The sequence below is a fragment of the Limnohabitans sp. genome (assembly GCF_031539175.1).
In the GTDB taxonomy this organism is placed as follows: domain Bacteria; phylum Pseudomonadota; class Gammaproteobacteria; order Burkholderiales; family Burkholderiaceae_C; genus Limnohabitans.
The window spans coordinates 1-50820 of the sequence record NZ_JAVKLQ010000056.1; the positions used below are offsets into that span (position 1 = coordinate 1).

Here is a 50820-nt window from a genome sequence, read left to right on the forward strand (position 1 = left end):
GGTATCGTTCTTCTCGGCTGAGGTGCTTGTACATTGGGCAATTTCGATTTGGCGGTTAAAGCGGCCATGATGCTCTCGCATCCTCAGCCACCTATAACCAGTTCATCTTTGTTGCACTTCGTCCTTGAATCCGCCTTTGTTTAGTTAAATATAAAACTAATTTAATTGATGCCACGCTGCAATTCAGCCATCAACTGTAATTTATCGTTCATTATCGTGATACATTGATATTTTCGCTAAAAGAAAATTCAATTTATCGTGTCACACCGACAACGCCTTGCCATCATCGTCTTCACATCGATCAGCTATTTTTTGCTGTACCGATTCAATATGAGCTTGTTTGGTTCTTTGAATTTCTCTCACCGTGTCGATTGGATATTCTTACCCAGCGGCTTGCGGCTGGCATTTGTCTTATTATTTCTCGCCGATGGGGCCATCGGAATTGCCTTGGCCTCAACACTCATCACGTATTTGCTTTACTTTGACGGCAATTACGTTTCAATGATGCTGAATGGTTCAATGGCTGGCCTCGCCCCGTATTTGGCACGCCAAGTCGCGATACATTATTTCCAATTGGATAAGAATTTAAAAAATCTCAAAGTCATAGGAATACTCAAAATATCTGCATTATTTGCAGCTATCAGCGCACTGGTCCACCAACTTTGGTATTTCTGGAACGGCAAGACCGATGATTTCATTGCCAGCGCGTTGGTGATGATGGTGGGCGATTTATTGGGCACATTGATTGTGCTGTTCGCCCTGAAAATCATGGTGCAAAGTTTCAGCTTCTTGAAAAAAGCACCTGATTAACGCCTAGCACGGCTTTTAAACGGGTTGGCGAGAAGCTCTCCAAGAGCCGTAAATGGCCAGAGCTCCGGGAATCAAAATCATGGACCAAATGATTTTGTCGAGATGCAACTTCACCCAGGGAATGTTGCCAAAGAAATAGCCAGCGGTCACGATGCCGCCCACCCATAAAGCGCCACCCGCCACATCAAAGAAGGTGAATTTCCGGCGTGACATCTGCGCCACACCCGCCACAAACGGGGCAAAGGTGCGGACAAAAGGCATGAAGCGCGCCGCAATCAAGGTCACGCCACCGTAGCGCTCATAAAACGCATGGGCTTGGTCAAACGCGCGGCGGTTGAAAAACTTGGAGTCTTCCCACGCAAACACCTTGGGGCCAAAGAAGCGGCCAATCGTGTAGTTGGTTTGGTTACCCGCCACCGCCGCCGCAAGCAGCAGCGCGACCGACAAGCCGTAGTCCATCAAACCGACGCCGCACATGGCACCCACAACAAACAACAACGAGTCACCCGGCAGAAATGGCATGACCACCAATCCCGTCTCCACAAAGATGATGAGAAACAGCAGGGCATACACCCAGACGCCATAGGCCTGCACAAAGCCCTCGATGTAACGGTCGATGTGCAAAATGAAGTCAAGCAAGAGTGTGATGGGTTCCATAGGGGTGATTATCCCTGCCTCTAAAATCAGCTGGTGCAACCTGCTACCCAACCTCCACGCGCCATCCGCGAACTCCCCGACGAACTCATCAGCCAAATCGCCGCCGGCGAGGTGGTAGAACGCCCCGCTTCCGTGGTGCGTGAGTTGGTCGACAACGCCCTCGACGCAGGCGCCACACACATCACCGTGCGCTTGCTCGCAGGTGGTGTGCGCCTGATCAGCGTGGAAGACAACGGCGTCGGCATTCCTGCCGATGAGCTCCCCATCGCGTTGAAGCGTCACGCCACCAGCAAGATCACCAGCTTGAGCGAGCTCGAGTCGGTGGGCACGATGGGGTTCCGAGGTGAGGCGTTGGCCGCCATTCAATCGGTGTCTGAACTCTCCGTGTTGTCGCGCACAGCCGCGCAAGACATGGCCATGCTGCTCGATGGTCGCAGCGGCGAGCTGCAAGCTGCGGCCCGCGCCCAAGGCACCACCATTGAAGTCAAAGAGCTGTTTTACAGCACGCCCGCACGCCGCAAATTCTTAAAAACAGACAACACCGAGTTGGCGCACTGCGTCGAGGCCGTTCGTCGCCATGCGCTGACGCGACCAGAAGTGGGCTTTGCCATTTGGCATGAAGGCAAACTGGTCGAGCAATGGCGCGCACAACACGCCGAAGTCAACGCGGACGAGGTGGGTGAACACGCCATCGATGCGATTCAAACCGCTCGACAACGCGCCTTAGATCGCCGCTTGGCCGATGTGTTGGGGGATGATTTTCTCGACAACTCCGTCGCCGTGAATTACCGATCGGGCAACGTGACCGTGGTCGGTCGCGCCGGCGTGCCCGATGCCGCACGCTCACGAGGCGATCACCAGTTTTCCTACGTCAACGGCCGTTATGTGCGCGACAAAGTGGTGACCCACGCAGCCCGCAGCGCTTATGAAGATGTGTTGCATGGCCACCGCCAGCCGGTCTATGCCTTGTATGTAGAGATCGACCCCACACGGGTGGATGTCAACGTGCACCCCACCAAAATTGAGGTCAGGTTCCGTGACAGCCGCGAGGTGCATCAAGCCGTCCGTCACGCGGTTGAAAACGCCTTGGCCGTGCCACGCGCCAATTTGCTGGCAGCCGCCGCATTGACCGCGACAGATTCCACTCTGGCCACCAACGATGGCGCACCGCTCAAGCCAAGCCCTGGAACATGGCCACAAGCACATTGGCAACAAGCGGCTATGCCCTTGGCGGGCAATCGGGTGTCCGATCTCAGCGCTTTGTGGCAAGCCAACGCCCCGAGAGGTTTGCCCGCACACGAGGCAGCGGAAGCAAACTTTGGCACGGTGGTCACACAAAGCGAAACTTGGGGCCCCGTCTTTTCGAAGGATGCGCTATCTGGCGCTGCCGCTTTGACCAACGTCAGTCGCCCTGCTGCGGCCTCTGACCACGCCGAATCTTGGCCTTTGGGCAAAGCGTTGGCGCAACTGCATGGCGTCTACATCTTGGCGGAAAACGCACAAGGTTTGGTCTTGGTCGATATGCACGCCGCGCACGAGCGCATCGTCTACGAACAACTCAAAACCCAAGTGGACACGCAGCACATGGCCAGCCAGCCGCTGTTGATTCCCGCCAGTTTTCCGGCGACGGCGCAAGAAATAGCAGCGGCCGAAGCCCATGTGCAAACCCTCCACGAATTGGGGTTAGAAATTTCAGCCTTGTCTGCCAAGACCTTGGCCGTGCGCGCTGTGCCCAGCAGCTTGGCGCAAGGCGATGCCGTCGCCCTCGCTCGCAGCGTGTTGGCCGAGCTGTCGCAACACGATGCCAGCACCGTGGTGCAACGTGCCCGCAACGAACTGCTGGCCACCATGGCCTGCCACGGTGCCGTGCGGGCCAACCGACGCTTGACTTTGGACGAAATGAACGCGCTGCTGCGCCAAATGGAAGTCACCGAACGCTCCGACCAATGCAACCACGGCCGCCCCACCTGGCGACAACTCAGCATGCGCGAACTTGACGCTCTCTTTTTGCGCGGTCGTTGATGTCACCCAAACTCATTGTGGCCCTGCTGTCGATGTTGTTGGGCATTCAGCCTGTCGCCACAGATTTGTACTTGCCCGCCCTCCCCGCGATCACGGCGGACCTTCAGGCGTCGGTGGCGCAAGCGCACCTGACCTTGAGTGCGCTGCTGCTGGCCTTTGGCAGTTCGCAGCTGGCGTGGGGCCCGCTGTCTGATCGCTTTGGGCGCAAACCTATTTTGCTGTGTGGACTGACCGCCTTCGCGCTGGCAGGCCTAGGCTGCGTCGTGTCCACGACCATGCCGCAGCTCATTTTGTGGCGCTCTCTGCAAGGCGCGGCCATGGGCGCGGTGGTGATGTGTGGCCGTGCCATCGTGCGCGATTTGTACATGCCCGAGGTTGGCGCGCGCGTGATGTCCAAAGCGCTCACAGGCTTGGGCGTGATGGCCGCCATCTGTGCCCCGCTGGGGGGGCTACTCACCGACCTTTGGAACTGGCATGCCGCACTCGCTTTGGTGGCGACTTTTGGCTTGCTGTCTTGCGTGCTGGTCGCTTGGAAGTTTGAAGAAACGGTGCAGGTCAAAAATCTGCAAGCCCTGAGAGGGCAGGTGCTGATGCAAACGTGGTGGGACATCGTGCGCCATCCGACGTTTGTGGCGTTCACTGCGGTGTCCCTGTGCTCCTATGTCGGGCTGTTCACGTTCTTGGCTTCGTCATCCTTCGTGTTCATTGGTCTGTTGAAACTGGCGCGCTGGGAATATGGGCTGCTGCTGTTCTCCATGGCATTCGTTTATCTGAATGGCACGCTGCTGTGCCGACGTTTGTTGAAGCGTTTTGGGGTGCGACATACCGTGGCCATTGGCGGATGTTTGAGCTTGTTTGGCGGCAGTTGGATGGTGCTGAATGCGTGGCTGGGCTGGCTCAGTGTGCCCAGCGTCATGTGGCCCTATTACTTCTTCATCTTGGGTCATGGCATTCACCAACCGTGTGGGCAAAGCGGTGCCATTGGTCCGTTCCCGCAGGCCGCCGGTGCAGCATCTGCTTTGGGTGGTTTTTTGATGATGGTGGCGGCTTTCGCCACAGGTCTGTGGCTGGGCACGCAAGCGGACGGCAGCGTCTTTCCAATGGTCAACACCTTGGCGTTTTGGAGCCTTCTGACCGCACTGTCCGCATGGGGCTTGGTGCTGCGACAACCTGGCCTTAAAGCATGACGTCCCACCCCTTAGACGCCATCGCTTTGGTGGGCCCGACGGCCAGCGGAAAAACAGCCGCCGCCTTGGCCATGGCGCAATGGCTGCCCATCGAAATCATCAGCCTCGACTCGGCGTTGGTGTATCGCGGCATGGACATTGGCACGGCCAAACCCACCGCGCAAGAGCTGGCGCAAGTGCCTCACCACCTGATCGACATCCGAGATCCTTTGCATGCCTATAGCGCCGCCGAATTCGCACGCGATGCCACCCACTTGATGGCGGACATTCGTGCGCGCGGCAAGCTGCCTTTGGTCGTGGGCGGCACCATGCTCTACCTCAAGGCGCTGCGCGATGGCATCGATGATTTGCCGACGGCACAACCCGAACTGCGTGCCCAAATTGAAGACCAAGCGATCGACCTAGGCTGGCCTGGCATGCATGCCGAATTGGCAAAGGTAGACCCCATAACCGCAGCACGACTGGCCCCCAACGATGCGCAACGCATTTCTCGCGCCTTAGAGGTGTGGCGTGTCAGCGGCAAAGCGCTGTCGCAATGGTTTGCAGAGGCCGCCGACACACGCGCTCAACAAACCGCGCTGAATATGGCGCTGATTTCTTTAGAGCCCAGCAACCGTGCTTGGTTACACGAACGCGTAGGTCAGCGCTTTGACGCCATGTTGAAGGCGGGTTTTATCGATGAAGTGCTCGCCTTGCGCGCACGTGGCGATTTGCACATCGACTTGCCCAGTATGCGCTGCGTGGGCTACCGGCAAGCGTGGGAATTGCTAGAACGCGCCGAAGACTTCAAGGTCCCCATCGACAGCCTCTTGCCACAGCTGCGTGAACTGGGCACGGCAGCAACGCGTCAACTGGCGAAACGACAACTCACTTGGCTGCGTGGCATGGACGAACGCTTGATCGTGCCTTGTGATGCGCCTGACGCACTGGCTCAAACGCAAGCCTTGGTGAAGCGGCTTACTGCAGCGTCTCTTTGAGCGACTCAGGCATGGGCAAAGGCAACACCGCAATGCCTTCGTCCAACAAAGCCTCGGTTTCTTGTGGGCTGGCTTGTCCACGGATGTTGCGGTGCTCGGTTTCTCCGTAATGCATCTTGCGTGCTTCTTCGGGAAAACTGGCGCCCACGTCTTCGGTGTTGGCCACGACATGGCGCACCATTTTCAATAACGCAGCTTGCAGTTGCGCGGGCTCAAGCGCGTGAGGTTCTTGTGCGTGATTGGTCGCAGCCGCTGATACCTCAGAAGCAGATTCTGTGTGTATCGGCTCAGACTCGACTTGACGTGCAATCCCAGCAGAACGCTCACCCCGCGATGTCGTCAAGTTCAACCTGGGTGCGCTGAGTTTTTTCACGATGGTGGCGTCGGCGCAGAGCGGGCAAGTGACCAAGCCTCGTGCAAGTTGGCTCTGAAAGTCGTCTTCAGACGCGAACCAGCCCTCAAAGCTGTGCTGCTGGCTGCAATGGAGGTCAAGAACTTTCATAAGCGCAAATTAAGCCACACAAGGTGAATGCCAAACGCAGATGCTCAAACGGTTTGCCATGTCAAAGGCCAAGCGCCGCTGAGGTGATTTTGAAGCCACAGCAAGCCCGTGAGGGTTTTGGCATCGGTCAGCTGCCCATCGCGGGACCAAGCCAACAACTCGTCCATGCTGGCCGTGAACACGTCTAAAAATTCACCCTCATCCAACTGGCGTTCGCCAAGGCTTAAGCCACGCGCAAACCAAATGTCGATGAACTCCGTGGAATAGCTGATCACGGGGTGCAACACACCCGCATGCGCCCACTCCGTGGCACGGTAACCGGTCTCCTCCAACAACTCACGTTGGGCACAAGCGAGACGATCTTCACCCAAGTCCAACTTGCCAGCGGGGAACTCGATCATCACTTGCTGGACGGGATAGCGGTACTGACGCTCCATCACCAAACGGCCATCGTCCAAGAGCGCAATCACCATCACCGCACCGGGATGAATGACGAATTCACGCGTGGCTTGCTCACCATTGGGCAAGCGCACGGTGTCGCGAAAGGCATGCAAAAAGTGGCCTTTGAGCAACTCCACATGATCGAGCGTGTGTTCCACCAAATGGCTGTTGGGTAAGGACATGGGTTCAGGCATGAAAAAAGCCAGCACAAAGGCTGGCTTGGTAGGAAGGTGGTAGATCAGGTGCCGAGCGTCGAGACAATGGCACGTGCGCACAAGGCCATCAAACCGCCGGGCAACATGCCCAAGATCAAAATCAAGGCGCCGTTGATGGTCAACACAACGCGCACATCAGAGCCTGCAGACACGGTGGTGGCCGTGATCGGCGCATCAAAGTACATGACCTTGACCACGCGCAGGTAGTAGAAGGCGCCAATCAACGACATCATCACTGCAAACACGGCCAAAGCAATGGCACCGGATTGACCCGAAGCGATGAGCGACTGCAACACCGACAGCTTGGCGTAGAAACCGACCAAAGGTGGCACGCCAGCCAACGAGAACATGCACAAGGCCATCACGCCTGCGTACAAAGGGCTACGCTGATTCAAGCCAGCGAGGTCCGTGATCTCTTCGCTCTCAAAGCCTTCGCGAGCCAGCAACAAGATGATGCCGAACGTGGCCAAGGTGGTCAGCACATAAGTGATGACGTAGAACATGGATGAGCTGTAGGCGTTGGCTGCAGCAGCTGTGTTGCCGTTGACCACACCCGAGAGCAAGCCAATCAACACAAAGCCCATTTGCGAAATGGTCGAGAACGCCAGCATGCGCTTGAGGTTGGTTTGCGCCACAGCGGCCAAGTTACCAATCAAGAGCGAGCCGATGGACAAGACCATCAACATTTGCTGCCAATCCACGGCCAAAGGCAACAAGCCTTCCACCAACAAACGAATGGTCATGGCAAACGCGGCCAATTTAGGCGCGCCACCAATCATCAAAGTCACCACCGTGGGTGCGCCTTGGTACACATCAGGGATCCACATGTGGAAAGGCACCACACCGAATTTGAACGCCAAACCGCACACCACAAACACCAAGCCCAACACCAGCACCTGGTGCTTGATTTGGCCCGAAGCCACAGCCTTGAAAACAGTGCTGATGTCCAAGGAACCGGTTGCGCCGTACAGCATGGACAAGCCATAGAGCAAGAAGCCACTGGCCAAAGCGCCGAGCACAAAGTACTTCATGGCGGCTTCGCTGGCGGTCGCGTTATCGCGACGCAAAGCAACCAAAGCGTAGCTCGACAAGGTCAACAGCTCCAAGCCGAGGTACAGCACGAGGAAGTTGTTGCCCGAGATCATGACGAACATGCCCAGCAGTGCAAACAAGCCCAAGGTGAACATTTCGCCACCGCGCAACATGTCGCGATCGGCGGCATAAGGACGGCCGTAGACCAAAGTCACCATCACGGCCAAAGCCGCAAAGCACTTGAGCCAACTGCCCATGGGGTCAGACACCACCATGTTGCCAAAGCTGTAAACGGTCTGCCCTTGTGTAGCAGCACAAGCTTCCAAGTAAGCGACGACACCAATGGTGATCATCGACAAAGCGTAGGTCAGCGTGCGACGGGGCGACTTGACAAACAAATCGACCAGCGCAATCACGATGGCCATCACAGCCAACAAAACTTCGGGATAAACCGCAGCGATGCTCAGTTTTTCAAACATATTCTTCTATCCCTTTTATTGGGGCAACTTCGACAGGGCGACATGCTTGAGCAAGTCAGCCACCGAGGCGTCCATCACATCGGTGAAGGGCTTGGGATACAGGCCCATGGCCAACACGGCAATTGCCAGCAAGGCCATGACCAAGAATTCACGGGCATTGATGTCCGTCAACTCTTTGACGTGATCGTTCGCAACGGGACCGAGGTAAACGCGCTTGACCATCCACAAGGTGTAAGCCGCGCCAAAGATCAGGGCAGACGCTGCGGCCAGACCGATCCAGAAGTTGAACTTGATGGCACCCAAAATGACCATCCATTCGCCCACGAAACCTGCGGTACCTGGCAAGCCACAGTTCGCCATGGCAAACAGCAAAGCAAATGCTGCAAACTTGGGCATGGTATTGACCACACCGCCATAGCTGGCGATTTCACGCGAATGCATGCGGTCGTACAACACACCGATCGACAAGAACATGGCGGCAGACACGAAGCCGTGGGCAATCATTTGCACCAAAGCACCCGACACACCGATGTCGTTGAAGATGAAAAAGCCCAAGCTCACAAAGCCCATGTGCGCCACAGATGAGTAAGCCACCAGCTTTTTCATGTCTTCTTGGACCATCGCCACCAAGCCTACGTAGATCACCGCCACGAGTGACAAAGCAATCATGAGCCAAGCGAATTCGCGGGCAGCATCAGGGGCAATTGGCAAGGAGAAGCGCAAGAAACCGTAAGCGCCCAACTTCAACATGATGGCAGCCAACACGGCAGAACCACCCGTAGGCGCTTCCACGTGCACGTCAGGCAACCAGGTGTGCACAGGCCACATCGGCACCTTCACCGCGAAGGCAGCAAAGAAGGCAAAAAACAAGAAGGTTTGAGCGCTCGCAGCCAACGGCAATTTGTGCCAAGTGGCCAAGTCAAAGCTGCCACCCGACTGGGTGTACAGATAAATCAAGGCGATCAACATCAGCAAAGAGCCGAGCAAGGTGTACAAGAAGAACTTGAACGCGGCGTAGATCTTGTTAGGACCGCCCCAGATACCGATGATCAAGTACATCGGAATCAGCGTGGCTTCAAAGAACACGTAAAACAGCATGCCGTCCACAGCCGTGAACACACCCACCATCAAACCGCTCAAGATCAAGAACGCGCCCATGTACTGGTTCACCCGATCGGTGATGACCTCCCAACCTGCGAGCACCACGATCACCGTGATGAAAGCGGTCAGCAACACAAACCACATTGAAAGACCGTCTACGCCCAAGTGGTAGAACACATTGAAGCGCTCAATCCAAGGCGCCTTTTCGACCAACTGCATGGCAGAAGACGCGGTGTCAAAACCTGCATAGATTGGCAAGGTCACCAACAAGCTGACTAAGGCGCCAATCAAGGCCACCCAACGGACTGTTTTGGCGTATTCGTCACGGCCGAAGGCCAACAACACGGCACCAAAGAAAATTGGTGTCCAAATGGCAAGGCTCAATAAACCCATTTTTTATTCTCCTTATTTGAGCCAGACGAACCACGTCATCAGCAAGAACACGCCCAGAATCATCACCAAGGCGTAGTGATACAGGTAACCCGACTGCAGCTGACGCGAAGCAGTCGACAACCAACCCACCAATTTCCATGACGCGTTGACGATGCCACCTTCGATGATGGCTTGGTCGCCGCCCTTCCACAGACCGGTACCCAACAGGCGTGCGCCGCGGGCCAAGATGTTTTCGTTGATCCAGTCCAAGTAGTACTTGTTTTCCAACAAGGTGTAGACGGGCTGGAAGGCACGTTTGATCGCAGCAGGAACGGCGGGGTTGATCATGTACATGTAGTACGAGCTCAGCACACCGGCCAAAGCCAACCAGAACGGCGCCGTGCTCAAAGCATGAATCGCCATCGCCACTGCACCGTGGTACTCATGGGCCAACTCGTGCATCACGGGATGCTTGTCCGCGTTGATGAAGATGGCGTCTTTGAAGAACTCGCCGTACAGCAGCGGATCGATCGTCAAGTAGCCGATCACCACCGAAGGAATGGCCAACAACAGCAACGGCACTGTCACCACCCAAGGCGATTCGTGTGGGCTGTGATCGTGACCATGGTCGTCATGACCGTGGTGATCGTCGTGGTGTGCCTCTGGGTTTTGGTCGTAACGCTCTTCGCCGTGAAACACGAGGAAGTACATGCGGAACGAATAGAACGCCGTCACAAACACACCCGCCAACACGGCAAAGTGCGCGAAGCCTGCACCTGGCAAGTGGCTTTCAGCCACGGCTTCGATGATGCTGTCTTTGGAATAGAAGCCCGAAAAGAACGGTGTACCGATCAAGGCCAACGAACCCAACAACGAGGTGATCCAAGTGATTGGCATGTACTTGCGCACGCCGCCCATCCAACGGATGTCTTGGTTGTGGTGCATGCCCATGATGACGGAACCGGCACCAAGGAACAGCAGAGCTTTAAAGAACGCGTGAGTCATCAAATGAAACACGGCCACGGAGTAAGCCGATGCGCCCAAGGCCACCGTCATGTAGCCGAGTTGCGACAGTGTGGAATAAGCCACAACGCGCTTGATGTCGTTTTGAATCAGACCCAAGAATCCCATGAACAAGGCCGTGATGGCGCCAATCACCAAAATGAAGTTCAGCGCTGTGTCTGACATTTCAAAGAAAGGCGACATGCGGGTGACCATGAAGATACCGGCCGTCACCATGGTCGCGGCGTGAATCAACGCAGAGATCGGTGTCGGACCTTCCATGGAGTCAGGCAACCACACGTGCAGGGGGAACTGAGCCGACTTGCCCATTGCGCCGATGAACAAGCAGATACAAATGACAGTCACCAGCATCCAGTCGGTGCCAGGCAACGTCAATGCACCCAGCTCACCCGCTTTGGCGAAAGCTTCGGTGTAGTTCAATGTGCCTGCGTACGCAGCGATCAAACCAATACCCAAGATGAAACCGAAGTCACCGACACGGTTGACCAAGAAGGCTTTCATGTTGGCAAAGATCGCCGTGGGTTTGTTGAACCAGAAACCGATCAACAAATAAGACACCAAGCCCACAGCTTCCCAACCGAAGAACAGTTGCAGCATGTTGTTGCTCATGACGAGCATCAGCATGGAGAAGGTGAACAAGGAGATGTAAGAGAAGAAGCGGTTGTAGCCCTCGTCTTCTTCCATGTAACCAATGGTGTAGATGTGCACCATCAGCGACACAAAGGTCACCACGCACATCATCATGGCGGTCAGGCCGTCGACCATGAAGCCAACTTCCATCTTCAGACCACCCACCACCATCCAGGTGTAGAGGGTTTCATTGAAACGCGCGCCGTCGTTGGCGACGCTGTTCAACGTCATGGCAGACAACACGAAAGCCAGCAGCACGCCCAAGATGGTCAAGGTGTGCGTCAGGCGACGACCGATCCAGTTACCGCCAAAGCGTGTACCGAACAAACCAGCCAAAGAGGAACCCACGAGAGGTGCCAATGGCACGGCCAAAAGCGTAGAAGCTTGAAGGGTTTGAGACATGATCTATTAACCCTTGAGCGTGTTGAGTTCGTCGACGTTGATGCTGGACTTGTTGCGGAACAACTGCACCAGAATCGCCAAACCAATGGCCGACTCAGCAGCCGCCACGGTCAAGATGAAGAACACGAAAATTTGACCGTTCAAATCGCCCAAGTAGTGCGAGAAAGCCACAAAGTTCATGTTGACAGCCAACAGCATCAACTCAATCGCCATCAACAAGACGATCAAGTTTTTGCGGTTCAAGAAAATGCCGGTCACGGAGAGCGCGAACAAAATCGCGCCCAACGTCAGGTAATGGCCCAAGGTGATGCTCATGCTGATTTCTCCTCTTCGGCTGCGGGCGCGACGGGCGGTTTGACCGCCTCCATCTTCACCAATGCGACGCGGTCACGCGCTTTGACGCGAACTTGGTCTGCCGGGTTTTGGTATTTGCTGTCTTTGCGTGCGCGCAAGGTCAAAGCGATGGCAGCGATCAAAGCCACCAACAAAATGAGCGCAGCGATTTGCACGGGGTAGAGGTACTCGGTATAGAGCAACACACCCAATTCTTTGGTGTTGGAGGCTTGAGCCACCACCACATGTCCCACATCAGGGGCAGACGCAGCACCCACGGCGGCCGAAACCACATCGACAGGCATCGAGGCCACCACAGCCGCAGGCACTGCAATGCTAGGGGCGGCATGCATTTGGGGTTCGCTGATGCGGAAACCGCCCAACAACACCGCTGCCAATTCGAGCGCAATCACAGCGCCCATGGTGGCAGCCAAGGGGAAGTGTTTCCAAAAGCCTTGGCGAATGCTGTCGATGTTGATGTCGAGCATCATCACCACAAACAAGAACAAAACCATCACTGCGCCGACATACACCAGCACCAAAGCGATAGACAAGAACTCAGCACGCAGCAGCATCCAAATGCCAGAGGCTTGGAAGAACGCGAGCACGAGATACAGCGCAGCATGCACAGGGTTGCGCGCCGTGATGACGCGAAACGCTGCAAACAGCATGGTGGCTGAAAACACATAAAACAGAGCCGATTGAACGTCCATCATGAAATCTTTCAACGGTATTTGGCGTCCGCAGCCTTGTTGGCTGCGATCTCGGGTTCATAACGGTCGCCGACAGCCAACAACATCTCTTTGGTGAAGTACAAGTCACCACGCTTTTCGCCGTGGTATTCAAAGATGTGGGTCTCAACGATGGAGTCGACGGGGCAGCTTTCTTCGCAGAAACCGCAGAAGATGCATTTGGTCAAGTCGATGTCGTAGCGTGTGGTGCGGCGGCTACCGTCGGCACGTTGGTCCGACTCAATGGTGATGGCCATCGCGGGGCACACGGCTTCGCACAGTTTGCAAGCAATGCATCGCTCTTCGCCGTTTTCATAACGACGCAAGGCGTGCAGACCGCGGAAACGTGGCGATGCTGGTGTTTTTTCTTCAGGAAACTGAATCGTGATGCTGCGCGAGAACATGTATTTGCCGGTCAGGGCCATGCCTTTGAACAGCTCAGTCAACAGGAAGCTCGACAAGAAGTCGCGCAACGAGAAAGGAGCAGATTGTGTAGTCGTTGTCATGGTGTTTGCAGCCTCAGTTCCAGATGTTCCAAGGGGTCTGCATCCAGATACCCACCACCAACAACCAAACCAGTGTCAGCGGAATGAAAATCTTCCAACCCAAACGCATGATCTGGTCGTAGCGATAACGTGGGAACGTGGCGCGCACCCACAAGAACATGGTCACGACCACGAAGGTCTTGAGCCCAAGCCAAATCCAGCCCGGGATCATGTTGAACAAGGCATTGTCAAAGGGTGACAACCAGCCGCCTAAGAACATCACCACCGTCAACATCGATACCAAAATCATGTTGGCGTATTCGGCCAAGAAGAACATGGCGAAAGACATGCCCGAGTACTCGATCATGTGACCGGCCACAATTTCGGACTCACCTTCCACCACGTCAAACGGATGGCGGTTGGTTTCAGCCAAGCCAGAGATGAAGTAAACGATGAAGATGGGCAGCAAAGGCAACCAGTTCCAAGACAGGAAGTTCAGACCTTTGTCCGCCATCATGCCTTTGGCTTGCCCCATGACGATGTCGCTCATGTTGAGGCTGGAAGACACCATCAACACAATCACAAAGCAAAAGCCCATCGCAATTTCGTAGCTCACCATTTGCGCCGATGCACGCATGGCACCTAAGAACGCATACTTGGAGTTAGAAGCCCAGCCGGCAATGATCACGCCATAAACCTCTAATGACGTGATGGCCATCAAGAACAGCAAACCTGCGTTGACGTTGGCCAAAGCCACATCGGGGCCAAAGGGAATCACAGCCCAAGCGGCCAAAGCCGGCATGATGGTCATGATGGGGCCCAACAAGAACAAGCCGGTAGAGGCTTTGGTCGGGATGATGATCTCTTTGGTCAACAACTTGAGCGCGTCGGCGATCGGTTGCAGCAAACCAAATGGACCGGTACGGTTGGGGCCCTTACGGATTTGGGTGTAACCAATGGCCTTGCGTTCCCACAAGGTCAAGTAAGCCACACACCCCAGCAAAGGCAACAGCACCGCCACGATCTTGAGCAAAGCCCACAGAACGGGCCAAGCCAGTGTGGTCCACCACACGTCGGACATTAAGCCAAAGCCTGCGTTGTAAATGTTGTCAACCATCACAGGCCTCCCTTCGCATCAACCGAAGGTTGCTTGGCATCCACGGTGAGTTGCAGCGATGGTGCGCGACGCACCAAGCTGTCGAGTTGGTAAATCGCCGCAGAGGCAGGCTGACCTGCTGCTGGGCTCACGTCCACTTGTGCCGTGCATGCGTTGGACAACAAAGCTTGCACATCGGCAGGGATTGCTTGGGCAAGCACTTCTTCGATGGTCTCGAAGTCGAAGCCAGGCACGTGGAGCATGGTGCCCAACACGCGCAAAACTTTCCATGCAGGACGTGTTTCGCCCAAAGGCTTGACCACACCGTGGAAGCTTTGTGCGCGGCCTTCGGTGTTGATGAAAGTACCCGCAGTCTCTGTGAAGGGCGAGATGGGCAACAGCACATCGCTGATGTCCATATTGGCCTTGAATGGGGAGAGTGTCACCACCATGTCGGCTTGGCCGATGGCTTGTGCTGCAGCTGCGCCGTTGGCTGCGTCGAAAGCAGGTTCGGTGTTGAGCAACACCACCGCCTTCAAACCACCTGCCAACATTTGGCCTGCGTTTTGACCGCCCGCTTTTGGCAAGGCGCCCACCACTTGAGCACCCACGGTGTTGGCGGCTTCGCCGAGGTAACCAACGGTCGCACCGGTCTGTGCACCGATCCAGTTGGCCAAGCTCAGCAAGCTTGATGCTTTGGCATGGTGTGCCGCTGCGTTGCCCAACAAAATGGCTTTGCGCTCACCGCCATTCAATGACTTGGCGATGGCTTGTGCTTCTGCACTGTTGGCGTTGCCCGCCACGGGTGCAGCAGCACCGGTGATGGCGCCGACGGCAGCAGCGATGTCAGCCAAGGCTTGCACCCAGTTGGCGGCATCAGCCACCAAGGTGTTGGCCACAGGCATGGCCCAGTCATCGACTTGTGCGTTCAAGGCGTTGACCTTGCCGCCGTTGCGGACCGCTTGACGCAGACGTTGCGCCAACAAAGGTTGATCTTTGCGCACGTTGGAGCCAATGACCAAAACGCGTTGGAGCTTGGTCAACGATGCCACAGAGGTTCCCAACCAGCGGGCTTTTTCATCGTGGTGGAAGTCTGCAGCGCGCAAACGCGTGTCGATGTTTTGGCTACCCAAACCGCGTGTCAGGCTCGCAGCCAAGAACAATTCTTCAGCGGTGCTGTGTGGGCTGGCCAAAGTGCCGATGGCTTGTGGGCCGTGCTGGGCTTTCACGCCTTGCAAGCCGTTGGCCACGTACTCGAGTGCTGTTTGCCAATCGACTTCTTTCCACTCGCCACCCTGCTTGAGCATGGGCGTGGTCAAGCGGTCTGCGCTTTCCAAAGCTTCGTAACTGAAACGGTCGCGGTCAGCAATCCAGCATTCGTTGACGTCTTCGTTTTCCAAAGGCACGACGCGCATGACTTTGTTGTTTTTGACTTGAACGATCAAGTTCGCGCCAGTCGCATCATGAGGGCTGACCGACTTGCGACGACTCAATTCCCAGGTACGTGCGCTGTAACGGAATGGCTTGCTGGTCAACGCGCCCACGGGGCAAATGTCGATCATGTTGCCCGACAACTCGGAGTCCACCGATTGACCTACAAAGGTTTCAATCTCGGCGTGCTCGCCACGGTGAGACATGCCCAACTCCATGACACCCGCCACTTCTTGGCCAAAACGCACGCAGCGTGTGCAGGCGATACAACGGCTCATCTCTTGCATGCTCACCAAAGGACCGACATCCTTTGGAATGACCACACGTTTTTCTTCTTCGTAACGCGAGGTAGAACCGCCGTAGCCCACGGCCAAGTCTTGCAACTGGCACTCACCGCCTTGGTCGCAAATCGGGCAATCGAGGGGGTGATTGATGAGCAAAAACTCCATCACCGACTTTTGCGCTTTGACAGCACGGTCAGTTTTGGTGCGAACCACCATACCTTGCGTCACAGGCGTGGCGCAAGCGGGCATAGGCTTTGGTGCCTTCTCCACATCGACCAAGCACATGCGGCAGTTCGCAGCAATGCTGAGCTTCTTGTGGTAACAAAAATGCGGAATGTAAGTGCCAGCCTGTTCAGCCGCATGCATGACCATGCAGCCTTCTTGGACTTCAATCTTTTTTCCGTCGAGTTCGATTTCAACCATGGTGCTTATCCGTCAAACGTACGCCGGGACCATGCAGGTCTTGTGCGTGATGTGGTGTTCAAATTCGTGGCGGAAATGCTTGATCATGCCGCGCACGGGCATGGCGGCTGCATCTCCGAGGGCGCAAATGGTTCGCCCCATGATGTTTTCTGCCACGTTGTCCAGCAAGGCCAAGTCGCTTTCGCGGCCTTCACCACGCTCAATGCGGTCAACCATGCGCCACAACCAGCCTGTACCTTCTCGGCAAGGTGTGCATTGGCCGCATGACTCGTGCATGTAAAAGTAGCTCAAACGTTGCAAGCTCTTGACCATGCAGCGGGAGTCGTCCAACACGATCACCGCACCCGAACCCAACATGGAGCCGGCTTTGGCGATGGAGTCGTAATCCATGGTGCATTGCATGATCACATCGGCAGGCAACACAGGCGATGACGAACCGCCAGGAATCACAGCTTTGAGGGTGCGTCCTTTGCGAACGCCACCGGCCAATTCCAACAATTTGGAGAACGGTGTGCCCATCGGAATTTCATAGTTGCCAGGGCGCTCGACGTCACCGCTGACCGAGAAAATCTTGGTGCCGCCGTTGTTTGGCTTGCCACATTCGAGGTAAGCCTGACCGCCGTTGCGGATGATCCAAGGCACCGCAGCGAATGTCTCGGTGTTGTTGATGGTCGTGGGCTTGCCATACAAACCAAAGCTCGCGGGGAACGGTGGCTTGAAACGGGGTTGGCCCTTTTTACCTTCGAGCGATTCGAGCAATGCCGTTTCTTCGCCACAAATGTAGGCACCAAAACCGTGAGCCGCGTGCAACTGGAAGCTGAACGTCGAGCCCATGATGTTGTTGCCCAAGAAGCCCGCTGCGCGTGCTTCTTCAAGCGCGGCTTCAAAGCGTTCGTAGCTTTGGAAGATCTCACCGTGGATGTAGTTGTAACCCACGCTGATGCCCATGGCATAAGCAGCAATGGCCATGCCTTCGATCACGATGTGTGGGTTGTGCTGCAAGATCTCGCGGTCTTTGCAAGTACCCGGCTCACCTTCGTCGGAGTTACAGACCAAGTACTTTTGGCCTGGGAACTGACGCGGCATGAAGCTCCACTTCAAACCTGTTGGAAAACCCGCACCACCGCGACCACGCAAGCCCGACTCTTTGACGGTCGCAATCACCTGATCTTGAGTCATACCCGCAACGCCCGTTTCGGGATTCGGCGCACTGCCGTCTTGACCCAAAATTTTGCGCAATGCTTGGTAACCACCACGTGCCACGTAATCTTGCAACGACCAGTTCTTGCCGTTCAAGCCAGCCAAGATTTGGGGGCCGAGGTGACGGTCGTGGAAACAAGTTTCCTCGGCAGTGGTTTGGAATTGAGAAAGCACTTGTTGGACGTTCATGCTCATTCCTTCGCAGCACGCAAGCCGTCAACCAATTGGTCCAGCTTGTCATTGCTCATATAGCTGCACATGGTGCGGTCGTTGACCAACAACACAGGCGCGTCGGCGCAAGCGCCCATACATTCGCCCGGTTGCAAAGTGAACACGCCATCCGCCGTGGTACCGCCAACTTCAATACCCAGCTTTTGTGCCAAGTGCATCAAAGCACCCTGCCCGTTGCGCAACTGGCAAGGCAAGTTGGTGCACACGTTGATCTTGAACTTGCCAACCGGTTGTTGGTTGTACATGTTGTAGAAGGTGGTCACTTCGTGCACAGCCATCGGCGCCATGTCCAAGAGCTTGGCGATGGCGCGTTCGCTTTCAGCGCTCACGTAACCCTGCTCTTGTTGAGCAATCGACAAGCAAGCCATCACGGCTGACTGTTTTTGATCTGCAGGGTATTTGGCAACTTCGCGGTCGAAACGCGCAAAGACTTCGGCCGACAGCGGTGCGCTGTGGTGGGTAGCTTCAGAACTCATCGGTCAATTTCCCCGAACACAATGTCCATGGTGCCAATCACCGCAACGGTGTCAGCGATCATGTGGCCACGCGCCATTTCATCCATGGCTGCCAAATGGGCAAACCCTGGGGCGCGAATCTTCATACGGTAAGGCTTGTTGGCACCATCACTCACGAGATAGATGCCAAACTCACCCTTGGGATGCTCAACGGCGGCATACGCTTCGCCTTCGGGCACATGGAAACCTTCGGTGAAAAGCTTGAAGTGATGGATCAACTCTTCCATGTTCGACTTCATACCTTCACGGCTCGGTGCAGCCACCTTGTGGTTGTCAGTGATCACGGGGCCGGGGTTGACGCGCAACCAGTCCACGCACTGTTTGATGATGCGATTGGATTGGCGCATCTCTTCCACACGCACCAAATAACGGTCGTAGCAGTCACCTGTTTTACCGACAGGAATATCAAAATCCATGCGGTCATACACGTCGTAAGGCTGGTGCTTGCGCAAGTCCCAAGCAATGCCTGAACCGCGCAACATCGCGCCCGTGAAACCGAGGTTTTTGGCTCGCTCTGGCGTGACCACGCCGATACCCACGGTGCGCTGTTTCCAAATGCGGTTGTCCGTCAACAGCGTTTCGTACTCGTCCACCAATTTAGGAAAACGTTGTGTGAAATCGTCAATGAAATCCAGCAACGAACCTTGGCGGTTTTCGTTCAAACGGGCAATAGCTTTGGCATTTTTGATCTTGCTGACTTTGTACTGAGGCATCGTGTCAGGCAAATCACGGTAGACACCGCCTGGACGGAAGTACGCCGCGTGCATGCGCGCACCCGATACGGCTTCGTACATGTCGAACAAGTCTTCACGTTCGCGGAAGCAGTAAATCAAGATGTTCATCGCGCCGCAGTCGAAACCATGGCAACCCAACCACAGCAAGTGGTTGAGCAGACGGGTGATTTCGGAATACATCACGCGGATGTATTGCGCACGCTCTGGCACTTCAATGCCCATCATTTTTTCGATGGCCAAGCAGTACGCATGCTCGTTACACATCATGGACACGTAGTCGAGACGGTCCATGTAGGGCAACGATTGGATGTAGGTTTTGCTCTCGGCCAACTTTTCAGTGGCACGGTGCAACAAGCCGATGTGAGGGTCAGCGCGCTGGACCACTTCGCCGTCGAGCTCGAGCACCAAGCGCAGCACGCCGTGCGCAGCAGGATGCTGAGGACCTAAGTTCAGGGTGTAGTTCTTGATATCAGCCATGGTCAGTGCGTACCGCCGTAGTTGTCTTCACGAATGATGCGCGGCGTGATTTCGCGCGGTTCGATGGTGACGGGTTGGTACACCACACGTTTTTGCTCGGCGTCGTAACGCATTTCAACGTGACCCGAGGTGGGGAAATCTTTGCGGAATGGATGGCCAATGAAACCGTAATCGGTCAGCAAGCGGCGCAAGTCCAAATGGCCTTCAAACACGATGCCAAACAAATCGAAGGCTTCGCGCTCAAACCAATTGGCAGAACTCCACAAATCATTGATGGAGGCCACGACAGGCACGTCGTCACTCACAGCAAACACACGCACGCGCAAACGCCAGTTGTTGCTGATGGACAGCAAATGACTGACCACAGCAAAACGTGGTGCATCCGTAAATTTGGAATGCGCACCGTCTTTGTAGCTGGAATAGTCCATGCCACACACATCGATCAACTGCTCAAAGCCCAAACGCGCGTGATCGCGCAAAGTTTGACAGACATCGTGGTAATCAGCGGCAGCAACTGTGAGCGTCAACTCGCCCAACGCCGAATCGAGTTGCTTGACTTGACCGCCCAGCACATCGTGCAAAGCCGCCTCAAGCGTTTGAATGGAATGACTCATCTTGAATTTCCTGCTCAGCGGGCAATGGTGTTTTCACGGCGAATCTTGCTTTGCAGCTGCAAGATGCCATACAACAAAGCCTCAGCCGTGGGGGGGCAGCCTGGCACGTACACATCCACAGGCACCACGCGATCACAACCGCGCACGACCGAATAGCTGTAGTGGTAATAACCACCGCCGTTGGCACATGATCCCATAGACAACACCCAACGTGGCTCAGACATTTGGTCATAGACCTTACGCAAAGCGGGGGCCATCTTGTTGCACAAGGTGCCAGCCACGATCATCAAATCGGACTGACGGGGACTGGGACGGAACAACATGCCAAAACGGTCGATGTCGTAGCGGGCAGCACCCGCATGCATCATTTCGACCGCGCAGCACGCCAAGCCAAATGTCATGGGCCACAACGAGCCCGTTTTGGCCCAATTCACCACCGAGTCATACGACGTGGTGATGAAGCCTTCTTTGAAAACACCTTCAAGTGACATAGTTGATCCTTATTCCCAATCGATGGCACCCTTGATCCACATGTAGGCGAAGCCGGCTACCAGGATGGCAAGGAAGATCATCATGTCGATGAAGCCAATGAAACCAATTTCCTTGAGCGCCACAGCCCAAGGGAACAAAAATGCAATTTCCAAATCAAACAAGATGAAGAGGATGGCGATCAAGTAGTAACGCACATCGAATTTCATGCGCGCGTCTTCAAACGCTTCAAAACCACATTCGTAAGGGGAGTTTTTGGCCGGATCAGGGCGATTCGGACCCAAGATATAACCCAGAACCTGGGGGGCAACCCCCACGCCAAGGCCCACAAGGATAAACAGGAGGACGGGAAGGTATTGTTCTAAGCTCATCTCAATCTCGCGGTATGACTATCTGTTTTAGTCAGCGAAGTTTGCCGTAACTGGTTGACACCAGAGTTACAGCAAACTTTTTTTGGATGGTGCCGTCGGCGAGACTCGAACTCGCACAGCTTTCGCCACTACCACCTCAAGATAGCGTGTCTACCAATTTCACCACGACGGCTTTGGGTTGATTGCTCAAGGAAAACGAAGAGGGATAACGCTTCCTGAACAGCTTTAGAGTTTACCCTGAAAAGAGCCCCAATCACTCTAAAACCGAAAGGTTTTTACCTTACTTTGTTGGAATTTGTGCCGCGCCTGAAGCAGGCACAGCAGCAGGCGCAGGCACAGCACCGCTCGCTTCGGTGACCGCAGGCGCAACCGCCGCACCTTCCAGCACACTGCCAGAGCTGACAGGACGCAAATTACCGAAATAAGCCAAACCTAAAGTACACACAAAAAACACAGCAGCCAAGACGCCAGTGGTGCGAGACAAAAAGTTAGCCCCTCCTGTCGCGCCAAACAAGCTGCCAGAACTGCCACTGCCAAAAGCAGCACCCATGTCTGCACCCTTGCCGTGCTGAACCAAGATCAAGCCAATCATGCCCAAGGCAGCCAACAACTGAACCACTTGCACGATGTTAAGAATCAAACTCATAAAAACTCCGAAAAATATAGATTTCAGCGCGCCGCAGCGGCAATGATGGTGAGGAAGTCAGCCGACTTCAATGCAGCACCGCCGATCAAGCCACCATCAATATCTGGCTGGCTCAACAGTTGCGATGCATTGGCAGCATTCATGCTGCCACCATACAAAATTTGGACACGATCTGCATGCTCCGTCGCAGCGTGCAATTGGGCACGCAATACGGCATGCACAGCTTGCGCCTCTTCAGGTGTGGCGGTTTTGCCTGTGCCGATCGCCCAAACTGGCTCATATGCCACCACGATTTCGCTGATGCAGTGACCATTGGTATGAATCACAGCAGCCAACTGACGCTTGACCACCTCTTCGGTTTTGCCAGCTTCACGCTCAGCCAAAGTCTCACCCACACAAACGATGGGCGTGATACCGGCAGACAGTGCGCGTTGCGCTTTAGAAGCCACTTGCTCATCTGTTTCGCCATGGTATTGACGACGCTCAGAATGTCCAACGAGACAAAAACGCACAGCAAAGTCTTTGAGCATGGCGGCCGATGTTTCACCGGTGTAAGCGCCCTGCTCATGTGCAGACACATCTTGCGAACCCAATTCAATCCCAGAGCCTTTGACGAGTTGCTGCACTTGCGACAAATAAGCCATTGGCACACACACCGCCACTTGCGCCTGTTTGCCACCCAATGCTTGCGCCAGCCCCTGCTGCACGCCTTGCACCAAAGCCTCGTTGGCAGCCAAGCTGCCATTCATTTTCCAATTTCCTGCAATGAGTTTTTGCTTCATCACAAACTCCAAGTCAAAACGATTTTGCCCACATGCTGGTTGGACTCCATCAGACGGTGCGCATTGGCAGCACCGTCGGCAGAGGCCGCATCGAAGGTCGAATGAATCACGGGACGAATGCGCCCCGCTTCAATCAAAGGCCAGACATGCTCACGCAAATTGCGCGCAATCGCCGCCTTGAACGACACAGGGCGCGGGCGCAAGGTTGAGCCCGTCAAAGTCAAACGGCGACGCAGCACCAAGCCTGCATTAAATTCACTCTTGATGCCACCCTGCACCGCGATGATGACCAAGCGGCCATCTTCGGCCATGCATGTCACTTCGCGTGCCACATAGTCGCCGGCAACCATGTCGAGCACGACATCCACGCCTTTTCCATCCGTCAGGCGCAGCGCCTCGGCAGCAAAGTCATGGGTCTTGTAATTGATGGCGTGATCAGCGCCGAGTGCCACGCAGGCAGCGCACTTATCGTCGCTTCCTGCGGTGACGATCACTGTGGCACCCAAAGCTTTGGCCATTTGAATGGCCGTCACCCCGATACCACTGGAACCACCCTGCACCAACAAAGTCTCGCCCGCTTGCAAACGCGCACGGTCAAACACATTGCTCCAAACGGTGAAGAAGGTTTCTGGCAATGACGCCGCCTCCACATCGCTCAAACCTTTGGGCACAGGCAAACATTGACCAACAGGGGCAACGCAATACTGCGCATAACCACCACCGGCCACCAAAGCACACACACGATCACCGACCTTCAAGCCCGCTTCAGCCAAGGCTGAGGCATCGCCCGACTCGATCACACCGGCCACCTCTAAACCCGGCACATCCGACGCACCTGCGGGCACGGGGTAGTTACCGGTACGTTGCAGCACGTCAGGGCGGTTGATGCCACTGGCGCTGACACGGATCAGCAATTCACCCGCACCGGCTTGCGGCACAGGCCGCTGAGCAGGACGCAGCACCTCAGGGGCGCCAGGGCTAGAGATTTCAACGATGTGCATCATGTGCCAACCTCGGTCTGTGTATTAAGACTGCGCGTCTTGACGGTCACCGTGATGTGGGTCGCCAGCAGGACGCTCCATCAAGGCTTTCATCGACAACTTCACGCGACCTTTTTCGTCGGTTTCGAGCACTTTCACGCGCACGATTTGACCTTCGGCCAACACGTCCGTCACCTTCGCAATGCGCTCGTGACTGATCTGGCTGATATGCAACAAACCGTCTTTGCCGGGCAACAAGTTGACCAACGCACCGAAGTCCAAAATCTTGGTGATCGGGCCTTCGTAGACTTTGCCGATTTCGACTTCAGCCGTGATTTCGGTGATGCGACGCTTGGCGATTTCAGCCTTCTCGCCGTCGGTGGCAGCGATGGTGATCGTGCCGTCTTCTTCGATGTTGATTTGGCAACCGGTTTCTTCGGTCAACGCACGGATGGTGGCGCCGCCTTTGCCGATCACGTCACGGATTTTCTCGGGGTTGATCTTCATGGTGAACAACTTAGGTGCAAAGTCAGACACTTCGGTCTTGGCTTCGCCCATGGCAGCTTGCATCTTGTCTAAGATGTGCATGCGCGCTTCTTTGGCTTGAGCCAATGCGACTTGCATGATTTCTTTGGTGATGCCTTGGATCTTGATGTCCATTTGCAAAGCGGTAATACCGTTGGTGGTACCGGCCACTTTGAAGTCCATATCGCCCAAGTGATCTTCGTCGCCCAAGATGTCGGTCAACACAGCAAAACGGTTGCCGTCTTTGATCAAACCCATGGCAATACCGGCCACGTGTGCTTTCATCGGCACGCCAGCATCCATCATGGACAAGCAGCCACCGCAGACTGAAGCCATCGATGAAGAACCGTTGGATTCAGTGATTTCAGACACCACGCGCATGGTGTATGGGAACTCTTCTTTGGTTGGCAACACAGCCACCAAAGCGCGCTTGGCCAAACGGCCGTGACCGATTTCGCGGCGCTTGGTTGAACCCATGCGACCCACTTCGCCTGTGGCGAACGGAGGCATGTTGTAGTGCATCATGAAACGGTCTTCGTACTCACCGGCCAAAGCGTCGATGCGTTGTGCATCGCGCTCAGTGCCCAAGGTGGTGACCACCAAAGCTTGGGTTTCGCCGCGTGTGAACAAGGCAGAACCGTGGGTGCGTGGCAAAACGCTGTTGCGGATTTCGATAGGGCGCACAGTGCGTGTGTCGCGGCCGTCAATGCGTGGCTCGCCTGCCAAAATTTGGCTGCGAACAATGCGCGCTTCGATGTCGAACAACATGTTTTCGACCTTGACCGAGTCAAACTCAACGCCGTCAGCCTTCAAACCAGCCATCACAGCGCCGTAAGCTTCACGGCAAGCGTGGGTACGGGCTTGTTTGTTGCGAATTTGGTAAGCAGCGCGCAGCTTGTCTTCCGCTTGAGCCACGACCTTGGCGATCAATGGCTCATCCTTGGCTGGTGCAGTCCAGTCCCAAGCTGGCTTACCTGCGTCACGCACCAACTCGTGGATGGCGTTGATCGCGATGTTGCCTTGCTCGTGGCCAAACACCACGGCGCCCAACATGATTTCTTCTGACAACTGTTGGGCTTCAGATTCCACCATCAACACAGCCGCTTCGGTGCCAGCGACCACGAGGTCCATCTGGCTGTCTTTGCGTTGTGTTTGGCCTGGGTTCAAGACGTATTCGCCGTTGATGTAACCCACGCGAGCGGCACCGATGGGGCCGTTGAAAGGAATGCCAGAGATGCTCAACGCAGCAGACACAGCGATCAAAGCCGCGATGTCAGCGTCAACTTCTGGGTTCAACGACACGGTGTGAATCACCACGTGCACGTCGTTGTAGAAACCTTCTGGGAACAAAGGACGGATGGGGCGGTCGATCAGACGGCTGGTCAATGTCTCGTGTTCGCTGGGCTTGGCTTCGCGCTTGAAGAAGCTGCCAGGGATCTTGCCTGCCGCGTAGGTTTTCTCAATGTAGTCAACCGTCAAGGGGAAGAAGTCTTGGCCAGCTTTGGCAATCTTCGAGCCCACCACAGTGGCCAACACCACAGTGTCGTCCATGTTGACGAGCACAGCGCCGCCAGCTTGGCGAGCGATTTCGCCGGTTTCCATGGTGACCGTGTGTTGGCCCCATTGGAAGGTTTTGGTAACTTTGTTAAAAATTGACATGTATTTTCCTGATGAAATTTGGCAGGCCCCGGTGCAGCACACGATGCCATTCCAGAAAAGTTGGTGCTTTTTTGGAATGACACAGCTGTCGAATCTGCGCCTCGTTGTCTTGCCGTGGGTTAAAAAGTTCGTGGTTGAAAGTGCAAAACGCCTGAGCTTGTTGAAAACTCAGGCGTTTTTCGCGAGAACTTCAGTGATTACTTGCGCAGGCCAAGCTTGGCAATCAGAGCAGCGTAACGGTCAAAGTTTTTCGACTTGAGGTAGTCGAGCAATTTACGACGGCGGCTCACCATGCGCAACAAACCGCGACGACCGTGGTGGTCTTTGGCGTGCAACTTGAAGTGAGGTGTGAGTTCGTTGATACGAGCGGTCAACAAAGCCACTTGGACTTCGGGACTACCTGTATCACCGGCGGCGCGTGCGTTGTCTTTGACGACTTCAGCAATTTTTGCTGTCAACATGGTTTTTTCCTTAAATATTTGACTTGCGTTGCACCGTGGAAGTTGGTGCAACGTGCTGGATGCCTTACCCGAAAGTAAAGCCCTCTAAGTATAACAGGGCGTCTTCAATGCCTCAATAGCGCTGCATTTGGCAACTGGTGGGCAGTTGAGCCGCCTCAGGCGTGAGCGACTTGATCACGCGAAAGCCATAACTTGAGCCTTCCACATCAAAAGCGACCCCGGGCTCGCCCTGATGCTCCATTTGCCCAACCACCAAGGCTTGTTGAAATTGATGATCCGCCGCGCGCATGAACCCTTTTTGACCAAATTTGGTCACATGCACGCGTTCTAAAGCACGCGCAACAGGAACAGCCTCCACCGTTCCCGCCTTTTCAAGCGCTTGCACCAAAGACTCCACCATCAACTGCATGCGCATGTGCACGTAATCATCGGACGGCTGTGGGAAACGCTGACGAAATGCTTTGTAAAAATCAGCCGAAGGCTTGCCTTGCACGTTGGGCAACCAATCGGCAACGGCCACCACACGACCGACCCCCGACTGGCCAATTGCAGCAGGCGCCCCTAAAGCGTTGCCATAAAACGTATAGAACTTGCCCTCAAACCCCACCTCGCGTGCCGCTTTGACCAACAAAGTTAAGTCATTGCCCCAGTTACCCGTGATCACGGCTTGGGCACCACTGGCTTTGATTTTGGTGGCGTAAGGTAGAAAGTCCTTCACGCGGCCCACGGGATGCAACTCATCGCCCACGATCTGCACGTCGGGACGCTGCGCCGCCAGCTGTCGACGCGCCTCGCGCGAGACCGCCTGACCAAAACTGTAGTCTTGACCCATCAAATACACACGCTTGGTTTTTTTGTCTTGCTGGATCACCTGCATCAACGCGGCCATGCGCATGTCAGCGTGCGCGTCAAAGCGGAAATGCCAAAAGCTGCAGCGCTCATTCGTCAACGCGGGGTCGACTGCGGAATAGTTCAAAAACAAAACGCGGCGATCAGGCTCTCGTTCGTTTTGCTTGTTCGCGGCCTCAATCAATGCCGCCGCAACGGCTGAGCTGTTGCCCTGCAGCACAAAGCTCGCGCCCTCGTCCACGGCAGCACGAAAGGCAGAAAGTGCCTCTTCGGTTTGACCTTTGCTGTCGTGGCGTACCAAAACCAACTCACGCGCGCCACCGGCTAACTTGACCCCGCCACGCTGATTCACGCGCTCCACGGCCCACAACAAATTGCGATGCACTGCCTCACCGGTGTTGGCGAAAGGACCGCTCAACCCTTCAATCAAGGCCAACTTAATCGGCGGCAGCGCCGCCTTGACCTGCACCACCGAGGGCGCAGCCTTAGGCGTGGTGGCCCAAGCGACCGAAGCCAACACGGCACCAGACGCCAAGGCGGCAGACCATTTCAAAACGACACGAAAACACGCACCCATGACAAACTCTCTCATTTAAAAACAACGATTTAGACGGCACCTACCCAACGGCATGGCGCACAAGCTCACGCCAAATCAGCCAACGGCCAGCGTGGTTGGATGTCAAAGCCATAGTGATGGAGCGCTTGGGCTTGACCGCCCTCGCCGCTTTGCAAGCGCATCGCCGCAGCCATCGCGATCATGGCGCCGTTGTCTGTGCACAAATGCAACTCGGGGTAATGCACGCGCACGCCTTGGCGCTTGCACGCCGCATTGAGCTGCTCGCGCAAATGACGGTTAGCGCCCACCCCCCCCGCCACAACCAAGCGTTTCAGACCTGTTTCGCGCAAAGCCGTCAACGATTTTTTCAACAGAACATCCACAATGGCGGCCTCCGTCGAGGCAGCCAAATCGGCTTTACGTGCGTCTAACTCATCGCCCAGCTTTTTGGCTTGGGTCATCACCGCAGTCTTCAACCCTGCGAAAGAAAAATCCAAATTCCCGCTGTGCAACAAAGGGCGCGGCAACTTGAACGCTGCCGGATCGCCTTGCTCCGCCAACTTGGACAAAGCGGGACCGCCCGGATACCCCAAACCCATCAACTTGGCTGACTTGTCAAAGGCCTCGCCCGCCGCATCGTCAATGGTTTCACCCAACAACTCGTAGCGCCCAACGCCATCGACGCGCATGAGTTGCGTATGCCCACCGGACACCAACAAAGCCACAAACGGGAACTCAGGCGGGTCGGCACTCAAAAACGGCGACAACAAGTGCCCCTCCAAATGATGCACGCCCAGCACAGGCTTTTGCAGGGCCGCGCCCAGCGCACAAGCCACACCAGCACCGACCAACAAAGCGCCAGCCAACCCTGGCCCTCGGGTGTAGGCCACCACATCGACCTCTTGCAAACTTTTTTGAGCCTCGGCCATCACCTCACGCGCGAGTGGAATCACGCGGCGAATGTGGTCACGGCTCGCCAACTCTGGCACCACACCGCCATAGGCTTGGTGCATGGCAACTTGGCTGTACAAAGCATGCGACAGCAACTTAGGCAGCACCACTTGACCGCCGGAACGCGCGTCTGACTCCACGAGCGCTACACCCGTTTCGTCGCAGGAAGATTCAATACCGAGGATCAACATAGGAGGAGAGTTTATGCGGCCCGTTCATGCACATTCTGATCAAAGATCGACGCGCAATGCAAAGCGACCATTCAGACTGCAACAGCCTGAATGGTCGCTTCAACCGGAGAATGCGCAGATTACTTCTGTGCAGCGTCCATGACAGCGTTCAGCGTAGCGCTTGGACGCATCACAGCGGTCACTTTGGCCACATCAGGCAGGTAGTAACCACCGATGTCGACAGCCTTACCTTGAACGCTGTTGAGTTCGTCCACGATCTTGCTCTCGTTTTCTGTCAGTGCTTTGGCCAAAGGCGCGAACTTGGCAGCCAAGTCTTTGTCTTCAGTTTGTGCAGCCAATTCTTGGGCCCAGTACATGGCCAAGTAAAACTGGCTGCCACGGTTGTCGAGCTGACCTGTTTTGGGCGATGGGTTTTTGTTGGTGTCCAACAATTTACCGGTCGCGGCATCCAAAGTTTTCGCCAACACGACGGCCTTGGCGTTGCCGTTTTTCAGACCCATGTCTTCGAAAGACACGGCCAATGCCAAGAACTCACCCAGTGAATCCCAACGCAAGTGGTTTTCTTCCACCAGCTGTTGCACGTGCTTAGGGGCAGAGCCGCCCGCGCCTGTTTCGTACATGCCGCCACCGGCCATCAAAGGCACGATGGAGAGCATCTTGGCGGAAGTGCCGAGTTCCATGATGGGGAACAAGTCCGTCAAGTAGTCGCGCAAGATGTTGCCCGTCACGGAAATGGTGTCGAGGCCACGGCTCACGCGCTCCAAGGTGTAGCGCATGGCGCGCACTTGAGACATGTGCTCGATGTGCAGGCCCTTGGTGTCGTGGTCTTTCAAGTACAGGTCGACCTTTTTGATCAACTCGTTCTCGTGTGGACGGTATGGGTCCAACCAGAAGATGGCAGGCATGCCGGAGTTGCGTGCGCGGGTCACAGCCAACTTCACCCAGTCACGGATCGCAGCGTCTTTGACTTGGCACATGCGCCAGATGTCGCCTTCTTCCACGTTTTGGCTCAACAACACTTCGCCTGTGGCCAAGTCGGTGATGTTAGCCACACCGTCTTCTTGGATCTCGAACGTCTTGTCGTGTGAACCGTATTCTTCAGCTTGTTGCGCCATCAAGCCCACGTTAGGCACAGTGCCCATGGTCTTGGGGTCGAAGTTGCCGTGCCACTTGCAGAAGTTGATCATCTCTTGATAGATACGTGCGAAAGTCGACTCAGGCATCACAGCCTTGGCGTCCTTCAAGCGACCATCGGCGCCCCACATCTTGCCGCCGTTGCGGATCATGGCAGGCATGGAAGCGTCCACGATGATGTCGTTGGGTGAATGGAAGTTGGTGATGCCTTTGGCCGAGTCCACCATGGCCAACTCTGGACGGTGCTCGTGGCACGCGTGCAGGTCACGCTTGATTTCGTCTTGCTGGCTTTGTGGCAAGGTGGCGATCTTGTTGTACAGATCGGCCATGCCGTTGTTCACGTTCACGCCCAATTCGTCAAATAACTTGGCGTGCTTGGCAAAGGCTTCTTTGTAGAAAATCTTCACACAGTGACCGAACACGATGGGGTGAGACACCTTCATCATGGTGGCTTTGACGTGCAAGGAGAACATCACGCCCGTTTTGTGTGCGTCTTCGATTTCTTTTTCATAGAACTCGACCAGCGCTTTTTTGCTCATGAACATGCTGTCGATGATTTCTTTGTCGAGCAAAGAAACTTTGGGTTTCAACAGAATGGTTTTGCCGCTCTTGGTGATGAGTTCCATCTTCACGTCACGGGCTTTGTCCAAGGTCAAAGACTTTTCACCGTGGTAGAAGTCGCCGTGGTGCATGTGGGAGACGTGCGAACGAGAAGCTTGGCTCCACTCGGCCATGCTGTGTGGGTTCTTGCGAGCGAACTCTTTCACAGCGCGAGGCGCGCGGCGGTCAGAGTTGCCTTCACGCAAAACAGGGTTCACGGCGCTACCGATGCACTTGGCGTAGCGAGACTTGATGGCTTTGTCTTCGTCAGTGGTTGGGTTATCAGGGTAGTCAGGCAAGGCATAGCCTTTGGACTGCAACTCTTTGATGGCTGCCGTCAACTGGCCTACAGAGGCGCTGATGTTGGGCAACTTGATGATGTTGGCTTCGGGCGTCAAAGTCAGCTTACCCAACTCAGACAGGTTGTGCGGCACGCGCTGCTCAGCAGGCAACAAATCCGAGAATTCACCCAACACGCGGGCTGCAACGGAGATGTCGCTCTCCACCACATCAATGTCAGCAGCGGCTGCAAAAGTACGAACGATGGGCAAAAACGCACGCGTGGCCAACAAAGGCGCTTCGTCCGTCAGGGTGTAAATGATTTTTGATTTTTCAGCAGCCATGTGTGCACTCATTCTTTTAGTGGATTGTGAGAAAAGAAATTCAGACTCGAACCTCAAGCAAAAACGCTGGGATCAACCACCGCTTGCCAGTTCTAAGCCCGCAACTTTACAACAACTGAGCCAGTGCTAGCCTTACGCAGCACAACACCCAGCCGGAACTTGGCGCATAAATTGCGAGCACCAGAAGTGATCACGTCTAGAAAGTCACGCTGTTGAAAGCTTCTTCGAAAAAAAATCAACCACATGCGGCCCTGCGCATCGTTGTGGTTGCGCCCGACTTGGTGGTGGACGACCCAAGTGACGACCACGCACACAGCCAAGCCGAACGCTCGCGCGCCTTGCGCATTGGTCTGCTGGAAAGCGGCTTTAACCTGATTGCCACTCTGCCTGCCGACGTGTTCTTGGCCGACCGTATCAACCAATTGCAACCCGATCTGATCATCGTCGATGCCGAATCCGAAGCCCGTGATGCGTTGGAGCACGTGGTGTTCGCCACACGCGATGCCCGTCGTCCCATCGTGCTGTTCACCGACGACAGCGACACCACCCATGTCCGCGATGCCGTCGCCGTGGGCGTGTCAGCCTACATCGTGGACGGTTTATCGAGCGCGCGCATACGCCCTATCTTGGACGTGGCCATGGCCCGTTTCGATTACGAAGAGCGCCTGCGCTTGGAGCGAGACGACGCCCGCAGCGCCTTACAAGAACGCACCGTCATCGACCGTGCCAAAGCACTTTTGATGGAACGACAAGGTTTGAGTGAAAAAGAAGCCTTCACCAAACTGCGCAAAGTGGCCATGGACAAAGGACTGAAATTGGCCGACATCGCGCAACGCACGCTCGACATGGCCGATTTACTGTCTTGAGTGCATGACAACATCAAAAACACCAATTTGGTGCAGGCTCAACACCACACACACTAACAAGGCCCCAATTCGGGGCCTTTTTAATTCGGGAGAACCCTAGGCAGCTGGCACAGCAATTGCAATCATCCCCAGCAAGAACCAATGACGGTTCAAGGACAAAGGCGTCCCCACCCATGCACACACCCGTGCATGCGGTGAGGACGCCTTTGTCGTTTCTGACCCAGTTTTTATAGGAGTGATGTTATGACGAAACTTTTGGAGACCCCCATGAGCCGCCGCAATGTTTTGCAAGCCGCCACCGCAGGCGCTCTCACCATCGCCCCCGCTTTGCGTGCCGCGGTGTATGCCCAAGGTTCAGACAAGCCAGAAAAAGAAGAAGTCAAGATTGGCTTCATTCCCCTCACCGACTGCGCCAGCGTGGTGATGGCCTCGGTGCTTGGCATCGACAAAAAGTATGGCGTCAAGATCATCCCGTCCAAAGAGTCCAGCTGGGCCGGTGTGCGCGACAAGTTGGTCAATGGCGAACTCGACTTTGCCCACGCTTTGTACGGTTTGATTTACGGCGTGCACATGGGCACTGCCGGTCCTAAGAAAGACATGGCGGTCTTGATGAACTTGAACCAAAACGGCCAAGCCATCACCTTGTCCAAGAAACTGGCCGACAAAGGTGCGGTCGATGCGCCCAGCCTCGCCAAACTGATGGCCACTGACAAACGCGAATACACCTTTGCACAAACCTTCCCCACCGGCACACACGCCATGTGGCTGTATTACTGGTTGGCCAGCGTGGGCGTGAACCCCCTCAAAGATGCCAAGGTCATCACCGTGCCCCCCCCTCAAATGGTGGCCAACATGCGCGTGGGCAACATGGATGGCTACTGCGTGGGCGAGCCGTGGGGACACCGTGCGATTGCCGATGGCATTGGCATCACCGCGGCCACCACGCAAGACATCTGGCGTGACCACCCCGAAAAAGTGCTGGGCACCACCGGCGACTTCGTCAAGAAATACCCCAACACCGCACGCGCTGTGACAGCGGCCATTTTGGAAGCGAGCAAGTGGATTGACGCGGGCTTGCAAAACAAAATGAAGATGGCTGAAACCATCGCCGACAAGTCGTATGTCAACACCAGCGTGGACGTGATCAACCAACGCATCTTGGGCCGCTATCAAAACGGGCTGGGCAAGACGTGGGACGACCCCAACCACATGAAGTTCTTCAACGACGGCACGGCCAACTTCCCTTACCTGTCTGACGGCATGTGGTTCCTCACCCAACACAAGCGCTGGGGCTTGCTCAAAGACCACCCTGACTACTTGAAGGTGGCCAAAGAGATCAACCAGATCGACCTGTTCAAAGAAGCCGCCGCTGCCAGCAAAACACCGGTGCCCAAAGATGTGATGCGCACCAGCAAACTCATGGACGGTGTGGTGTGGGACGGCAAAGACCCGAAGAAATACGCCGACAGCTTCAAAGTTCACGCTTAAAGCACCGACGAACACTCTCGCACAAGGACACACCATGTATTTGAAAAACCTGTTGTCACGCGTGGTGCCGCCCTTTATGGGCTTGGCACTGCTGGTGGGCATTTGGTCGCTGGTGTCCATCACCAGCACCAACAACTTTCCCAACCCGACCGACACTTTCTGGCAAGCCGTGGATGTGTTCAGCAACCCGTTCTACAGCAACGGCCCCAACGACCAAGGCGTGGGCTGGAACGTGTGGAGTTCTCTCAAGCGTGTGGCTCTGGGCTTTGGCTTGGCTGCATTGGTGGGCATTCCTTTGGGCTTCTTGATCGGCCGCTTCGAGTTTTTGTCGCGCATGTTCAACCCGCTCATCAGCTTGTTGCGCCCCGTGTCGCCCTTGGCTTGGTTGCCCATTGGTTTGTTGGTGTTCAAAGGCGCCAACCCTGCGGCGATTTGGACCATCTTCATTTGCTCCATCTGGCCCATGGTCATCAACACAGCCGTTGGCGTGCAACGCGTGCCACAAGACTACATGAACGTGGCCCGCGTGCTCAACCTGTCTGAGTGGAAGATTGTCAGCAAGATTTTGTTCCCCGCTGTACTGCCCTACATGCTCACAGGCGTTCGCCTTGCGGTAGGCACGGCATGGTTGGTCATCGTCGCGGCTGAGATGCTGACCGGCGGTGTAGGCATTGGCTTTTGGGTGTGGGACGAGTGGAACAACCTGAATGTGAAGAACATCATCATCGCCATCTTCGTGATTGGCATCGTGGGCTTGGTGTTGGAGTACGCCCTCATCAAACTCGCCACCGCATTCACTTTTGAAGAGGTGCAGTCATGAGCACATCGTTGACCAGTAAATATTTGCAAATTCAGGGCGTGGCCCAAACCTTCAAAACAGCTAAGGGCGATTTCCCTGCCCTGCGCAACATCGACCTCAGTGTTGGCAAAGGTGAGTTCGTCACCCTGATCGGCCACTCGGGCTGCGGCAAGTCCACCTTGCTCAACCTGATTGCCGGCTTGACCACACCATCTGAAGGCACCTTGATTTGTGCCAACCGCGAAATCGCAGGCCCGGGCCCCGAGCGTGCGGTGGTGTTTCAAAACCACTCGCTGCTGCCTTGGCTCACATGCTTTGAAAACGTCTACCTTGGCGTGGAACGTGTGTTTGGCCAAAGCGGCATCGTGGACGGCAAACCCAAAGAAGACAAAGCGCAGCTCACCGCACGCACCCACGCCGCACTCGACATGGTGGGGTTGAGCCATGCGGCCTTCAAACGCCCCGGCGAAATTTCGGGTGGCATGAAGCAACGCGTGGGCATTGCCCGAGCGCTGGCCATGGAGCCGCAAGTGTTGTTGATGGACGAGCCCTTTGGTGCGTTGGATGCATTGACCCGCGCCAAGCTGCAAGACGAGTTGCTGGCCATCGTGGCCAACACCCAAAGCACCGTGGTGATGGTGACGCACGATGTGGACGAAGCCGTGTTGCTGTCCGACAAGATTGTGATGATGACCAACGGCCCCGCCGCCACCATTGGCGAAGTGCTGCACGTTGACCTGCCTCGCCCCCGCTCACGCGTGACGCTGGCCAACGACCCTGCGTATCTGCACTACCGCAAAGCGGTGATTGACTTTTTGTACACGCGCCAAGCGCATGTCGAAAAACACTAAGGAGTTGGACATGACGAACAAACTCAAACTCGTGATGGTGGGCAACGGCATGGCCGGCGTGCGCACCTTGGAGGAACTGATCAAGCTCACGCCAGACCTGTACGACATCACGGTCTTCGGCTCTGAGCCCCACCCCAACTACAACCGCATTTTGTTGTCGCCCGTGTTGGCCGGCGAACAAACGCTGGACGAGATCATCCTCAACCCGCTGGCCTGGTACAGCGACAACCACATCACGCTCCACACCAGCTGGACCGTGACCGAGGTGGACCGCGTCAAACGCGTGGTGCACGCCACCAACGCCGCAGGCGAAGTCAAAAGCGCACCGTATGACCGCTTGATTTTGGCCACCGGCTCCAACCCCTTCATGCTGCCCGTGCCGGGCCGTGAGTTGGACGGCGTGCTGGCCTACCGCGACATCGCCGACACCCAGGCCATGATTGACGCGGCCACAAAATACAAACACGCGGTGGTGATTGGCGGCGGTTTGCTAGGCCTCGAAGCCGCCAACGGTTTGATGAAACGCGGCATGAGCGTGACCGTGGTGCACGTGGGCGAATGGCTGATGGAGCGCCAGCTCGACAAGGTCGCAGGCGAACTGCTGCAACGCTCACTTGAAGAACGGGGCATGGAGTTCCGCATGGGGGCACACACCCAAGAATTGCAAGCCGACAAAAACGGGCGCGTGGCCACTGTGCTGTTCAAAGACGGCTCCAGCGTCCCCGCTGAACTGGTGGTGATGGCCGTGGGCATTCGCCCCAACACAGGCTTGGCCGAAAAAATGCACCTGCATTGCGAGCGTGGCATTGTGGTCAGCGACACCTTGCAAACCGTGACCGACCCACGCATTTACGCCGTGGGTGAGTGCGCGGCCCACCGTGGCATTGCTTACGGTTTGGTGGCGCCTTTGTTTGAACAAGGCAAGGTCTTGGCCAACCATTTGGCCGAGTTTGGTATTGGCCGCTACACCGGCTCGCTGACGTCGACCAAGCTCAAAGTCACCGGCATTGATTTGTTCAGCGCAGGCGACTTCATGGGCAGCGACGACGGCAGCACCGAAGAAATTGTGCTGAGCGACCCACACGAAGGCGTGTACAAAAAGCTCGTCATCCGCAACGACCAATTGGTGGGCGCCTGTTTGTATGGCGACACCGTGGACGGCAGCTGGTACTTCAAGCTGTTGCGCGATGGCCGCAGCGTGGCCGACATCCGCGAGAAGCTGATGTTTGGTGAATCCAACATCGGTGACGTGGGCCATGAAGGCCACAGCAAAGCCGCCAGCATGCCCGACGATGCCGAGGTGTGCGGTTGCAACGGCGTGAAAAAAGGCGCAATTTGCAAAGCCATCAAAGACAAAGGTTTGTTCACTTTGGATGAGGTGCGCAAGCACACCAAAGCCAGCGCCTCATGCGGCTCTTGCACAGGTTTGGTCGAGCAGATTTTGATGTTCACCGCCGGCGGCGACTACTCGGCCACGCCGAAGAAAAAAGCCATCTGCAGTTGCACCGACCACAGCCACCAAGAAGTGCGTGACGCCATTCGTGACCACAAGCTGTTGACCAACGACGCGGTGTTTGATTTCTTAGAGTGGAAAAAGCCCAGCCCAGACACCAAAGCCACGGGCTGCGCCACCTGCCGCCCAGCCATCAACTATTACCGCATGAGCAGCTGGCCCAAACAAGCCTTGGACGACCCGCAAAGCCGCCTCATCAACGAGCGCAGCCACGCCAATATCCAAAAGGACGGCACCTACAGCGTCATTCCACGCATGTGGGGCGGCGAGACCACCGCCGATGAATTGCGCCGCATTGCCGACGTGGTGGACAAGTACAACATTCCCACCGTCAAGGTCACGGGTGGTCAACGCATCGACTTGCTGGGCGTGAAGAAAGAAGACCTCGTCAATGTGTGGAAAGACATTGGCATGCCGTGCGGCCACGCCTACGCCAAAGCCTTGCGCACGGTCAAAACCTGCGTGGGCAGCGAGTGGTGCCGCATGGGCACCCAAGACAGCACGCAAATGGGCAAAGATCTTGAAAAAGCCATGTGGCGCATGTACGCCCCACACAAGGTGAAGTTTGCCGTGTCGGGCTGCCCGCGTAACTGCGCAGAGGCTGGCATCAAAGACGTGGGCATCATCGGCGTGGACAGCGGCTGGGAGATGTACATCGCCGGCAACGGCGGCATCAAGACCGAAGTGGCGGAGTTCTTTGTGAAGGTCAAAACCTCTGAAGAAGTGATGGAGTACACCGGCGCCTTCATGCAGCTCTACCGCGAAGAAGGTTGGTATTTAGAGCGCACCGTGCACTACGTGAACCGCGTGGGCATGGACTACGTGAAGAAAAAAATCTTGGACGACGAAGCAGGCCGCAAAGCCTTGTGGGCACGTTTGCAATTTGCGCTCGACGGTGAACCCGACCCTTGGTTTGAGTTCGACAAAGCGCAAGTCGACACGCGCCAGTTTGAAGCCATCACCGTTTAAGGAACCACACCATGACCGAATGGAAAGTCATTTGCAAAGTTGACGACATCCCCGTGCTGGGCGCACGCCGCGTGCAGCGCACCAAGGGCGTCGAAGTGGCGGTGTTTCGCAACGCCGAAGACAAAGTGTTTGCGCTGCTGGACCAATGCCCACACAAGCGTGGGCCCCTGAGCCAAGGCTTGGTGTTTGGAGAAACCGTGGTGTGCCCGCTGCACAACTGGCACATTGGTTTGGTGGATGGCTGTGCGCATGCGCCCGATGAAGGCTGCACCACCCGTTTTGCGGTGCGCGTAGAAAACGGCGATGTGGCATTGGATATGAACGAGCTCAACACCCTCGCCATTGACGACGCTACCGTTACTAACTGACACACACCGCGCAATAAACCATGCCCCTCGCCAGAAAGATGCCATGAAAGAAACGCGTTCAACCTGCCCCTACTGCGGTGTGGGCTGCGGCGTCATCATTGAGTCCCATGGTGGGCAAATCACTGGGGTGCGTGGGGATCCAAAGCACCCTGCCAACTTTGGCCGTTTGTGCAGCAAAGGTTCCTCTCTGCACCTCACGGCCAGCCCGATGATGGCTGAGCAAACGCGTTTGCTGCAACCCATGCGCCGCTTGGTGCGTGGCGGCAGTTTGCAGCCGATGGCCTGGGACAACGCCATGCAACTGGCCAGCCAAACACTGGCCAGCATCGTGCGTGCGCACGGCGCTGATGCGCTGGGGTTTTATGTGTCGGGTCAGTTGCTGACCGAAGACTATTACGTCTTCAACAAGTTGGCCAAAGGCCTGCTGGGCACCAACAACATCGACACCAACTCGCGCTTGTGCATGAGCAGCGCGGTGGCGGGCTACAAACTCACCCTCGGTGCCGATGCGCCACCCGCGTGCTACGACGATGTGATGCACGCCGACTGCTTGTTCATCGCGGGCAGCAACGCGGCGTATGCGCACCCCATTTTGTTCAGACGCATTGAAGACGCGCGCGCGAAAAACCCCAACCTCAAAATCATCGTCGCTGACCCACGCCGTACCGACACCGCCAGCAGCGCCGATCTGCACTTGGCGTTGCAACCCGGCACGGATGTGACCTTGTTTCACGGCATGTTGCATCTGATGTTGGCCGAAGGCTGGGTCGACTCCGCATACATCGCGGCACACACCGAGGGCTTCGAAGCGTTGCAAAGCCTCGTGGCCGACTACACACCCGCTCGCGTGCATGAGGTGTGCGGCATCACGCCTGAACAACTGCTGCAAGCCACCCGGTGGTTTGCAGGCGTCCCCCCTCACAGCACCACGAACAGACCTGATCCCGCATGGCGCACGCTCAGCTTGTATTGCCAAGGCTTGAACCAATCCAGCAGTGGCACGGCCAAAAACGCCTCGCTCATCAACTTGCATTTGGCAACGGCGCAGATTGGCAAAGCGGGTGCAGGCCCCTTCTCGCTCACGGGCCAACCCAACGCCATGGGGGGTCGCGAAGTGGGTGGTTTGGCCAACCTCATCAGCGCCCACCGCGACATGAGCAAACCAGAACACCGAGCTGAAGTCGCCGCGTTGTGGGGCATTGACGATGTACCAGCCAAACCCGGCAAAACGGCCGTAGAAATGTTTGAAGCCGCCGCAGATGGCGAAATCAAAGCCCTGTGGATTGCCTGTACCAACCCCGCGCAATCGATGCCCGACCAAGCCACAGTGCGTCGCGCCTTAGAGCGTGCCGAGTTTGTGGTGGTGCAAGAAGCCTTCGCCACCGCCGAGACCTGCAACTTTGCAGACCTGCTGTTACCCGCCACCACCTGGGGCGAAAAAGAAGGCACGGTCACCAACAGCGAACGTCGCATCACCCGCGTGCGCGCCGCGGTGCCCGCCCCCGGACATGCACGGCACGACTGGCAAATTGTGGTGGACTTGGCCGCACGTTTGCGCAAAGAACCCGGCGTCATGCCTCACGCCACGGCAAGTGGGCTGCACATGGCCTACACCTCCCCTGAAGAAATTTGGGTGGAGCACCGCGAATCTACGCGTGGCCGCGACCTCGACATCACAGGCCTCAGTTACGCGCATTTAGAAGACACCCCCGAGCAATGGCCCATGCGCGAAGGCGCGACACAAGGCCAAGCGCGTTTGTACGAAGACGGCGTGTTTGCGACCGCCAATGGCCGCGCCAAGTTTGCAGCCATTCCCTATGTGCCGACGGCTGAGGTGCGTGAATCCCGCTTTCCGTTCTCGCTCAACACAGGCCGCTTGCGTGACCAATGGCATGGCATGACGCGCACCGGTTTGGTGGGCAAACTCTTTGGCCATGTGCCTGAACCCGTGGTGCAACTGCACCCCGACGACATGGCGCGTTTGGGTTTTGCGGCAGGCACCTTGGTGCACGTCACCAGCAAGCGGGGCTCCATCGTGTTACCGGCCCAAGCCAGTGACGACCTCAGTCCTCACCAAGCATTCATCGCGATGCACTGGGGGCCTGCATTTTTGAGCGGACGCGACCACCAAAACAAACCGTTGGCCGGTGTGAACGCCATCACCACCTCGGCGTATTGCCCCACCTCCAAACAACCCGAGCTCAAACACGCTGCAGTCAAAGTGCTCAAGGCCGAACTGCCCTGGACCTTGCTGGCCGTGGCTTGGTTGCCAGAACACAAAGCCCAAACCATTTTGCAAAACCTGCGTACGCGCATGGTGCAGTTTGAGTTTGCCAGCTGCGTGCCGTTCAGCGACACACCCGCACAAGGTCCCGCACGTCAAGGTGTGTTGATGCGCGCCGCCTGCAGCGAAGCACCCGACATGGCGCTGCTGCACGAGATCGAACAACTCTTGGGCCTCAACGGGGCAGACAGCTTGCGCTACGTGGATGCCAAACGCCACCAATTGCGCAGCATGCGTTTGCAACACAGCGAAGCCCCTCAAGCCAAAGACACACAGCTTGCCGCCTTCGTGATCGCGGGCGATACCTCGGCCGAAACATGGCTCAAAGCTTTGCTGCAAACCCAAGCGTCCACGCAGGAATATGGTCGCCGCTTGTTGATGACGGGTAACAAGCCACCCGTGGCCTTGGTCGATGCAGGCAGCACCGTGTGCAGTTGCGTGGGTGTGAAAGACGTGGCCATCCAAACGCACTTGAAAACCTGCCAAGGCGACGAAACCGCGCGTTTGGCCGCGTTGCAAGGCACGCTGAAATGCGGCACCCAATGCGGCTCCTGCGTGCCCGAGTTGCGCCGCATGATTCGCCTCACCTTGTCGAGTGATGCGGCATCCCCGTCATTGACCTTATAGCCCTGAGTTATCAGCGCTGCGAGACAATACGCCCATGGGAATTGGCCACTACATCAAAGACATCGGGCGCGGTCGCGACGGCGCTCGCCCCCTCACGCGTGAACACGCCACAGACCTGATGGGCCAAGTGCTCGATGGGCAAGTGACCGATTTAGAGATCGGGGCGTTTTGCTTGGCCATGCGCATCAAAGGCGAAACCCCCGAAGAAATGGCAGGTTTTTTAGACGCCACCCACGCGCGCTTGCAGCACGTTCGCGCCAACACTGACACCCCTGTGGTGGTGTTGCCCAGCTACAACGGGGCACGTAAATTACCGGTGCTCACCCCGCTGTTGGCCTGTTTGTTGGCCCGCGAGGGTGTGGCAGTTGTCATGCACGGCACGGCAACCGAGTCCAGCCGCATCACCTCAGAAGCGGTGTTGGCCGCCTTGGGCATTCAAGCGCGTCAAACCGCTGGGACTGTGGCAGCGGGCGACGTGGCGTTTGTCCCCACCGACGTACTCAACCCCGCTTTGAAACGCTTGTTGGATGTACGTCGCGTGGTGAACCTGCGCAACCCCGCCCACAGTTTGGTCAAGCTGATGAACCCTGTGGCACGCTTGCCCGAGACGCTCATCAACGGCACCCAAGCCCACGCCAACCGCACCTTGCTGGTCAGCAGCTACACCCACCCTGAATATGCGCTGTCCATGGCCGCCACATTCGAACTCACGGGCGCACGCGCCCTGTTGCTGCGCGGTACCGAAGGCGAGGTGGTGGCCGATGCTCGCCGACTGCCGCAAATCGACGCATTTGTGAACGGCACACGCACCCCCTTGGTCGAAGCACAAGCCGGCTCACTGGTGAAGCTGCCTGAGCTGCCCACACACATCGATGCGGACAGCACCGCTCGCTACATCCAACACGTCCTCGACGGCCAACGGCCCGTGCCCGCTCCGATTGCCCGCCAAGTCCAAGCCGCGCTGCAAGCCTTGGCCCTCTGAGACCCGCTCTGAAAGTTTGCACCATGTCTCACCACAACACACCCACACCGCATGTCACTTTGGTCGGCGCAGGCCCCGGTGACCCCGAGTTGTTGACACTCAAAGCCGTCAAGGCCATTGCGTCAGCCACGGTCTTATTGGTGGACGATTTGGTGAGCGATGCCATCACAGAACACGCCTCGCCCACCGCACGCATCATCCATGTGGGCAAACGCGGTGGCTGCACATCCACGCCGCAAGCTTTCATCGAAAAACTCATGCTGCAAGAAGCCCAAGCGGGTGAGACCGTGGTGCGTCTGAAAGGCGGCGATCCGTTCATTTTTGGACGTGGCGGCGAAGAAGTTGAACATTTGCAAGCGCAAGGGGTGGCGGTCACAGTCATCAATGGCATCACGTCTGGCTTGGCAGGCGTGACCTCGTTGGGCGTGCCATTGACGCACCGCGAGCACGCACATGGCGTGGTCTTCATCACCGGTCACGCCAAGCTGGGGGCTTCTGACGGGGTGGACTGGGTGGCGCTGGCCAAAACGGCACACCAAGCCAAACTCACTTTGGTCATTTACATGGGCATGAGTGGCGCAGCGGCCTTGCAGGCCGCGTTGCTCCAGGGCTTGCGCGCCGACACGCCAGTGGCCATCGTGCATCAGGTGAGCCTGCCCACCCAGCGCCACGCGGTGTGCACCTTGGTAGAGCTGCACCACACGGTGGTGCGCGAAAAACTGGCCAGCCCCTCCGTGATCGTGGTGGGCGATGTGTTCAAAGGTTTGCTGGAAATGCAACACCACGCGGCGACAAACCCGCCGCAAGCGGCACAAGGCTGAACGCGGCGCTCTAGGCGTCCAAACGTCTGTGCGGCTGTCACCCACAGAACAGCCCTTGCCAAGGGCCTGTGCTCAGATGGCCTGATCTGACAACACAGGAGACACGTTCATGGGTAACTCACTCAAAGGCCAAGTGGCTTGGGTCACAGGCGGCGGCAGTGGCATTGGTTTGGCGGGAGCCATTGAATTGGTCAAAGCAGGCGCCCATGTGGTGATTTCTGGACGCAATGCAGCCTCCAACGCTTCGGGCTTGGCCGCCTTGCAAGCCTTGGGCAGTGCTCAAGGCATTGAGCTGGACGTGGCCGACAAACACGCGGTCAAAGCCGCAGCGGATCAGATCTTGGCGCAGCACGGCCACATCGACATCTTGGTCAACAGCGCAGGCACCAACGCGACAAAACGCAACTTGGATGTGGTCTCGGTCGACGATTGGGACAACGTGGTGGCCATCAACCTCTCGGGCTCGTTCTACACCGTGCATGCTGTGTTGCCCAGCATGCGAGCACGGGGTGGCGGCTTGATCATCAACGTCTCGTCGTGGGCGGGTTTGTATGCCTCCAAGCTCACAGGCCCCGCCTACAACGCGACCAAGCGTGCCGTGATCGCCTTGACGGAATCGATCAACATGGAAGAAGGTGGCCATGGCATTCGCGCCAGCTCGGTGCTGCCAGGCGAAGTGGCCACGCCCATTTTGAACAAACGCCCCGTGCCGCCCTCGCAAGAGCAACGCGACCGCATGGTGCAAGCCGAAGACATGGGCCAAGCCATTTTGTTTTTGGCCCAAATGCCGGCACGTACGTGCATCAACGAACTCATCATCTCGCCCACCTTCAACCGTTTTTACATGGGCGGTTTAGAGATACCACCGGCCAAGACTGCGAGCTAAGGCGAGACCGCCCACTAAACTCACCCCATGAAATTGTTTGATGTGGTGATCGTGGGTGCCGGTGCTGCCGGTTTGTTTTGTGCAGGCGTGGCCGCGCAACAGGGTTTGCAAGTGCTGGTGCTCGACCACAGCGAAAAAGTGGCCGAAAAAATCCGCATCTCCGGCGGTGGTCGCAGCAACTTCACCAACCGTGAGCTGGATGTGCGAGCCCCGCACAAGCACTTTTTGGGCGATAACCCACAGTTTTGTCGCAGCGCCCTCTCGCGCTACACACCACAAGACTTTGTGGCGCTCGTGCAAAAACACAACATCCCGTTTCACGAAAAGCACAAAGGCCAGCTGTTTTGCGATCGCTCGGCCGAAGACCTGATTCAAATGCTGTTGGCCGAGTGCCATGGGTCTGCCAACGGCGGCAGTGTGACCCGCTGGCAGCCCTGCAGCCTGAAAGCCATTCGCTACGCGGATGCGGCGCCCGAAGCACAGCGCTACGAGGTAGACACCTCACAAGGCACCGTACAAACCGCAGCCGTGGTGGTGGCAACAGGTGGTTTGTCCATCCCAAAAATCGGGGCAACCGACATCGGTTATCGCTTGGCCAAGCAGTTTGATTTGCGCGTGGTCGAAACCCGCCCAGGGCTGGTGCCGCTCACCTTTGACGGCGAGGCTTGGGGCCCTTACGCCCAACTGTCTGGCTTGTCTCTGCCCGTACGGATTGAGACGGGCAGCAAAAAATCACTGCAAAGCTTTGACGAAGACCTGTTGTTCACCCACCGCGGTCTGTCTGGCCCTGGCGTGCTGCAAATTTCAAGTTACTGGCAAGCTGGCTCAGACATTCGCATCAACTTGGCGCCCGAGATCGCGTTGGCCGATGCACTGATGCGCGCCAAACAACACTCAAAAAAACTGATCGCCAACGAACTCAATGCGTGGGTGCCGTCGCGCTTGGCCGATGCATGGGTGAGCCAAGATGCCGCATGGCAACGCCCTGTGATTGAAGCCAGCGACAAAGCGCTGAACCTGCTGGCGCAGCGCTTGAGCAGCTGGTCGCTCGCCCCGACAGGCACAGAAGGGTATAAAAAAGCCGAAGTCACCGTAGGCGGTGTGAACACGCGCGACTTGTCCCAGCAGACCATGGAATCCAAGCAACCAGGCCTCTATTTCATTGGCGAAGTGGTGGATATCACAGGCTGGTTGGGCGGCTACAACTTCCAATGGGCGTGGTCCAGCGCACATGCCTGTGCAAAAGCGTTGGGCGAACGTCTTAAACCTGCTGGATAAGTCGCTATAATTTATGTCTTTGCTGGCAAACCCCCAACGGCCTGATCAACTTTGTGTTGGGGAACCCCGCAGACATGGCGTTTAAGCACGATCTTCTTGAACACCCGCTGGCTGCAATATTTGGAAAATTTTGGTAATGACCACTATCCGTGTTAAAGAAAACGAACCGTTTGACGTTGCCCTGCGTCGCTTCAAGCGCACCATTGAAAAATTGGGTCTGTTGACCGACTTGCGCGCTCGCGAGTTCTACGAGAAGCCAACCGCTGAACGTAAACGTAAAAAAGCAGCCGCAGTGAAACGTCACTACAAGCGCGTGCGTAGCATGCAGCTGCCCAAGAAGCTGTACTAATCAGCTTCTCCTGATCTGAGTTGTAAAACTCAATCAGACGCTCGCATGGGGACGCTCATGCGAGTTTTTTTTTGCCTCATCACACTTCTCACCTTTCGCCAACGGAGCCGACCATGAGCCTCAAAGCACAAATCACCGAAGACATGAAAACCGCCATGCGCGCCAAAGACAGCGTGCGCTTGGGCACCATCCGCTTGCTGCAAGCCGCGATGAAACAAAAAGAAGTGGATGAGCGCGTGGAACTCGACGATGCCATGGTGATCGCCATCGTCGACAAATTGATCAAACAGCGCAAAGACTCCGTCGCGGCTTACCAGACTGCGCAACGTCAAGACTTAGCCGACGTGGAAAGCGCTGAAATGAAAGTGTTGGAGGTCTATTTGCCCCAACGCCTGAGCGCCGATGAAATCACAGCAGCCGTGAAAGCCATCGTGGCCGAAGTCGGTGCCGCAGGACCTGGCGACATGGGCAAAGTGATGGGCGCAGTCAAAGCGCAATTGGCAGGCAAGGCCGACATGGGCTTGGTGTCTGCGGCGGTAAAAGCCGCATTGGCGAGCTAAAAACGTACGCCATCCCATAAAAAACGGGCCTTGAAGGCCCGTTTTGCATGCACGTTTGACGTTTTAACTGCCCGCCACTTTCATGCGGTTGATCAACACCGAGCCGATGGTTTTAGCGCCCATGTTGTAGGCATCTGCGCCAATGGCTTCAATGCCTTGGAACATGTCTTTCATGTTCCCAGCGATGGTGATTTCTTGCACAGGAAAGGCAATTTGGCCGTTCTCCACCCAAAAACCGCTTGCACCACGCGAGTAATCGCCGGTCACGTAGTTCACGCCTTGGCCCATCAGCTCGATGACAAACAGGCCCGTGCCGAGTTTTTTCAGCATGGTGTCTAAGTCGTCGCTGCTTTGCGTCAAACGCGAGCGCATCACCAAATTATGTGAACCACCCGCATTGCCCGTCGTGGGCATGCCCAGTTTTCGCGCTGAATAAGTGCTCAGGAAATAACCTTCCACTCGACCGCCTTTGACCACGCTGCGCGCGCGGGTGGTCACCCCCTCATCGTCAAATGGCGAACTGCCTTTGCCACGCAAAATGAACGGGTCCTCCAAAATGTCGATGTGCTTGGGAAACACACGTTTGCCCAAAGAGTCCAACAAAAACGTGCTCTTGCGGTACAGGGCACCGCCACTCACCGCTTGCACAAACCCACCCAACAAGCCTGCGGCCACGGGCGCTTCAAACAGCACGGGACACTCGGTGGTGGCAATTTTGCGAGACTTCAAACGGCTCAACGCGCGCTCTGCGGCGTAGCGCCCCACCGCTTCGGGCGAGGCCAAATCTTCGGCGGCGCGCATGGAGCTGTACCACGAGTCGCGCTGCATGTTGTTGCCTTTGCCCGCAATCGGTGCCACTGAAAAGCCTTGGCGCGAGCTGGCGTAGCCGCCACGAAACCCGTGCGTGTGTGCGCTAAAAAAGTGACTCTGTTGGGCCGACACAGCCGCACCTTCGCTGTTGGTGATGCGTTTGCTGGTGCGCAAAGCCGCCTCTTCACAACGCAAGGCCAAAACAGCCGCTTCTTCGCTGGTGATGGCCCAAGGGTGAAACAAATCCAAATCGCGGTGCGTTTTGGCAATGTCTTTTTCATCCGGCAAGCCTGCGGTGGGGTCTTCGGCCGTGAAGCGGGCGATGTCGTACGCCGCCTGCACGGTACGTTCCACCGCAGCCCCCGAGAAATCGGAAGTGCTGGCGTTACCGCGGCGGTTGCCTAAATACACAGTCACGCCCAGCGACTTGTCGCGGTTGCGTTCCACGTTTTCTAACTCGCCCTTGCGCACAGACACGCTCAAACCACAGCCTTCTGAGGCCTCAGCGCCAACGTCCGTGGCGCCCAGTTTTTTGGCATGCGCGATGGCGTGATCCACCAACGCTTCGAATTGTTCACGGCTGTGGCTAAAGCCTTGCGCAGGCGTGTGTTGAGGGGCTTGGTTTTTAGAGGCTTTGGTCATATCGGCGGCTATGATACTTGTCAGTGCGTTTGCCTCCGTGTTGGAGGGTGAAACTGCCGATATTTACCTCCCCCCCCCTATGTCACGTAAACCCAAAAAAGGTTATTTCGTCCGCGGCCAATTTGTGGCCGAAGGTAGCGAACTCGACCTCGAACTCAAAGCTGAACTCAAAGGCACCGATGGCGCCAGCCGCACGGACCGCAAAAAAGACAGCGACGAGCGCCAAGACCTTGGCGTGGAGATGCTGACCTTGCGCAACGACTTGTCGCAGCGTCTCAGCCTCCAAGGTCACGTCACCGACCAACTGCGTGATGCGTTGGCCGAAGCCCGTCGCATCACCAACTTTGAAGGCAAACGCCGTCAAATGCAGTACGTGGGCAAACTCATGCGCAAGCTAAGCGAAGAATCCATTGAGGCCGTCAAAGACGCGCTCAATGAACAACGCATGGGCAGCACCCGCGACACCTTGGCACTCCACTTGGCCGAGCACTGGCGCGACCGTTTGATTGCCGACGACACCGCCGCACAAGAATGGATCACCGAATACCCCAGCACCGACAGCCAGCAACTGCGTGCGTTGGTACGTCAAGCCCGCAAAGACGACACCACCTCCAAGGCGGATGTGGCCAAAGGTCTACTGCCCCGCCAAGGTCGGGCGTACCGTGAGATTTTTCAACTCATCAAAGAGCAGATGAACTTGGCGGACGATGCGGCTCACACGCCAGAAGACGAGGATGGAGAGTACAAGCCATGAGCGACGCGACCTTGCCCACCCCTGATGCACGTTGCGACACGGTTCGCGTGGGTATCGTCTCCATCAGTGACCGGGCCTCCAGCGGCACCTATGAAGACAAAGGCCTGCCGGCATTGCGAGACTGGCTGGGCCATGCCCTGCTCAACCCGATTGAGTACCAAGCCCGCCTGATTCCAGACGACCAAGCCACCATCAGCCAAACCTTGATTGAATTGGTCGATGCGGGCTGCGCCTTGGTGCTGACCACCGGCGGCACAGGCCCCGCGCTGCGTGATGTCACGCCAGAAGCCACCTTGGCGGTGGCCGACAAAGAAATGCCCGGTTTTGGCGAACAAATGCGTCAAATCAGCCTGCGCTTTGTGCCTACGGCAATCCTGTCACGCCAAGTGGCGGTCATTCGCGGTCAGAGCTTGATCATCAACTTGCCGGGACAACCCAAGTCCATTCAAGAAACCTTGGGCGGCTTGAAAGATGCGCAAGGTCAACAACTGGTGGACGGTATTTTTGCGGCGGTGCCATATTGCGTCGACCTGATTGGCGGCCCCTACATGGAAACGCGCGATGCATTTTGCAAAGCCTGGCGGCCTAAAACGGCTGTACGTCCAGCACGCTAAGACAAAAGCGATGGCGATGCTGCCACTCAGCGCTTGGCAGGCTTAGCTTTGGTTTTACTCTTGCCGTCAGGCGTGGGGTTAGCACTGCGAGCGCGCGGCTTTTCTTCAGACATATCGAAAAAGATTTCATCAAAGAACAGTTTGATGCGGGGTGAATCGTTGCCTTGGCTTTTCAAATTGGGCTCAAAGCACAAGACCGTGAACACATAGCTGTTCATCGCATCGACAAATTTGCTGAAATGCGGCACTTCAACGGAGTCAATGGGATCAATGGCCAAGTACCAAGGTTGCGCGTGCCCCGCCTCAATACGCATGGTGATGGCGCATTTCACTTCGTTAAAAAATAAGCCATATTGCTCAATATTTAAGTTCAATTCGCCAACGAAGCTGCCCTCATCGTTCAAGACAGCCGATATTTCTGTGGGGTAAAGGGTTAAAAAGTTCATCTCTATTCAAGCAACTGGTTAATTCGCGCCGCTTCGAATTGTTCTTTGCGCGCCGCTTCTTCGGGCACGCAATCGGGTTTGGCTTGGCCACTGGACAATTGCTCAATGGCCTGCCACAGCAAGGAAATTTGATGCTCTTGCGTGGCCGCATTGTCTATCAAGCCGCGCATGGCTTGACTGACTGGATCATCATTTTGCGTGACACCATAAGCTGAAAAACCCATCTTGGAAGCTGTTTCCTCACGCTTGGCATCGGTCTCGGCGTGAATGATGCGCGCGGGGTTACCCACCGCGGTGGCACCGGCAGGTACCGGTTTGGTCACCACGGCGTTGCTACCTACTTTGGCGCCATCGCCAACAGTGAAGCCGCCCAGCACCTTGGCACCCGCGCCAATCACCACGTCTTTGCCCAAAGTGGGGTGACGTTTTGCGCCTTTGTAGAGTGACGTGCCGCCCAAGGTCACGCCTTGGTAAATCGTGCAACCGTCACCAATCTCGGCCGTCTCACCCACCACCACGCCCATGGCATGGTCAAAAAATACGCGCTCACCGATCTTGGCCGCTGGGTGAATTTCAATGCCCGTCAGCCCACGCGAGATGTGCGAAATGAAACGACCTAACCATTTCAAACCGAGGTTCCAACAACCGTGTGCCAAACGGTGCAGCACAACGGCATGCAAACCTGGGTAGCAAGTCACAACTTCCCAGCGGCTGCGAGCGGCGGGGTCACGGTCCAAAATGCATTGAACGTCTGAGCGGATGCGTGAAAACATAGCCAAGATTATCGTTGTCCGTCCGCGGGTTTCTGCGAAGCCTGCGACATCGCCTTGGCGATCCCCCGCAAGATGTGGATTTCTTCTTGCGTGATCTGCGCTCGGTTGAACAGCTGGTTCAAGCGCGGCATGAGTTTTTTAGGCGCCTCTGGGTCTAAAAAACCAATATCGGTCAGCGATTGCTGCCAATGGTCGAGCAAACCTGCCAGCTGCTGGGCATCGGCCAAGGGTGTTGAAACGACTGCCGACTCGGCAGCCTTTGCAGCTTCACCGCTGTCGACTGAGGGCAACATTGTCGCAAGGCCCCCCAAAGCCTGCCGCCAGTCATAGGCCAGCACCTGCACGGCAGCGCCCAAATTGAGTGAGCCAAATTTAGGATCGGTAGGAATGCTCAAGCAGGTGTGGCAGCGATACACATCTTCATTGCGCATGCCAAAACGCTCGGACCCAAACAAAAATGCCACGCCAAAGTCTGGGTCATGCGCATGTTCAGCGGCTAAAGCGGCAAAGTGCGGACGAGGCTCCAACGTGGGGGGACCGAAATCGCGAGGCGTCATGGCGGTGGCGCATAGGTGGGTCATTCCATCAAGTGCCTCATCTAAGGTGGCTACCACACGGGCATGGGCCAAAACGTCAAGGGCACCACTGGCGCGTTGAATGGTCTCTTCGCGGCGCAACACGTTGTCCCAACGGGGGGCAACCAGCACCAAATCCGTGAATCCCATGACCTTCATGGCCCGAGCGGTCGCGCCCACATTGCCGGCGTGGCTGGTATTTAAAAGGGCGGATTCAAGGACGAAGTGCAACAAAGATGAACTGGTTATAGGTGGCTGAGGATGCGAGAGCATCATGGCCGCTTTAACCGCCAAATCGAAATTGCCCAATGTACAAGCACCTCAGCCGAGAAGAACGATACCAA

The 50820-nt window shown here is 56.4% G+C and carries 48 protein-coding genes and 1 tRNA gene; 19 read left to right on the plus strand and 30 right to left on the minus strand.

The genetic code is table 11. The features are described 5' to 3' along the window. Positions 1-258: 258 nt before the first annotated feature. Complete coding sequence (locus RMS95_RS10055) at positions 259-810, plus strand: hypothetical protein (RefSeq protein WP_310645806.1); 552 nt, start codon at positions 259-261, stop codon at positions 808-810. A gap of 15 nt (positions 811-825) precedes the next feature. On the opposite strand, the gene RMS95_RS10060 is transcribed toward RMS95_RS10055, so the two are convergent. Next, positions 826-1467, minus strand: a complete 642-nt coding sequence (locus tag RMS95_RS10060; protein WP_310645808.1) for a VTT domain-containing protein — start codon at positions 1465-1467, stop codon at positions 826-828. A gap of 33 nt (positions 1468-1500) precedes the next feature. Between RMS95_RS10060 and mutL the strand changes: the two genes are divergently transcribed. Genes mutL through miaA form a run of 3 tightly spaced genes read left to right on the plus strand, consistent with a single transcriptional unit; the run spans position 1501 to position 5653 of the window. Beyond that, positions 1501-3489, plus strand: coding sequence for a DNA mismatch repair endonuclease MutL (gene mutL, locus RMS95_RS10065; RefSeq protein ID WP_310645809.1), 1989 nt, complete (start codon positions 1501-1503; stop codon positions 3487-3489). Further along, the gene (locus tag RMS95_RS10070) at positions 3489-4676 is read left to right on the plus strand and encodes a Bcr/CflA family efflux MFS transporter (RefSeq protein ID WP_310645811.1); all 1188 of its coding nucleotides are present in this window, start codon (positions 3489-3491) and stop codon (positions 4674-4676) included. The genes mutL and RMS95_RS10070 overlap by 1 nt, the downstream gene beginning before the upstream one ends. Beyond that, the gene (miaA, locus tag RMS95_RS10075) at positions 4673-5653 is read left to right on the plus strand and encodes a tRNA (adenosine(37)-N6)-dimethylallyltransferase MiaA (protein ID WP_310645812.1); all 981 of its coding nucleotides are present in this window, start codon (positions 4673-4675) and stop codon (positions 5651-5653) included. Before RMS95_RS10070 ends, miaA begins: the two co-directional genes overlap by 4 nt. Here the strand turns inward: miaA and RMS95_RS10080 are convergent. The 25 genes from RMS95_RS10080 to RMS95_RS10200 all read right to left on the minus strand — a co-directional run bounded on the left by RMS95_RS10080 (position 5634) and on the right by RMS95_RS10200 (position 31221). Then, positions 5634-6155 carry a DUF1178 family protein gene (locus RMS95_RS10080; RefSeq protein ID WP_310645814.1) on the minus strand — a complete coding sequence of 174 codons (522 nt, stop codon included), beginning with the start codon at positions 6153-6155 and terminating at the stop codon, positions 5634-5636. The genes miaA and RMS95_RS10080 overlap by 20 nt on opposite strands. A gap of 44 nt (positions 6156-6199) precedes the next feature. Then, complete coding sequence (locus RMS95_RS10085) at positions 6200-6778, minus strand: NUDIX hydrolase (protein WP_310645816.1); 579 nt, start codon at positions 6776-6778, stop codon at positions 6200-6202. A gap of 56 nt (positions 6779-6834) precedes the next feature. After that, a complete protein-coding gene (nuoN, locus tag RMS95_RS10090) occupies positions 6835-8322 on the minus strand; it encodes an NADH-quinone oxidoreductase subunit NuoN (protein WP_310645818.1) in 1488 nt (495 codons plus the stop codon). 15 nt (positions 8323-8337) lie between these two features. Beyond that, the gene (locus tag RMS95_RS10095) at positions 8338-9816 is read right to left on the minus strand and encodes an NADH-quinone oxidoreductase subunit M (RefSeq protein WP_310645820.1); all 1479 of its coding nucleotides are present in this window, start codon (positions 9814-9816) and stop codon (positions 8338-8340) included. A gap of 12 nt (positions 9817-9828) precedes the next feature. Continuing rightward, positions 9829-11850, minus strand: coding sequence for an NADH-quinone oxidoreductase subunit L (gene nuoL / locus RMS95_RS10100; protein WP_310645821.1), 2022 nt, complete (start codon positions 11848-11850; stop codon positions 9829-9831). 6 nt (positions 11851-11856) lie between these two features. Next, a complete protein-coding gene (gene nuoK, locus RMS95_RS10105) occupies positions 11857-12165 on the minus strand; it encodes an NADH-quinone oxidoreductase subunit NuoK (RefSeq protein ID WP_100132908.1) in 309 nt (102 codons plus the stop codon). Then, positions 12162-12896 (minus strand): NADH-quinone oxidoreductase subunit J, encoded by a 735-nt coding sequence (locus tag RMS95_RS10110; protein ID WP_310645882.1) that lies wholly within the window; start codon positions 12894-12896, stop codon positions 12162-12164. Before RMS95_RS10110 ends, nuoK begins: the two co-directional genes overlap by 4 nt. Before the next feature lie 11 nt (positions 12897-12907). Beyond that, entirely contained in the window at positions 12908-13420 is a 513-nt protein-coding gene (nuoI, locus tag RMS95_RS10115; protein WP_310645823.1) for an NADH-quinone oxidoreductase subunit NuoI, read from the minus strand. 13 nt (positions 13421-13433) lie between these two features. After that, the gene (gene nuoH, locus RMS95_RS10120) at positions 13434-14516 is read right to left on the minus strand and encodes an NADH-quinone oxidoreductase subunit NuoH (RefSeq protein ID WP_310645825.1); all 1083 of its coding nucleotides are present in this window, start codon (positions 14514-14516) and stop codon (positions 13434-13436) included. Further along, complete coding sequence (nuoG, locus tag RMS95_RS10125) at positions 14516-16633, minus strand: NADH-quinone oxidoreductase subunit NuoG (protein WP_310645826.1); 2118 nt, start codon at positions 16631-16633, stop codon at positions 14516-14518. The genes nuoH and nuoG overlap by 1 nt, the downstream gene beginning before the upstream one ends. A 12-nt stretch (positions 16634-16645) precedes the next feature. Beyond that, positions 16646-18022, minus strand: coding sequence for an NADH-quinone oxidoreductase subunit NuoF (gene nuoF, locus RMS95_RS10130; RefSeq protein WP_310645828.1), 1377 nt, complete (start codon positions 18020-18022; stop codon positions 16646-16648). Positions 18023-18024: 2 nt separating this feature from the next. Next, positions 18025-18540: an NADH-quinone oxidoreductase subunit NuoE gene (gene nuoE / locus RMS95_RS10135; protein ID WP_310645829.1), complete on the minus strand. Its 516-nt coding sequence runs from the start codon at positions 18538-18540 to the stop codon at positions 18025-18027. After that, positions 18537-19790, minus strand: coding sequence for an NADH-quinone oxidoreductase subunit D (locus RMS95_RS10140; RefSeq protein WP_310645831.1), 1254 nt, complete (start codon positions 19788-19790; stop codon positions 18537-18539). Before RMS95_RS10140 ends, nuoE begins: the two co-directional genes overlap by 4 nt. Before the next feature lie 2 nt (positions 19791-19792). After that, positions 19793-20404, minus strand: coding sequence for an NADH-quinone oxidoreductase subunit C (locus RMS95_RS10145; RefSeq protein ID WP_310645833.1), 612 nt, complete (start codon positions 20402-20404; stop codon positions 19793-19795). A 14-nt stretch (positions 20405-20418) separates the two neighbouring features. Continuing rightward, positions 20419-20895, minus strand: coding sequence for an NADH-quinone oxidoreductase subunit B family protein (locus RMS95_RS10150; protein ID WP_100132916.1), 477 nt, complete (start codon positions 20893-20895; stop codon positions 20419-20421). A 9-nt stretch (positions 20896-20904) separates the two neighbouring features. Next, the gene (locus RMS95_RS10155) at positions 20905-21264 is read right to left on the minus strand and encodes an NADH-quinone oxidoreductase subunit A (RefSeq protein ID WP_310645835.1); all 360 of its coding nucleotides are present in this window, start codon (positions 21262-21264) and stop codon (positions 20905-20907) included. An 87-nt stretch (positions 21265-21351) separates the two neighbouring features. Next, positions 21352-21436, minus strand: a tRNA-Leu gene (locus tag RMS95_RS10160). Between the two features lie 108 nt (positions 21437-21544). Next, a complete protein-coding gene (gene secG, locus RMS95_RS10165; RefSeq protein ID WP_310645836.1) occupies positions 21545-21910 on the minus strand; it encodes a preprotein translocase subunit SecG in 366 nt (121 codons plus the stop codon). 23 nt (positions 21911-21933) lie between these two features. Next, on the minus strand, positions 21934-22692 hold the full coding sequence (tpiA, locus tag RMS95_RS10170) for a triose-phosphate isomerase (RefSeq protein ID WP_310645838.1): 759 nt from the start codon (positions 22690-22692) through the stop codon (positions 21934-21936). Continuing rightward, a complete protein-coding gene (locus RMS95_RS10175; protein WP_310645884.1) occupies positions 22692-23693 on the minus strand; it encodes an NAD(P)H-quinone oxidoreductase in 1002 nt (333 codons plus the stop codon). Before RMS95_RS10175 ends, tpiA begins: the two co-directional genes overlap by 1 nt. 24 nt (positions 23694-23717) lie before the next feature. After that, positions 23718-25856 carry a polyribonucleotide nucleotidyltransferase gene (gene pnp, locus RMS95_RS10180; protein WP_310645841.1) on the minus strand — a complete coding sequence of 713 codons (2139 nt, stop codon included), beginning with the start codon at positions 25854-25856 and terminating at the stop codon, positions 23718-23720. Between the two features lie 197 nt (positions 25857-26053). After that, a complete protein-coding gene (rpsO, locus tag RMS95_RS10185; protein ID WP_104798479.1) occupies positions 26054-26317 on the minus strand; it encodes a 30S ribosomal protein S15 in 264 nt (87 codons plus the stop codon). A 112-nt stretch (positions 26318-26429) separates the two neighbouring features. Continuing rightward, positions 26430-27743, minus strand: coding sequence for a branched-chain amino acid ABC transporter substrate-binding protein (locus RMS95_RS10190; RefSeq protein WP_310645843.1), 1314 nt, complete (start codon positions 27741-27743; stop codon positions 26430-26432). Between the two features lie 65 nt (positions 27744-27808). Then, a complete protein-coding gene (tsaD, locus tag RMS95_RS10195) occupies positions 27809-28864 on the minus strand; it encodes a tRNA (adenosine(37)-N6)-threonylcarbamoyltransferase complex transferase subunit TsaD (RefSeq protein ID WP_310645845.1) in 1056 nt (351 codons plus the stop codon). 119 nt (positions 28865-28983) lie between these two features. After that, on the minus strand, positions 28984-31221 hold the full coding sequence (locus tag RMS95_RS10200) for an NADP-dependent isocitrate dehydrogenase (RefSeq protein WP_310645846.1): 2238 nt from the start codon (positions 31219-31221) through the stop codon (positions 28984-28986). 212 nt (positions 31222-31433) lie between these two features. Between RMS95_RS10200 and RMS95_RS10205 the strand changes: the two genes are divergently transcribed. From RMS95_RS10205 to RMS95_RS10265, 13 genes are all read left to right on the plus strand, one after another. Beyond that, a complete protein-coding gene (locus tag RMS95_RS10205; RefSeq protein WP_310645848.1) occupies positions 31434-32087 on the plus strand; it encodes an ANTAR domain-containing protein in 654 nt (217 codons plus the stop codon). A 243-nt stretch (positions 32088-32330) separates the two neighbouring features. Next, positions 32331-33575 (plus strand): CmpA/NrtA family ABC transporter substrate-binding protein, encoded by a 1245-nt coding sequence (locus RMS95_RS10210; protein WP_310645850.1) that lies wholly within the window; start codon positions 32331-32333, stop codon positions 33573-33575. Positions 33576-33609: 34 nt separating this feature from the next. Beyond that, complete coding sequence (ntrB, locus tag RMS95_RS10215; protein WP_310645852.1) at positions 33610-34395, plus strand: nitrate ABC transporter permease; 786 nt, start codon at positions 33610-33612, stop codon at positions 34393-34395. Further along, on the plus strand, positions 34392-35225 hold the full coding sequence (locus tag RMS95_RS10220) for an ABC transporter ATP-binding protein (protein WP_310645853.1): 834 nt from the start codon (positions 34392-34394) through the stop codon (positions 35223-35225). Before ntrB ends, RMS95_RS10220 begins: the two co-directional genes overlap by 4 nt. A 10-nt stretch (positions 35226-35235) precedes the next feature. Next, on the plus strand, positions 35236-37707 hold the full coding sequence (gene nirB, locus RMS95_RS10225; protein ID WP_310645855.1) for a nitrite reductase large subunit NirB: 2472 nt from the start codon (positions 35236-35238) through the stop codon (positions 37705-37707). Positions 37708-37718: 11 nt separating this feature from the next. Next, the gene (gene nirD, locus RMS95_RS10230; protein WP_310645857.1) at positions 37719-38075 is read left to right on the plus strand and encodes a nitrite reductase small subunit NirD; all 357 of its coding nucleotides are present in this window, start codon (positions 37719-37721) and stop codon (positions 38073-38075) included. A 43-nt stretch (positions 38076-38118) separates the two neighbouring features. Continuing rightward, positions 38119-40986 (plus strand): molybdopterin-dependent oxidoreductase, encoded by a 2868-nt coding sequence (locus RMS95_RS10235; RefSeq protein ID WP_310645859.1) that lies wholly within the window; start codon positions 38119-38121, stop codon positions 40984-40986. 34 nt (positions 40987-41020) lie between these two features. After that, the gene (gene ybiB / locus RMS95_RS10240; RefSeq protein ID WP_310645861.1) at positions 41021-41968 is read left to right on the plus strand and encodes a DNA-binding protein YbiB; all 948 of its coding nucleotides are present in this window, start codon (positions 41021-41023) and stop codon (positions 41966-41968) included. Positions 41969-41991: 23 nt separating this feature from the next. Continuing rightward, on the plus strand, positions 41992-42789 hold the full coding sequence (gene cobA / locus RMS95_RS10245) for a uroporphyrinogen-III C-methyltransferase (RefSeq protein WP_310645863.1): 798 nt from the start codon (positions 41992-41994) through the stop codon (positions 42787-42789). A gap of 109 nt (positions 42790-42898) precedes the next feature. After that, positions 42899-43675 carry an SDR family oxidoreductase gene (locus tag RMS95_RS10250; RefSeq protein ID WP_310645865.1) on the plus strand — a complete coding sequence of 259 codons (777 nt, stop codon included), beginning with the start codon at positions 42899-42901 and terminating at the stop codon, positions 43673-43675. Positions 43676-43702: 27 nt separating this feature from the next. Continuing rightward, entirely contained in the window at positions 43703-44953 is a 1251-nt protein-coding gene (locus tag RMS95_RS10255) for an NAD(P)/FAD-dependent oxidoreductase (protein WP_310645867.1), read from the plus strand. Between the two features lie 136 nt (positions 44954-45089). Further along, positions 45090-45302, plus strand: coding sequence for a 30S ribosomal protein S21 (rpsU, locus tag RMS95_RS10260; RefSeq protein WP_007833691.1), 213 nt, complete (start codon positions 45090-45092; stop codon positions 45300-45302). Between the two features lie 113 nt (positions 45303-45415). Beyond that, positions 45416-45862, plus strand: a complete 447-nt coding sequence (locus RMS95_RS10265; protein ID WP_310645869.1) for a GatB/YqeY domain-containing protein — start codon at positions 45416-45418, stop codon at positions 45860-45862. Between the two features lie 63 nt (positions 45863-45925). On the opposite strand, the gene pmbA is transcribed toward RMS95_RS10265, so the two are convergent. Then, positions 45926-47314, minus strand: a complete 1389-nt coding sequence (gene pmbA, locus RMS95_RS10270; RefSeq protein WP_310645871.1) for a metalloprotease PmbA — start codon at positions 47312-47314, stop codon at positions 45926-45928. Positions 47315-47393: 79 nt separating this feature from the next. Here pmbA and yjgA point away from each other — a divergent pair, with 79 nt between their 5' ends. Together yjgA and mog are read left to right on the plus strand one after the other, a co-directional pair. Further along, the gene (yjgA, locus tag RMS95_RS10275) at positions 47394-48068 is read left to right on the plus strand and encodes a ribosome biogenesis factor YjgA (protein ID WP_310645873.1); all 675 of its coding nucleotides are present in this window, start codon (positions 47394-47396) and stop codon (positions 48066-48068) included. Next, positions 48065-48682 (plus strand): molybdopterin adenylyltransferase, encoded by a 618-nt coding sequence (gene mog, locus RMS95_RS10280; RefSeq protein WP_310645874.1) that lies wholly within the window; start codon positions 48065-48067, stop codon positions 48680-48682. Before yjgA ends, mog begins: the two co-directional genes overlap by 4 nt. Positions 48683-48708: 26 nt before the next feature. Here mog and RMS95_RS10285 read toward each other — a convergent pair whose 3' ends face one another. Genes RMS95_RS10285 through RMS95_RS10295 form a run of 3 tightly spaced genes read right to left on the minus strand, consistent with a single transcriptional unit; the run spans position 48709 to position 50752 of the window. After that, positions 48709-49128, minus strand: coding sequence for a hypothetical protein (locus RMS95_RS10285; RefSeq protein ID WP_310645876.1), 420 nt, complete (start codon positions 49126-49128; stop codon positions 48709-48711). Between the two features lie 2 nt (positions 49129-49130). Then, positions 49131-49901: a serine O-acetyltransferase gene (gene cysE, locus RMS95_RS10290; protein WP_310645878.1), complete on the minus strand. Its 771-nt coding sequence runs from the start codon at positions 49899-49901 to the stop codon at positions 49131-49133. Positions 49902-49909: 8 nt separating this feature from the next. Further along, positions 49910-50752, minus strand: a complete 843-nt coding sequence (locus tag RMS95_RS10295) for an RNA methyltransferase (protein ID WP_310645880.1) — start codon at positions 50750-50752, stop codon at positions 49910-49912. Between the last annotated feature and the right edge of the window lie 68 nt (positions 50753-50820).

Bases quoted from the DNA above. Each gene is read 5' to 3' on its own strand.
- RMS95_RS10060 (WP_310645808.1), bottom strand. From the start codon at position 1,467: ATGGAACCCATCACACTCTTGCTTGACTTCATTTTGCACATCGACCGT.
- nuoH (WP_310645825.1), bottom strand. From the start codon at position 14,516: ATGGTTGACAACATTTACAACGCAGGCTTTGGCTTAATGTCCGACGTG.
- RMS95_RS10080 (WP_310645814.1), bottom strand. From the start codon at position 6,155: ATGAAAGTTCTTGACCTCCATTGCAGCCAGCAGCACAGCTTTGAGGGC.
- RMS95_RS10200 (WP_310645846.1), bottom strand. From the start codon at position 31,221: ATGGCTGCTGAAAAATCAAAAATCATTTACACCCTGACGGACGAAGCG.
- tpiA (WP_310645838.1), bottom strand. From the start codon at position 22,692: ATGAAGCAAAAACTCATTGCAGGAAATTGGAAAATGAATGGCAGCTTG.
- tsaD (WP_310645845.1), bottom strand. From the start codon at position 28,864: ATGTTGATCCTCGGTATTGAATCTTCCTGCGACGAAACGGGTGTAGCG.
- RMS95_RS10235 (WP_310645859.1), top strand. From the start codon at position 38,119: ATGAAAGAAACGCGTTCAACCTGCCCCTACTGCGGTGTGGGCTGCGGC.
- mog (WP_310645874.1), top strand. From the start codon at position 48,065: ATGAGCGACGCGACCTTGCCCACCCCTGATGCACGTTGCGACACGGTT.
- ntrB (WP_310645852.1), top strand. From the start codon at position 33,610: ATGTATTTGAAAAACCTGTTGTCACGCGTGGTGCCGCCCTTTATGGGC.
- RMS95_RS10070 (WP_310645811.1), top strand. From the start codon at position 3,489: ATGTCACCCAAACTCATTGTGGCCCTGCTGTCGATGTTGTTGGGCATT.
- secG (WP_310645836.1), bottom strand. From the start codon at position 21,910: ATGAGTTTGATTCTTAACATCGTGCAAGTGGTTCAGTTGTTGGCTGCC.
- cobA (WP_310645863.1), top strand. From the start codon at position 41,992: ATGTCTCACCACAACACACCCACACCGCATGTCACTTTGGTCGGCGCA.
- RMS95_RS10150 (WP_100132916.1), bottom strand. From the start codon at position 20,895: ATGTCACTTGAAGGTGTTTTCAAAGAAGGCTTCATCACCACGTCGTAT.
- pnp (WP_310645841.1), bottom strand. From the start codon at position 25,856: ATGTCAATTTTTAACAAAGTTACCAAAACCTTCCAATGGGGCCAACAC.
- nuoF (WP_310645828.1), bottom strand. From the start codon at position 18,022: ATGAACGTCCAACAAGTGCTTTCTCAATTCCAAACCACTGCCGAGGAA.
- RMS95_RS10255 (WP_310645867.1), top strand. From the start codon at position 43,703: ATGAAATTGTTTGATGTGGTGATCGTGGGTGCCGGTGCTGCCGGTTTG.
- nuoI (WP_310645823.1), bottom strand. From the start codon at position 13,420: ATGACAACGACTACACAATCTGCTCCTTTCTCGTTGCGCGACTTCTTG.
- rpsO (WP_104798479.1), bottom strand. From the start codon at position 26,317: ATGTTGACAGCAAAAATTGCTGAAGTCGTCAAAGACAACGCACGCGCC.
- RMS95_RS10155 (WP_310645835.1), bottom strand. From the start codon at position 21,264: ATGAGCTTAGAACAATACCTTCCCGTCCTCCTGTTTATCCTTGTGGGC.
- RMS95_RS10265 (WP_310645869.1), top strand. From the start codon at position 45,416: ATGAGCCTCAAAGCACAAATCACCGAAGACATGAAAACCGCCATGCGC.
- RMS95_RS10110 (WP_310645882.1), bottom strand. From the start codon at position 12,896: ATGGACGTTCAATCGGCTCTGTTTTATGTGTTTTCAGCCACCATGCTG.
- pmbA (WP_310645871.1), bottom strand. From the start codon at position 47,314: ATGACCAAAGCCTCTAAAAACCAAGCCCCTCAACACACGCCTGCGCAA.
- nuoG (WP_310645826.1), bottom strand. From the start codon at position 16,633: ATGGTTGAAATCGAACTCGACGGAAAAAAGATTGAAGTCCAAGAAGGC.
- RMS95_RS10085 (WP_310645816.1), bottom strand. From the start codon at position 6,778: ATGTCCTTACCCAACAGCCATTTGGTGGAACACACGCTCGATCATGTG.
- RMS95_RS10295 (WP_310645880.1), bottom strand. From the start codon at position 50,752: ATGATGCTCTCGCATCCTCAGCCACCTATAACCAGTTCATCTTTGTTG.
- nuoE (WP_310645829.1), bottom strand. From the start codon at position 18,540: ATGAGTTCTGAAGCTACCCACCACAGCGCACCGCTGTCGGCCGAAGTC.
- RMS95_RS10285 (WP_310645876.1), bottom strand. From the start codon at position 49,128: ATGAACTTTTTAACCCTTTACCCCACAGAAATATCGGCTGTCTTGAAC.
- nuoN (WP_310645818.1), bottom strand. From the start codon at position 8,322: ATGTTTGAAAAACTGAGCATCGCTGCGGTTTATCCCGAAGTTTTGTTG.
- rpsU (WP_007833691.1), top strand. From the start codon at position 45,090: ATGACCACTATCCGTGTTAAAGAAAACGAACCGTTTGACGTTGCCCTG.
- RMS95_RS10140 (WP_310645831.1), bottom strand. From the start codon at position 19,790: ATGGCTGATATCAAGAACTACACCCTGAACTTAGGTCCTCAGCATCCT.
- RMS95_RS10175 (WP_310645884.1), bottom strand. From the start codon at position 23,693: ATGCACATCGTTGAAATCTCTAGCCCTGGCGCCCCTGAGGTGCTGCGT.
- nirB (WP_310645855.1), top strand. From the start codon at position 35,236: ATGACGAACAAACTCAAACTCGTGATGGTGGGCAACGGCATGGCCGGC.
- miaA (WP_310645812.1), top strand. From the start codon at position 4,673: ATGACGTCCCACCCCTTAGACGCCATCGCTTTGGTGGGCCCGACGGCC.
- yjgA (WP_310645873.1), top strand. From the start codon at position 47,394: ATGTCACGTAAACCCAAAAAAGGTTATTTCGTCCGCGGCCAATTTGTG.
- RMS95_RS10095 (WP_310645820.1), bottom strand. From the start codon at position 9,816: ATGGGTTTATTGAGCCTTGCCATTTGGACACCAATTTTCTTTGGTGCC.
- cysE (WP_310645878.1), bottom strand. From the start codon at position 49,901: ATGTTTTCACGCATCCGCTCAGACGTTCAATGCATTTTGGACCGTGAC.
- RMS95_RS10220 (WP_310645853.1), top strand. From the start codon at position 34,392: ATGAGCACATCGTTGACCAGTAAATATTTGCAAATTCAGGGCGTGGCC.
- RMS95_RS10250 (WP_310645865.1), top strand. From the start codon at position 42,899: ATGGGTAACTCACTCAAAGGCCAAGTGGCTTGGGTCACAGGCGGCGGC.
- RMS95_RS10145 (WP_310645833.1), bottom strand. From the start codon at position 20,404: ATGAGTCATTCCATTCAAACGCTTGAGGCGGCTTTGCACGATGTGCTG.
- ybiB (WP_310645861.1), top strand. From the start codon at position 41,021: ATGGGAATTGGCCACTACATCAAAGACATCGGGCGCGGTCGCGACGGC.
- nuoL (WP_310645821.1), bottom strand. From the start codon at position 11,850: ATGTCTCAAACCCTTCAAGCTTCTACGCTTTTGGCCGTGCCATTGGCA.
- RMS95_RS10190 (WP_310645843.1), bottom strand. From the start codon at position 27,743: ATGGGTGCGTGTTTTCGTGTCGTTTTGAAATGGTCTGCCGCCTTGGCG.
- nuoK (WP_100132908.1), bottom strand. From the start codon at position 12,165: ATGAGCATCACCTTGGGCCATTACCTGACGTTGGGCGCGATTTTGTTC.
- nirD (WP_310645857.1), top strand. From the start codon at position 37,719: ATGACCGAATGGAAAGTCATTTGCAAAGTTGACGACATCCCCGTGCTG.
- RMS95_RS10210 (WP_310645850.1), top strand. From the start codon at position 32,331: ATGACGAAACTTTTGGAGACCCCCATGAGCCGCCGCAATGTTTTGCAA.